This is a genomic window from Crossiella sp. NPDC003009, from assembly GCF_053591555.1.
Window position 1 is genome coordinate 257832 of record NZ_JBSFUA010000004.1, and the last position, 57671, is coordinate 315502.

41 protein-coding genes and 1 pseudogene (1 of these 42 only partly in view) are annotated in these 57671 nt (G+C 69.6%); 18 read left to right on the top strand and 24 right to left on the bottom strand.

Annotated elements, in window-relative coordinates; all coding sequences use genetic code 11:
* The 8 genes from ACWDY5_RS07205 to ACWDY5_RS07240 form a co-directional block, all read right to left on the bottom strand.
* Window positions 1-961, bottom strand: a 961-nt coding sequence (locus tag ACWDY5_RS07205; RefSeq protein ID WP_449721387.1) for an HAD-IIIC family phosphatase, incomplete at its 3' end; no start/stop codon positions are given.
* Window positions 962-1426 (bottom strand): N-acetyltransferase family protein, encoded by a 465-nt coding sequence (locus ACWDY5_RS07210; protein WP_449721388.1) that lies wholly within the window; start codon window positions 1424-1426, stop codon window positions 962-964.
* Complete coding sequence (locus ACWDY5_RS07215; RefSeq protein ID WP_449721389.1) at window positions 1423-2595, bottom strand: bis-aminopropyl spermidine synthase family protein; 1173 nt, start codon at window positions 2593-2595, stop codon at window positions 1423-1425. The genes ACWDY5_RS07210 and ACWDY5_RS07215 overlap by 4 nt, the downstream gene beginning before the upstream one ends.
* Before the next feature lie 61 nt (window positions 2596-2656).
* A complete protein-coding gene (locus ACWDY5_RS07220; RefSeq protein ID WP_449721390.1) occupies window positions 2657-3910 on the bottom strand; it encodes a TIGR02679 family protein in 1254 nt (417 codons plus the stop codon).
* On the bottom strand, window positions 3901-7986 hold the full coding sequence (locus ACWDY5_RS07225; RefSeq protein WP_449721391.1) for a TIGR02680 family protein: 4086 nt from the start codon (window positions 7984-7986) through the stop codon (window positions 3901-3903). Before ACWDY5_RS07225 ends, ACWDY5_RS07220 begins: the two co-directional genes overlap by 10 nt.
* Entirely contained in the window at window positions 7983-9182 is a 1200-nt protein-coding gene (locus ACWDY5_RS07230; protein ID WP_449721392.1) for a TIGR02678 family protein, read from the bottom strand. The genes ACWDY5_RS07225 and ACWDY5_RS07230 overlap by 4 nt, the downstream gene beginning before the upstream one ends.
* Window positions 9179-10756, bottom strand: a complete 1578-nt coding sequence (locus ACWDY5_RS07235) for a TIGR02677 family protein (RefSeq protein WP_449721393.1) — start codon at window positions 10754-10756, stop codon at window positions 9179-9181. Before ACWDY5_RS07235 ends, ACWDY5_RS07230 begins: the two co-directional genes overlap by 4 nt.
* A gap of 101 nt (window positions 10757-10857) precedes the next feature.
* Window positions 10858-11856, bottom strand: coding sequence for a DUF2786 domain-containing protein (locus tag ACWDY5_RS07240; protein WP_449721394.1), 999 nt, complete (start codon window positions 11854-11856; stop codon window positions 10858-10860).
* Window positions 11857-12125: 269 nt separating this feature from the next.
* On the opposite strand from ACWDY5_RS07240, the gene ACWDY5_RS07245 reads away from it, so the two are divergent.
* Window positions 12126-12413 (top strand): hypothetical protein, encoded by a 288-nt coding sequence (locus ACWDY5_RS07245; protein WP_449721395.1) that lies wholly within the window; start codon window positions 12126-12128, stop codon window positions 12411-12413.
* Between the two features lie 136 nt (window positions 12414-12549).
* Window positions 12550-13391 (top strand): annotated as a pseudogene (locus ACWDY5_RS07250) (IS5 family transposase).
* Window positions 13392-13621: 230 nt separating this feature from the next.
* Here the strand turns inward: ACWDY5_RS07250 and ACWDY5_RS07255 are convergent.
* The 3 genes from ACWDY5_RS07255 to ACWDY5_RS07265 all read right to left on the bottom strand — a co-directional run bounded on the left by ACWDY5_RS07255 (window position 13622) and on the right by ACWDY5_RS07265 (window position 17648).
* Window positions 13622-14563: a cold-shock protein gene (locus ACWDY5_RS07255; protein WP_449721396.1), complete on the bottom strand. Its 942-nt coding sequence runs from the start codon at window positions 14561-14563 to the stop codon at window positions 13622-13624.
* 114 nt (window positions 14564-14677) lie between these two features.
* A complete protein-coding gene (locus tag ACWDY5_RS07260) occupies window positions 14678-15430 on the bottom strand; it encodes a hypothetical protein (RefSeq protein ID WP_449721397.1) in 753 nt (250 codons plus the stop codon).
* 103 nt (window positions 15431-15533) lie between these two features.
* Entirely contained in the window at window positions 15534-17648 is a 2115-nt protein-coding gene (locus tag ACWDY5_RS07265) for a UvrD-helicase domain-containing protein (protein ID WP_449721398.1), read from the bottom strand.
* Window positions 17649-17774: 126 nt separating this feature from the next.
* Between ACWDY5_RS07265 and drmD the strand changes: the two genes are divergently transcribed.
* From drmD to drmC, 6 genes are read left to right on the top strand one after another with little or no spacing between them, the layout of a single operon-like run.
* Entirely contained in the window at window positions 17775-20954 is a 3180-nt protein-coding gene (gene drmD / locus ACWDY5_RS07270) for a DISARM system SNF2-like helicase DrmD (RefSeq protein WP_449721399.1), read from the top strand.
* Window positions 20951-24976, top strand: coding sequence for an Eco57I restriction-modification methylase domain-containing protein (locus ACWDY5_RS07275; protein ID WP_449721400.1), 4026 nt, complete (start codon window positions 20951-20953; stop codon window positions 24974-24976). Before drmD ends, ACWDY5_RS07275 begins: the two co-directional genes overlap by 4 nt.
* A gap of 34 nt (window positions 24977-25010) precedes the next feature.
* A complete protein-coding gene (locus tag ACWDY5_RS07280; protein ID WP_449721401.1) occupies window positions 25011-26882 on the top strand; it encodes a DUF262 domain-containing protein in 1872 nt (623 codons plus the stop codon).
* A gap of 35 nt (window positions 26883-26917) precedes the next feature.
* Window positions 26918-30466 (top strand): DISARM system helicase DrmA, encoded by a 3549-nt coding sequence (gene drmA, locus ACWDY5_RS07285; protein WP_449721402.1) that lies wholly within the window; start codon window positions 26918-26920, stop codon window positions 30464-30466.
* Window positions 30463-32319 (top strand): DrmB family protein, encoded by a 1857-nt coding sequence (gene drmB, locus ACWDY5_RS07290; RefSeq protein WP_449721403.1) that lies wholly within the window; start codon window positions 30463-30465, stop codon window positions 32317-32319. The genes drmA and drmB overlap by 4 nt, the downstream gene beginning before the upstream one ends.
* Window positions 32312-33130, top strand: a complete 819-nt coding sequence (drmC, locus tag ACWDY5_RS07295; protein WP_449721404.1) for a DISARM system phospholipase D-like protein DrmC — start codon at window positions 32312-32314, stop codon at window positions 33128-33130. Before drmB ends, drmC begins: the two co-directional genes overlap by 8 nt.
* Before the next feature lie 212 nt (window positions 33131-33342).
* Here the strand turns inward: drmC and ACWDY5_RS07300 are convergent, their stop codons facing one another.
* The 3 genes from ACWDY5_RS07300 to ACWDY5_RS07310 all read right to left on the bottom strand — a co-directional run bounded on the left by ACWDY5_RS07300 (window position 33343) and on the right by ACWDY5_RS07310 (window position 36125).
* On the bottom strand, window positions 33343-34863 hold the full coding sequence (locus ACWDY5_RS07300; RefSeq protein WP_449721405.1) for a PstS family phosphate ABC transporter substrate-binding protein: 1521 nt from the start codon (window positions 34861-34863) through the stop codon (window positions 33343-33345).
* 139 nt (window positions 34864-35002) lie between these two features.
* Entirely contained in the window at window positions 35003-35482 is a 480-nt protein-coding gene (locus ACWDY5_RS07305) for a hypothetical protein (RefSeq protein WP_449721406.1), read from the bottom strand.
* Window positions 35483-35492: 10 nt separating this feature from the next.
* Window positions 35493-36125, bottom strand: coding sequence for a hypothetical protein (locus tag ACWDY5_RS07310; RefSeq protein WP_449721407.1), 633 nt, complete (start codon window positions 36123-36125; stop codon window positions 35493-35495).
* A gap of 176 nt (window positions 36126-36301) precedes the next feature.
* Here ACWDY5_RS07310 and ACWDY5_RS07315 point away from each other — a divergent pair, with 176 nt between their 5' ends.
* From ACWDY5_RS07315 to ACWDY5_RS07335, 5 genes are all read left to right on the top strand, one after another.
* On the top strand, window positions 36302-37606 hold the full coding sequence (locus tag ACWDY5_RS07315; RefSeq protein WP_449721408.1) for an MFS transporter: 1305 nt from the start codon (window positions 36302-36304) through the stop codon (window positions 37604-37606).
* Window positions 37607-37867: 261 nt separating this feature from the next.
* Window positions 37868-38389, top strand: a complete 522-nt coding sequence (locus ACWDY5_RS07320) for a SigE family RNA polymerase sigma factor (RefSeq protein WP_449721409.1) — start codon at window positions 37868-37870, stop codon at window positions 38387-38389.
* Window positions 38390-38394: 5 nt separating this feature from the next.
* Entirely contained in the window at window positions 38395-39279 is an 885-nt protein-coding gene (locus ACWDY5_RS07325) for a hypothetical protein (RefSeq protein ID WP_449721410.1), read from the top strand.
* Between the two features lie 56 nt (window positions 39280-39335).
* A complete protein-coding gene (locus tag ACWDY5_RS07330) occupies window positions 39336-39773 on the top strand; it encodes a hypothetical protein (protein ID WP_449721411.1) in 438 nt (145 codons plus the stop codon).
* Between the two features lie 110 nt (window positions 39774-39883).
* Entirely contained in the window at window positions 39884-40435 is a 552-nt protein-coding gene (locus tag ACWDY5_RS07335; RefSeq protein WP_449721412.1) for a hypothetical protein, read from the top strand.
* A 42-nt stretch (window positions 40436-40477) separates the two neighbouring features.
* Here the strand turns inward: ACWDY5_RS07335 and ACWDY5_RS07340 are convergent, their stop codons facing one another.
* Window positions 40478-41518 carry a chitinase gene (locus tag ACWDY5_RS07340; protein ID WP_256508794.1) on the bottom strand — a complete coding sequence of 347 codons (1041 nt, stop codon included), beginning with the start codon at window positions 41516-41518 and terminating at the stop codon, window positions 40478-40480.
* A gap of 240 nt (window positions 41519-41758) precedes the next feature.
* Between ACWDY5_RS07340 and ACWDY5_RS07345 the strand changes: the two genes are divergently transcribed.
* The gene (locus tag ACWDY5_RS07345; protein WP_449721413.1) at window positions 41759-43066 is read left to right on the top strand and encodes an MFS transporter; all 1308 of its coding nucleotides are present in this window, start codon (window positions 41759-41761) and stop codon (window positions 43064-43066) included.
* Window positions 43063-43968 carry an isopenicillin N synthase family dioxygenase gene (locus ACWDY5_RS07350; protein ID WP_449721414.1) on the top strand — a complete coding sequence of 302 codons (906 nt, stop codon included), beginning with the start codon at window positions 43063-43065 and terminating at the stop codon, window positions 43966-43968. The genes ACWDY5_RS07345 and ACWDY5_RS07350 overlap by 4 nt, the downstream gene beginning before the upstream one ends.
* Before the next feature lie 49 nt (window positions 43969-44017).
* Here ACWDY5_RS07350 and fabF read toward each other — a convergent pair whose 3' ends face one another.
* From fabF to ACWDY5_RS07390, 8 genes are all read right to left on the bottom strand, one after another.
* The gene (gene fabF / locus ACWDY5_RS07355; protein WP_449721415.1) at window positions 44018-45298 is read right to left on the bottom strand and encodes a beta-ketoacyl-ACP synthase II; all 1281 of its coding nucleotides are present in this window, start codon (window positions 45296-45298) and stop codon (window positions 44018-44020) included.
* 15 nt (window positions 45299-45313) lie between these two features.
* The gene (locus tag ACWDY5_RS07360) at window positions 45314-46273 is read right to left on the bottom strand and encodes a hypothetical protein (RefSeq protein ID WP_449721416.1); all 960 of its coding nucleotides are present in this window, start codon (window positions 46271-46273) and stop codon (window positions 45314-45316) included.
* A gap of 266 nt (window positions 46274-46539) precedes the next feature.
* On the bottom strand, window positions 46540-46743 hold the full coding sequence (locus tag ACWDY5_RS07365; protein WP_449721417.1) for a DUF5708 family protein: 204 nt from the start codon (window positions 46741-46743) through the stop codon (window positions 46540-46542).
* Window positions 46744-46771: 28 nt separating this feature from the next.
* The gene (locus ACWDY5_RS07370) at window positions 46772-48073 is read right to left on the bottom strand and encodes an MFS transporter (protein WP_449721418.1); all 1302 of its coding nucleotides are present in this window, start codon (window positions 48071-48073) and stop codon (window positions 46772-46774) included.
* Between the two features lie 131 nt (window positions 48074-48204).
* Window positions 48205-48297 carry a SapB/AmfS family lanthipeptide gene (locus ACWDY5_RS07375; protein WP_283663378.1) on the bottom strand — a complete coding sequence of 31 codons (93 nt, stop codon included), beginning with the start codon at window positions 48295-48297 and terminating at the stop codon, window positions 48205-48207.
* Between the two features lie 50 nt (window positions 48298-48347).
* The gene (locus ACWDY5_RS07380) at window positions 48348-48533 is read right to left on the bottom strand and encodes a hypothetical protein (RefSeq protein ID WP_283663379.1); all 186 of its coding nucleotides are present in this window, start codon (window positions 48531-48533) and stop codon (window positions 48348-48350) included.
* Window positions 48534-48658: 125 nt separating this feature from the next.
* On the bottom strand, window positions 48659-51295 hold the full coding sequence (gene lanKC / locus ACWDY5_RS07385; protein WP_449721419.1) for a class III lanthionine synthetase LanKC: 2637 nt from the start codon (window positions 51293-51295) through the stop codon (window positions 48659-48661).
* Between the two features lie 18 nt (window positions 51296-51313).
* Window positions 51314-51949: a GNAT family N-acetyltransferase gene (locus ACWDY5_RS07390; RefSeq protein WP_283663381.1), complete on the bottom strand. Its 636-nt coding sequence runs from the start codon at window positions 51947-51949 to the stop codon at window positions 51314-51316.
* A 695-nt stretch (window positions 51950-52644) separates the two neighbouring features.
* Here ACWDY5_RS07390 and ACWDY5_RS07395 point away from each other — a divergent pair.
* Genes ACWDY5_RS07395 through ACWDY5_RS07405 form a run of 3 tightly spaced genes read left to right on the top strand, consistent with a single transcriptional unit; the run spans window position 52645 to window position 57527 of the window.
* Window positions 52645-53565: a ribonucleotide-diphosphate reductase subunit beta gene (locus ACWDY5_RS07395; RefSeq protein ID WP_283663382.1), complete on the top strand. Its 921-nt coding sequence runs from the start codon at window positions 52645-52647 to the stop codon at window positions 53563-53565.
* The gene (locus tag ACWDY5_RS07400) at window positions 53562-55694 is read left to right on the top strand and encodes an aldehyde dehydrogenase family protein (RefSeq protein WP_449721420.1); all 2133 of its coding nucleotides are present in this window, start codon (window positions 53562-53564) and stop codon (window positions 55692-55694) included. Before ACWDY5_RS07395 ends, ACWDY5_RS07400 begins: the two co-directional genes overlap by 4 nt.
* Window positions 55695-55706: 12 nt before the next feature.
* On the top strand, window positions 55707-57527 hold the full coding sequence (locus ACWDY5_RS07405; RefSeq protein WP_449721421.1) for an FAD/NAD(P)-binding protein: 1821 nt from the start codon (window positions 55707-55709) through the stop codon (window positions 57525-57527).
* Here ACWDY5_RS07405 and ACWDY5_RS07410 read toward each other — a convergent pair.
* On the bottom strand, window positions 57511-57671 hold the end of the coding sequence (locus ACWDY5_RS07410; protein WP_449721422.1) for an MFS transporter. Its footprint extends 1363 nt past the window's final position; only the last 161 of its 1524 coding nucleotides appear in the window; the start codon falls outside the window, past its right edge; its stop codon occupies window positions 57511-57513. The two genes, ACWDY5_RS07405 and ACWDY5_RS07410, sit on opposite strands and share 17 nt — an antisense overlap.

Genomic DNA, 57671 nt, shown 5'->3' on the forward strand with positions numbered 1-57671 from the left:
CAGCCACCGCGCCCGACTCAGCCACCGCGCCCGACTCAGCCACCGCGCCCGACTCAGCCACCGCGCCCGACTCAGCCACCGCGCCCGACTCAGCCACCGCGCCCGACTCAGCCATCACGCCCGACTCAGCCATCACGCCCGACTCGACCGCGGCGCGCGCCCCGGCCATCGCGCCCGACTCGACCGCCGCGCCCTTCTCGGCCGCCGCGCCCTTCTCGATCACCGCGGCGCCGATCAGCCCGTAGCCGCCGAACCGGTCCGACAGTTCCGCCACCGGCAAGAACCACCCGTCCGGGTCAGCCAGCCGGGCCAGCACGTCCTGCACCGGCGGCACATCGCCGGTGGTGTTCATCCGGTGCGTGCGCCGGGCCAGCTCCACCAGCCTCGGCACATCCGCCTCGGTGGCCGCCCGCAGCGTGAGCCGCATCCCGCACCAGCGCAGGAACTCCGCCCGCGACCCGGTGAACGCCGTCTCCGCGTCCTTGCGCCGGGCTTCCTCGCGGTAGCGCCGCACCCGGCCGCGCGCCTCCGGGGTCAGCGCCGAGGGGTCCAGCTCGGGGGAGTCCAGCAGCCCGGCGGCCTGCTCGGGGGCGAGCACCAGCACCTCGGGCAGGGCCGCGGCCACCTCGGCCCGCTCGAACGGGTTGTCATCCACGAAGGCCAGCGCGGCCAGCCCGATGCCCAGCTCGGCGCTGATCCGGCGCAGCGCCACGCTCTTGTCCTGCCAGTCCGCCTGCGGCGCCACGAACCGCTCGGCCAGCGGCTCATCGGCCAGCAGCAGCGCCAGGATGGACGGGTCGGTGCGGCTGGCGATGCTGCTCAGCACCCCGCGCGCGGCCAGCTCGTCGATCAGCGCCAGCACCTCGGCGCGCGGCGCCGGCAGGGTCTCGGCGGTCTGCTCGACGGCGATCCCGTCCCACAGCGTGCCGTCGAGGTCCCACACCACGCACTTGACGCTCATCTACCGCTTCCGCCGGTCGAGCTTCATGGTCAGGTGCGCGGCCTCGAACCCGAACTGCTTGTACAGCACCCGCATCGGCAGGTTGCCGGAGAAGACCTTGCCCACCACCTCGGTGACGCCGTGCTCGTCGACGTAGTCCAGCCCTGCCTGCAACAACTGCTCGCCGACCTGGGTGCGCTCCGGGATCTCGGCGACCGCCAGCGAGCGGAAGTTGGCGTAGCGCTGCCCGCTCATCGGGTTGGTGTTGACCGTGATCCACAGCCACCCGGCCGCGGGCTCCTCGCCCCGGCAGGCCACGAACATGCCCTCGGCGGACTTGGCCATCGCCTTGGCCATCCGGCGCTCCTGCACGTCCAGGTCGTCGATCGCGTCGTCCTGGAAGGAGATCCGGGCGATCTCCGCCTCGAACTCGGCCAGCCTGCGCAGGTCGGACTCGACCGCGGGCCGCACCTGGAAGTCGGTCACGATTCCTCTCCGATGAGCTGGAGCGGCCGGAACGGTCCCTTGCCGCAGTTCGGGCAGCCCGCGGCGCGCAGGTCGGCCACCGAGTTCCACTCCGCGCCCGCGCCGACCGGGAACTTTGCCCCGCAGTTGCCGCACTCGTACTCGCGCAGCCTGCTCCGCTTCTCCCTGGTGTACAGCGGACCCTGGTACGCGCCCGGCACCGAGGAGGCGGTGGCCTCAGTGGTCAGCAGGTGCTGGAAGAAGCCGGTGCCGCCCAGGATGCCGCTGCCCTGGTACTCGTTGAAGTTGCGGATCAGGCTGTGCGTCACCAGGTTCAGCCCGAGGATCTCCTGCTGCACCGCCAGCATCTCCTCCGGCCCCTTGGCCCCGAAGGAGAAGAAGACGCTCTGCGCGGGCCCCGGCTTGAGCCCCTCGACCGCCCTGGACAGGAACAGCCGCGCGCCCTCCGCGGTATAGGGCGGGTCGGTCATGGCCGCGTCGAACTGGCGGACCAGCCTCGGCGGCAGCGGCTCGCGCAGGTCGTGCTTGGCGAGGTCGACCCGGAAGTCCATGGTGGAGGCGGTGTCGGCGATGAAGTCGAGCACCTCGTCGGAGATGTCGGCCACCGCCAGCCGGGACACCAGCGACACGCCCAGCGCCTGCTCGACCACGGCGATCGCGATGGACACCTGGTCGTCATCGCCCACCAGCAGCACCGAGGACCCCGGCAGCACCCCGGCCCTGATCAGCGCCAGCACCCGGCGGACCTTGGTCTCCGCGGTGCAGTGCGACTGGTCCAACGCCAGGTCCGCCCCCGGCCCCGCCGCGGAGATCCGCCGCAGCTGCTCGACGGCCTCCTGCAACGCCCGGGGGATCGGGATCTCCAGCCCGCCGCACCGGGAGCAGTCGGTGTCCAGGTCCAGCCCGAGCCCGAGGTGCGCGATCAGCTCCAGCCCGCTGTCGGTCAGCCGGGACGGCCGCTGCTCACCCAGCAACCCGTGCCTGCGCAGCTCGTTGCCCACCGCCGCCACGATCGGCACCGGCAACCCGGTGTGCCTGCTGACATCTCTGGTGGAGGCGGGTCCGATCTGCCGGAACGCGCGGACCACGGCCCGCACCCCCGCAGGTCCTTCCTGAAGCCGGACCGCCTCCGCGATCTCGGCCAGCACCTCGTTGTCCTGCGTGCTCACAATGGGTCGCCACCCGCGCTGATCTGCATGATTGGCCGAGTATAACGAGCGCCCGACACGGTCATCCGGCGCCGGCGCGCAGGTCCATGAGTAGATCGTCGGTGACCAGTTCCTCCTCGATCCGTCGGCCGACCTGGTGGATCGCTCCCGCGAGCCCCGTGTCCCACGACGCGGTCACCGGTGTGCCGCGCAGTGATCCGCCGTCGACGGCATGTGCGGCGGCAAGGTAGTCCGCGGCGCCGAACCGCCATGGCACGGCGGGCAATTGCCGGAACAGGAAGTTCGCGATACGCAGGCCGCCCCAGTCGAAGTCGCCGTGGTAGCGCAGCGACGCGCCGGTCGCCACGAGCAGGCGCAGGAGTCGCATCACCGCGGCGCCGGGCTGACCGCTGACACACACCAGGGGAGGGCACCGCGCGCCGAGCCGGTCAGCGGCCAGGGAGACCACCACCGGGTTCTCGCAGACCGAGACCAGCCGCCCGCCCAGACCGGTCAGCAGCGGCGGGTCCCGGACCAACTGGCGCAGGGTCAGCGCGATGGGCTGCCCGGCCTGGCGGCTGACGTCGAGCAAGCGCCCGCTGACGGTCGCCGGGTCGCCGGGCAACCCGAGAGTGAGCACGACCGTGGACAACTCGTCCCTGAGCAGGCCGACCGCGGCCCAGATCTCCCGTCGCCATTCCGCGCCGGTTCCGGCCGGGAGCCCGGACAACGCCCGCGCGGCGCCCAGCGCCAGCGTCGACAGCGGCCGGTCGTCATCGAGGGCGTGTGCGTCGCCGGTCAGCCGAGCGGCGAAGCTGCCGATCGGCTGACCGTTGACCGGCAGCGCGGTGAGCACGGTCGCCAGTGCGGTCAGCGTCGCGGTAGCGGCGGTGGGTTCGCCGGTGAGCCGACGGACCAACCCGAGCTGCTTGGTCCGCCGCCACCAGTCCACCAACGGGGGCCGGTGCTCGACCACGCCGTCGACCAGCGCGTACCCGGCCTGCCACGCCTGTTCCACCGCGGCCAGCGCGGCCGCCCGCGGTACCACCGGACCGGTGAGCGCGACCACCGCCTCGGCCAGGCCACCGGGGCTGATCCCGGAACCGCGCAGCACCTCCTCGACCGAGCTGAGGGACACGCTGAGATTCGTCCCCTGCCGCGGTCGGCGACCGAGCAGGCGATGCACCGCGAGCCGCTGCGCCTCCGAGGCTCCGGTGAGGGTGACCGTGCCGATCAACGGCTCGTCCCGCTCCAGCCGTCGCCGGGCCCGCTCCACCAGCCAGGCGAGGTCGGCCCCGCCCAGCAGCCGGTCGAGCCGAGCCCGGTCTAGCTCCACAGACTCTCCTGGGGCCCAACGGGATCCGCGTCCCGGCCCGGCACCCGGCAGCGCTGGGCGCCGTCCCACTCCCAGGAGGTGACCAGCACTGCGGGCACATCGTCGGTGCGGGACAGCTGGGCGATGGCCAGCCCCGGCACCTCCGGGTAACAGCCCCACTCGCGTTCGCTGGTCATCACCACGTCCAGATCGAAGGAGGCCAGCAGGCCCAGGTACTTGGCGCGGGCGTTGTCGTCCACCCCCGCGAACGCCTCGTCCAGGGTGACCAGGCGTGGCGCGTGCGGATTGCCAGCCGAGGCGTAGTGCGAGGAGGCGGCGGCGAACAACGGCACGCTCGCGGCCAGCACGCGTTCGCCGCCGGAGGCCGGGCCGGTGGCCGAACGCCACTGGCCGTTCTGGTGGCGCTGAATGACGAACCGGTGCCAGCCGCGGTAGTCCAGCGCGGTGGTCAGGTGTTCCAGCCAGGTGCCCGACTCGTCCTCGGCCCGCACCTCGGCGATGCGAGCCTGGAGAAACGCGCCCACCGCGGACCGGTCCGTCTCCGACCACGCGTCGGAGGTCTGCCTGAGCAGCCGTTCCCGCGCGGCGTCCAGGCCGGCGGGGCCGTCCTCGACGGGGGTCCACAGCAGGCGTAGCCGCATACCGGTGCTGGTCGGGCGATCGGAGAGCTCCGTGTTCATCCTGGCGACCTGTGCCTCGGCCGCGGAGATCAACTCCTGGAGCGTGCTGGCCACCTCGTTGACCAGGTGGTTCTCCAGGATCTCCCGTTCCCGCTCATCCAGCAGCCGCTGCCGCGCGCCGACCTCTTCGGCCAGCGCCGCGGCCAGTTCCGGGACGCTGGCCGCTCGCCCGTGGAAGACCACGTCGACGTGGATACCGTCCTCGTGCACCCGAAGGGAGGCGGAGTTCCCGCGCAGGCCCAGGGTGTCCTCCAGGGTCTTGAACTCCTCGGTGACCCGGCCCTGCGCCCGGTCCCAGCTCGTGTCGTCATCGGCCTCGGCCGTGAGCTCGCGTTCGACCTGACGGGCCAGGCGGACCGTCGGATCCGGCGCCCATGGCTGGGCCGGGTCGGGCACGGTCAGCTCAGGCAGCGCGATCGTCAGCAACCCGGTCCGGGCGAAGCGGCGCAGCGCCTCGGCGGCCGCGCCGCGCTGTTCGGTCACCTCGGTCAGATCGGCGGTGAGCGTCTCGGTCTCACCCTCGGCCTTGCCCTTGGCGGTGGCGGCCCTGATCCGCTCGGCGTCCGCGGACCGCTGCTCGCGTTTGCAGCCGCCGAGCTCCTCGGCCACCCGCGCCAGGCGTTGTTGCAGTTCGGCGACTGCCGCGCCGACCGTCTCCGCCAGGGTCCGGTGCCGTTCGGCCGCCTCCGCCGCCTCCATGGCGGCCACCGTTGCCCGGTCGGCGCAGTCGGCGAGGTGGCGCTCGGCTGTCTCGAGCTCCTCGGCCGCCTCGGCGCGGGTCCGTTCCGCCTGGGCGCGGGCGGGCAGCAACGGCCACAGGCTGGCCAGCGCGATCTCGTAGCGGCCCAGGCCAGCTCGGATCTCGGCGAGCGGCTCGGGCTCGGCAGGCAGGTCGAGGTCGGCCGCGGTCTCGGCGAGCAGACGCGCCGAGACCTGCTCCTCCCCGGCGCGGACGGCGAGCTCCGCCGCGGCGGCCTCCTGACGTGGGACCAGCCTGGCGTGCTCGGCGTTCAGCGTGCTCACCGCGTTGTGCGCCGCGTGCAGGTCGGTGTCCTCTGGGCAGGCGGTGAGTTCAGTGGACAACCGGGTCCGGCGGCGAGCCACCGCCGCCAGCTTCTCGGTGAGACCGGTCAGCTCGGTCGTCACCACGGCCAGCTCCGCGTCCACCGCGGCCAGCCTCGCCCGTCGGGCGGCCTCCCTGGCGCCACGGCCGATATAGGTCGCCTCCGGCTTGTGCCAGGCCCCGGTCAGCACACCGAGCCGGAACCGGCCGTCCGCGTCCACCCAGCTGTCCGTGGCCTGCTCGCCAAGCCCGATCGCGCCGAGCAGGTCCTCCAGCACCTTGTCAGAGAGCGTGGCCGCCTGAGGATCCGCTCGGTCCACCGCGGGCCGCAGCACGGTGGCCAACGAGGTCACCGGAGACGGTCCGGCCGGCTGAAGCAGCACGTCCTGAGTGGGCGCGTCGAGCAGCGCGCCCGCAGGGGACACCCAGGCGTCGAGGACGCCAGCGGCCTCCAGCGCGGCCTCCAGCCCGGCCCGCGCGTCCGCGGCGAGTCCGTCGGCAAAGTCCACCACCTGCCACAGCGGTGCGCCCGGCCGGTCCTGGCGGGCGGTCTCGGCCCTGGTGTGCGGCGTGGGCGGCCCGGTTTCCACCCCGGCGGTCAGCCGCTCGATCTCCTCGGTCAGCGCTCGCTGCCGCCGCTTGGTCTCCTGCCGGTGTCCGGTCAGTTCCGCGGTGGCGGTGGCGAAGGCCGCCACGGCCGTGTGGCCTGCCTGCTGCACCGCTGTTCGCGCTGGGTTCGGTCCGTCGAGGGTTTCCACCCACAGCGCGAGTTCGGCCAGCAGCGCCCCCTCATCCGCCACGGCGATTTCCTCCGCCGTGGCCAGGTAGCCGCGTACCGCGGTCACCAGCTCCTCGCCCCGGTCGCCGACCGTGGTACCCGCCTGTGTCCGGCGGTCCGCCAGCTCGGCGGCTTCCGTGGCCAGTTCGTCGGCCCGCCGCGCCGCGTCCACCCGCCGGTCCCTGGCTGCGCCCAGCGCGTTGTGCAGCGCGTCCATGCGCTGGATCGACCTGCGCTGGCGTTCGACGCCGTCGCTGGCGAGTTCCCGCAATCCGCCCTCCGCGCCAGTGGGCAGCTTGGCGTCGATCCGGCGGGCGTGCTCGGTGCCGAGCCGCGCGGCTCGTGCCGTCTCCGAGCACAGCGCGCGGGCCTCACGCAGCGCTTCCGCCGCGGTGGCAAGTCGCTGTTCAGCCCGGCTCAGCTGGTCCTGCCGCCGGCCGAGTCGCTGCTCCGCAGTCACGCGTTCCTGATCCAGCCGGGCCGAATCGGCAGCCAGCCGCCGAGCCTCCCCGGCCACCCGGTCGAGCTCGACGGCGGTCCGCATATCCGGTCCGGTGCGCAACGCCTCGTCCCTGGCCCGCAACACCTGTTCGGTCTCGGCGAGCTCGGCCAGCCGGTGCTCGGCCACACCCAGCGCCGCGCTCGCCTCCTCGTGGGCCTGCTGCGCTTCGGTCAGGCTCCGGTTGACCCGCTCGTAGTGCTTTTGCGCCTGGCGGGGCAGCGCCGCTCGCCGCCGGGAGGCCACCCGGGCGTACCGGCGGTAGTGCCGGAGGAAGGAGGCCGTCGCGTGTTCCGCGTCGACCATCGAGGCCAGTGCGGCGCGATCCTCCTCCAGACTGCGAAACGCTTCGGCGACATCGGCGACCACGGCCTGGTCGAGCGGCGGCAGCGACTCGGTGAGCGCCGCGGAGAGCGCCTTCTCGCTGGGGCGTTTGGACAGCTGCGGCTGGCGGAGCTGGATCAGCAGGTCGACCAGCGCGCCGTAGCGCTGCTCGCCGAGCCCGAACAGCGCCTCGTCCACTGCCCGTCGGTACTCCCCGGCCCGGTCGAAGAGCCTGCCGTGGCCGCCGAGCGCCTCGCCCAGCCGGTCCCTGGTCAACGCGGTGGCGGTGGCGTCCACCAGTGCCAGGTCCTGGCCGAGGCGCTGGGTGGTGACGAAGAACCAGTGCCGGGTGACGCCCCTGCCGGACACTGCCTTCAGTCCGCAGCCCAGGGTGCGGTACTCGGCGCCGCCGTCCTCGGTGCGCCGGCCGAACTCCAGCCAGGTGTAGCCCAGCCGCTCCGGATGGGGGTGCGCCCCGCCGAGCAGGAGGTTCCACTCCATCCGCTTCTTCGGGTCGGCGTCGGGTTCCACCCGGTGCGGGGACAGCTCGCCGTCCAGTAGGAACGGCAGCATGAGCGCCAGCACCTTGGACTTCCCGGTGCCGTTGTTGCCCCGCAACAGCAACCGGCCGTCCCGGAAGTGGAACTCCTCCTGGTCGTAGTAGAACAGGTCCACCAGCCCGGCGCGCAGCGGTTGCCAGCGTTGCCGTTCCGGTTCAGGCAGGGAGCTCATGAGTGTCCTTTGTGGACTATCGGGTCGGCGAGGGCGTACCGGGCCAGTGCGGGCCGGGCGGTGACGGTGGAGCCGGTGCGGGTCAGCAGGCGCAGGGCGATCAGCCGGTCGACGGCGAAACCGGTCAGCTCGGCCTCCATGCTCGGCTCGGTGGCGTTCTTCCGCCAGTACGAGCGGTGCTGGGCGGCCAGCTCCCGCGTCCTGGTGTGCAGCTCGGTCAGTGGCACGTCACGATCGCCTTGCGCGGCAAGGTATTCAGCGAGCAGCAGGGTGAGGTGGCCTTCGGTGCCGTTCTCCGGCATCCGCGCGTCGGTGAGGTCGTCCTGTGGATCGACCATCGCGATGCCCTCCGCGCGCACCTCGGCAACAAGCCCGGTCAGCTCGGCGATCCGCCGGGTGATCGCGGCCCGCTGACTGGTCAGGTAGGCCAGCTGTGCCTCGTCCAGCTCGTCGTAGTAGAGCACCGGCTCCTCCAGCAGTCGCCGGGTGAGGTGCTGCCGGATCGCCTGGTTGCGCAGGTCGTCGCTGTCCGGCACCGCCTCCGCGGTGACCGCGCGCAGCCGTTCCCCGAACTCCGGATTGTCCACTGTGGATGGTCCGACGCGGGTGACGAGCAGGGTGGCCAGCACCCGGCGATCCACGTCGTAGAGCACGTCACCACCGGCCTGCACGAACGCCTCCTCCGCGCCCGCCACCCGGCTCAGCACCCCAAGATCCAGCAGCAGCCGCACCACGGCCACCAGGTCGGTGCGCTCCTCCCGGTTGTCCAGCCGGAACACCACTCCGGCCGCGACCAGTTCCGGGTCGGCCGCGGCCAGCACCACATGTTCGGCCAGCCTGCCGAGGGTGACCTGCGCGTCGGCTCGGTCGAGCACGGAGAGGGCCAGGCAGGCCAGCACGTAGCGGCGCCGGCCGAAGGGCAGCTTCGAGCGGGTGTCCCGCGCCGGGCGGGTGTGGTCGGCGGTGTTGCCAGCCGTCTTGGCGAGCCGGGCGACCTCGGCGTCGACCAGCAGCCGCCAGCCGGTGTTGCGGCCGAACCAGTCCCGCAGTTCGATGGCGTGCCTGCGCACCAGCCGGAAGTGCTCCGCCTCCGGTCCGCTCGCCCGCAGCAGTGGCCTGCGCAGCAGGGCCCGCGCGGCGCGGCGCAGGTCGGCGGTCCGCGAGGCGGACAGCGCGTCACCGAGCGAACGGGTCATGCCGGTGTCACCGCCGCGGCGCTCAGGTCGATGATCTCCACGAGATGGTCCGGGCCGCGAAAGACCCCGCCGGGCGTGTGGATCTCCGCGATGGCGCCATCAGCGGCCGCGGTCATCCGGACCGCCATGCTGCCGTCGGAGGTCGTCGCAGTCGTGTGCCGGGCTCCCGGCCGCCACGTGGAGAGGGCGTCCCCGAGCAGCTTGAGGAACAGGGTGAACGTCGCGGTGTCCAGCTCACCGAAGGCGGACAGCCGGACCGGGCCGTCCGTGGTCAGCCGCCGCCGGGCCGCCTCGGTCTCCAGCGCCTGTTTCGCGGCCACCTCGGCGAGGTAGCGGCGTTGCTCGCCACGGTCGATGACCCGGTTGGGTTTGCCCCGCCGTTCGTAGCTGCCGGTGCGCCGCAACTGCGGGCTGATCCGCAGTGGTTCGGCAGCCGCCCACGGCGTGCTGGGCGGCACCGGACGCGCCTCCCGTTCGACCAGGGTCTCCGCGTCCACGGTCAGGTGCCGGGCCGAGGACAGGCCGAAAGCCGCGTGCCACAGCCGGTGTGTCGCCGCCTCGTCCGGGGCCTGGGCGAACCACCTGGCCAGTGCGCGGAAGTCGGCCGAACGGTCCGACCGTCCGCTGCGCCGTTCGTTGAGCGTGGCGACCACCTGGAGCAGCTGGGGGATCGCGGCCCTGGCCCTGGAACGCAACAGCTTCGCCTGACTCGGATGCGCGGCGTCGCTGACGAACCACTGCCGCAGCCCCCGCCAGCGCTCCCGCCACAGCTCGTAGCCCGCGCTGAAGGCGGCCACCCGGGGATCGTCGGCTTCGTTCGCGCCCGGCGCGGCGTCCGCGGCTTCCCGATGCGCGGCGACCCGCAGCAGCCGGTCCACGCCGGCGCCCTCGATCCGCCCGACCAGCACGCTGATCTCCGCGCCGGAGGTGACCAGGTCCTTGATGAACCGCTCCAGGTAGTCGATCAGCCGGTCCTTGTAGGCGTGGAACGCCTCGGCCTCCGCGTCGTGCAGGTCGATCGAGCGTTGCAGGGAACTCACGAACGCCTGGGCGTTGTCCGCGAGGTCGGTGAACCGGCCGACCAACCCGCGCAAGAGCAGGTGGATCTTCGCCGGATCCGCCGCGTGGTCCCCGGCCAACGCGAGCAACGCCTGCAACTGGGTCGCGATGTCGGTCAGCGCGACCGCCTGCAACGCGCCCCGCCGTCCGAGCGCCTCGTCGTAGGCGCTCAGCGCCTGCTCGGCGGCTTCCCCCGGGGCGGTCAGCTGGTAGAGGTAGCGCGCCCGGTGGAAGTCCGCGACCGTGGTGACCCGGCTGGTGTCCGGATCCGCCCGCAGGTTCCCCCAGCCCTGCAGCGCCACCAGCGCGTCGCTGACCTCGGTGAGCTCCGGCCGGGCCGCCGGGTCCAGCGCCTCGTGCACGTCCTCGGGCCGCAGGTGCACGGTGAACCGCTGTTTCGCCCGGACGAAGACGCTCATGACCAGCCGGTACAGCGCCGAGTTCGGCGCGGTGAGATGCGCGAACGGCCGGAAGTCCCGCTCGGCCGTCCCGCTTTCCCCGGTCGCGTCTGACAATGTTCACCCTTCGTGCTCGCGTGTGCCACTGTCAGCCAGTATCCAGACGGCGCCGACAGCGCCTTCTGACAGCCCGGACGGCGGTCTGGGCACGGGACGCTTCAGCGGTGCAGCGCTTCCCGGTCCAGGGTCAGCTGGGCCTGCTCCGCCGCGGCGTGACCGGCCGCCCAGCCGGAGCTGTTGCGGGCGGAGAAGCCACGGGCGCGCAACCTCGGGAACAGTTCCCCGATCGTGTCTTCGACAGCCTGCTCGCGTTCGACGAAGACCGGCACAAGCGCGCTGGAGACCGACCGGTCCAGATCGGTGACCTGGTGCAGCCGCTCGCCGATGCGCGCACCGTAGGAGACTAGGAAGGACTGCCGGAACGAGCGGGTCTTCGACTGGCCGGTTCGCCTGCCCTCGGCGAGCGTCGCCCGGTTCGCCTGCACCAGCAACGAGGTCGACAGCAGCTCGGTCGCGTCCAGGTCCAGCTCGTCGCCGACCAGCGTGAGGTACCCGGGCTTCTCGGCGAGCACCGACCGGCACCGGTTGGCATCGGCGACCGCGTTCACCAGGTGCGCCTTCTCCGCCAGGTACGGGCTGTCCAGCCACAGCCGCCGGCTGGCCACTAACGGTGGCGCATGGCCAGCCGCGGCCACTTCGGCCCGGTCGAGGGCGTGCCGGTTCATCAGCTCCTGCGCCTTGGCCGACAGTGCCTCGGCCTCATCGGGATAGTCGGTGGACTCGGCCTTGGCGAGCAGGCCCCGCACTCGGGCGAGCACCTTCTCGTCCACGCCCGTCCGGCCATGGGGCGCATCCTGTACGGCGTCTGGCGGGGGCAGGACCGGCGCGGTGGGCCCGGTGAAGGCGAGATCGCCGATGACGGCGACCGCGGCGGTGAGCGTCGCCGCCTGGTCATGACCGTGCCGACCGGCCCACTGGCCCAGCAGCGGCTCGGCGCGATCCCACCACACGGTGGCCCCGATCTCCGCCAGCTGGTGCCGCCACCTGGGGTGGACGGTGGCCGGGGCGTAGCGCTCCTGCTCGGCGGCGATGACATCCACGACCAGCGACGCGGCCACCCGCCCAGCCCGCCTGCGCACGAGCTGCCACACGTCCACCGGCAGCCACCCTCCGCACCGAGGTGCACCTGTGCCTCTGCCGCGGTGCGTACCAAGCTGACCAGCGCGAGCCCCTGCGCCTGCGCGTGCAGCTGCTCGTCGAAGGGGCCAAGATCCCACTCGTTCCGGGACTCGGTGGGCCCGCGCCGCCCGCGGGCCCACTGCTTCGCCTTCGCGGCCCGCTTCTCCCGGTTCCGCTTGCCCACCAACGGTCCCTTCTCCGCCCGGCCCCAGTCGCCGCCATCGTCTCGGAGGCTAAGATCCGGGCGGTGAGCGAGTACCAGTACTACGAGTTTCTCGCCCTCGACCAGCCGCTCACCGAAGAGCAGATGATCGAGTTGCGCTCGTTGTCCACCAGGGCGGAGATCACGCCGACGAGCTTCACCAACTCCTATCAGTGGGGCAGCTTCCGCGGTGACCCGGCCGCCATGGTCCAGGACTACTTCGACGCCTTCCTCTGCCTGGCCAACTGGGGAACCCGCCAGCTCATGTTCCGGCTACCGCGAGCGTGCTCGATGTCGAGGTGGCCAAGGAGTACATGCCCGGTGACTGGGTGAGCGCTTGGGCACATCGGGGCAGCATGGTCCTGAGCCTCACCTCCGAGGACGAGGACGGCGACTGAGACCTGGTCTCAAAACTTAAGGGTGTGTCACTGCGTAACCTGCCGGTCCTGGTCGTCGATCGTGGGCAGTCGTGGCCAAGACGACGCAGCAGCGGCGGGTCGAAGACCGACTCTGGGAGCTGATCGAACCCCTGATCCCGTCCCGACCAGCGCCGCGCGGTCCGGGTGGGCGGCCCCGGATCGATGACCGTGCCGCGCTAGAGGGGATCTTGTTCGTGCTCGACACCGGCTGCCGCTGGCGAGACCTACCCGAGCAGCTCGGATGCGGTTCCGGGCACACCGCGTGGCGGCGGTTACGTGAGTGGCAGGACGCCGGCGTGTGGGACCGACTGCACCAGCTCGTGCTCGACGAGCTGTCCAACATCGACGAGCTCGACTGGACCAGAGGCTGCATCGACGCGGTGTCGGTGCGGTCGAAAAGGGGGGCGAGCTGACCGGCCGCAGCCCCACTGACCGGGGTAAAGCCGGCTCCAAGTACCACGTTCTGTGCGACGCGAACGGGCTACCGCTGCACATCATGTTGTCGGCGGCAAACACCCACGACAGCATGCTGTTCGAGCCGCTGCTGGACACGAACCCGACCGTGCGCGGCCACCACGGCCGGGCGGGCCGGCCACGATGCCGACCGGACAAGCTGCACGCCGACAAGGGCTACGACTACCGCCGCTGCCGCCGCTACTTGACCCGCCGCGGTATCAAGGTCCGTATCGCCCGGCGCGGGATTGAGGGCAAGTCCCGCCTCGGCCGGGTCCGCTGGGTCGTCGAACGCACCATCTCCTGGCTGCTGCGGTTCAAACGCCTCGGGCTGCGCTACGACCGGACCGAACGCACCACGCTGGCGCTACTCACGCTGGCCTGCACCGTGATCAACGTCCGCCGGCTCATAAAGATCGAGCTCTGCGACCAGGTCTAACGCATCCATTCACTCGTTTGGGATACATCGGTAGCTCTGTGTCGTTGGCTGGGGGTGACTGGTGAGCTTCTGAGCGCGGAGCAGGTCCTCGGGTCGGCACGGGGCCCCCGTCACCAGGAGGGAGATCGATCTCCTGGAGGAGGCTGCAGCCGAGTTGCTGACGGCACCATCGGCGGGGATGAACGAGCACTCTCGTCGGGAAGTGATCAGCCATCGGTGGGGCCGCCTCTTCAGAGGCGTTCGATGCGGTCGGCCTGCGGGCCCCGGTCGCTCTGACGCACCGCGTACCGGACCCGGTCACCCTTCTGCAGCGGCTCCGACCCCATGATCACGGACACGTGGGCGAAGAGATCGTCGCCGCCGGCGTCCGGGGTGATGAAGCCGAAGCCGCGGTCGCCGTCGTAGCGCGCGACGACGCCCTCGCCGCCTCGTACGGGCACGTCCCGCGCCGTCGGCCCTGCGGCAGGTGCCGACCGCTGCGGCGCCGTCTGGGGCTCGGCGCCCCGGACCAGGTGCACGTCGCGGGCCTGCGGGCCCTTGTCTCCACTAGCCACCTCGTAGGCGACGCGGTCGCCCTCCGCGAGCCACGTCAGCCCCTCGGCCAGGGCCCGGGCGTGAACGAAGACGTCCCCGGCGCCGGAGTCGGGGTTGATGAAGCCGAAGCCCTTGTCCTCGTCGTACCAGGCCACCGTGCCGTCGGCACCGTCCGCGATGCCAGCCGCAGCGGGTGAGCCGGCCCCTGCTCCCAGCGGGATCACGTGCCCGGCCTGCGGGCCGCGCTCGCCTTCGACGATCAGGAAGGCCACCCGCTGCCCCTCGGTGACCACGCCGCCGGTCACGATGGCGGAGCTGTGCACGAAGATGTCGGCGCCGCCGCCGTCCGGCGACGCGAAGCCGTACCCCTTGCCCGGCTCGTACCAGTTGATGGTGCCGAGCAGGCCCACGGCGCTGCCGGTGGCCGCATCGGCGGTGACGCGAACGCGCAGCGCCTGGGGCCCGCGGTCGTTCTCGCCGACCTCGAACACGACGGCTTGACCCTCGCGGAGCACTTTCGCGCCGCCGTCCCCGACGATCTCGGAGGCGTGCACGAACACGTCCGGCGAGCCGTCCTCGGGCGCGAGGAAGCCGAAACCCCGTTCGGCGTCGAACCAACGAACGGTCCCCTGCGGCATCAAAGGCTCCAGGTCGAGAGGGCGGGCACTGGCCTCCAGTCTCTCTGACAGACCTCCGGTCCGTCGGGCCGGGCCCACAGGCGGGCGGTGCGGAGCCAGGGGCGGGCCGTTGGTTCACCTAGCGACACGCCGAGTTTTGAGACCAGGTCTGAGAACATGACGGCACAGGCTGGCTCGCCTCGCTCGCGCAGGTGCGCACGGAGGTGGTCGCCGGTGATCTGCGCGGCCTGGCTGCTGAGCGTGGAGTCCGGTGAACTGGATGAGGAGGACGCCGAACCGCCGGTGCCGGCCGGGCTCGGTTCGCTGACCGGCCCGCAACGGCGGCTGGCCGACTTCCTCCGGCTGGATCCGGACCTGTTGCGCGCCGCGGCGGCGGCCAGCCCGGAGGCCCCTCGGACTGGTGACGGCGCGGCGGAGTTCACCGCCTGGCTCCTCGACCGGCCAGAGGCGGAGAAGAACGGCCTGTTGCGGCGCCTGGCGATCGGCGACCAACCGCACCTGCGCGCCCGGCTGCGCCGTGAGTTCCGGACCACCGGCCAGCCGCCGACCGCCGCGGCCGGCCAGCGCCGACGGGTCGGTGAGCTCCTCGAAGCGCGGACAGCGCGCCAGGCCGACCGGAAACGCGCCGAGGCGGAACGGCGGCGCGCGGAGCATCAACAGGCCGCGGCGGTCCGCGGCCGGCGCCTGGACGCGCTCGCCGCCCGCGCCGAGACCGCCCGGGCCGAGGTGGACACGTTGATCGCCACCAAGCGCCCTCGGGACTACGACACCGCGGCCACCCTCCTGGCGGATCTCATCGCCGCGGGCGAGCGGTGCGGTCGTGCGGAGGAGTTCGAGCAACGGGTCCGGCTGCTGCGTGCCGAGCACCAGCGCAGGCCCGGCCTGCTGCAACGGCTGGACCGCGCCGGCATCCGAGTGGCAGGCAATCCCGCCACCGCGTCCTCGGCAAGCGGCCGGCCCACACCCGGGGTTACCGGCGGGTGGTCAAGAACGGGCTCGGCGTGGCCGCGTGGGAGACGTACAGGATGTCCCTGGCTCTGGTGCAGGCCACGAACAGCAGGTTGCGTTCGCGTTGCAGATCGTGCTGATGAGCCACCGGATCCTCGGCCCGATCGGTCACCGCGGCCGGCGCGGGCACCACCCCCTCAGCTACCCCGATCACCGCGGCGCATCGGAACTCGAGCCCCTTCAGCGCGTGCATGGTGCATAGCCGGACGACGTTCTCCACGGTGGACTTCGCACTGGCCGCCGGTATGCCGTCGCGGTCGAACACGGCCTGGAGGTCCTTCACCTGGGCTGTGGTGCGCGCGGCCACGGCGATCGCGGATGGCTCCACACCGGCCTTGAGCCACTCCTGGACCTGAGCGGTGACCCCGTCCAACTCGGCGGCCCGGTTCGGGTAGGTGTGGACCACCGGGCGGCGACCGTGCATCGGTGATCGGTATCCGGGCAGGCCGTCCGGTTCGTCATCGAGGCCGGTCGGTGGCTGCGAATCGAGCAGACCCACCGACCAGCTCAGGATCTCCTGGGTGGTGCGATAACTGATGGTGAGCCGATGGCTTCGACCGCGAACACCGATACCGAGACTGGCCAGGGACACATTGTTGTTGTAGATCCGCTGGTTCGGGTCGGCGACGATGAACAGGTCGTCAGCACCGGACGGGACCGCGGCTCGGAGCATGCGCCACTGCGCGGGGTGCAGATCCTGGCCCTCGTCCACGATGACGTGCCGGTAGGGCGCCTGACCGCGTTCGGCGAGGATCTCGGCGGCCTCGTCGACGACCTGAAGATGGGTCTGTTGCCCGTCTCGGCGTAGCCCAGCGAGTACCTCGCCGATGGCCGCCCAGACTCGTTCTTTCTGCATCGGGCTCAACGGCCGCCCACGCCCGCGCCGCCTGGCGGTTCGGTAGTCCTCGACGCGGCGGAGATTCTGGGCCAGCACCACCTGCTCCCATTCGCGTTCGAGGAACGTGGCGGTGAACTCGCCGTCGAGGTTCTTCGCGGCCTGCTGCCAGCGCCGGTTGAGCGCGTGGCTGCCGGCGATCTCCGGCGCCCTGCCCCGGGCTTCGGTGACCACCCGGTAGGCCAGCCGATCCACGTTGATCACGTCGATCCGGGCGCGGTGCTGCGAGTCGCTCGTCAGCAGTCCGAGCTGGCGTTCCAAGGCGGTGGCCAGGTTGCGGGTGAACGTGGTCAGCAGGATCTCCGGCTGGCCGTTGGCGGAACCGGCCCGACCGGCGAGGAAGGCAGCCCGGTGCACCGCGGTCACCGTCTTGCCGGTACCGGCGCCGCCGCTGACCAGCGCTGGGCCGCGGTAGGACGGCCGGTAGGCGATCTTCTGCTGCGTCGAGTGCAGGAACACCCGCCACACATCGAACGGGTGCGCGAGCATGTCCGCCAGCTCCTCCGGCCCGGTCACCGTGGTGTACTGGTCAGGAGTCCGTTCCATCGCGGTGATCAGGTTGGTGGTGTCGATCTCCGCGGGCACCTCGGCGGCCAGGTGCTTGCTGACCTCATGCCACGCCTCCTCGGGCGTCATACCGGAGGCAAGCGCCACCAGGGCGTCGTACTGCGGAACGGGCAGCAAGGACTCCAGGGTGTCCAGATGCGTGTCCGTGGCCAGCAGCCTGATCAGGGGCAGCAGTTTCGGGTCGATCCCGAGTGCGATCAGCTCACCGTCCTTGACCTGCCCGAACAGCCGTTCGTCAACCTGCTCGGCCAGCTGCGCGAAGGCGGGTTGAAGGCCTTCCAGCGCCGCCTGGTTGCGGACCTCCAGCACGCCGATGGCGTGGTTTACGGTGAACTTGCGGCTCACCGCGTAGGCGTTGGCCTCATCGTGGTTCAGCACCGCGAGTAGCAGGTACTCATCGCCGCCGGTGGGCGCGAGCACCACACCCCGGTACTGCTTGGTTATCCGGATGGTCCGGATGTTCGGGTCCTTGGCGCCAACCAGTTTCTCCAGGTGAGCGCCCGCGTGCCGCTGTTCGGTGAACATCTCCAGCGCCTTGTCCACCGCTCGTTGGACTGATTTCTCCAACTTCGCGTAACCGGACAGGAACTCTTTGGCGATACCCAACCGTGGCATCCGGTGTTGCCCCCTGTGCTAGCCATCAGTAGACGTGCTGCTACGCATCGTATTCACACAGCTGTGCGATGTGGGGTGTCTTGTTCGGGAAAGATGAGGCAGGATCGATCTTGGGGAGGGGTTGACATGACAGGAGAGGGCACAGCCGTGCCTGCGCCCGGCCAGCTGGTGACCGTGCGGAATCGCCCGTGGGTTGCCGCTGATGTCTTGCGCGGCGAGGTGGCCAGTAGCGATCCGAGCGTGTTCACCGGCCGAGCGCCGCATCTGGTGAGCCTGGTCAGCGTGGAGGACGACGCGCGCGGCGAGGAACTGCGGGTCGTCTGGGAGCTGGAGACCGGGGCCAGGGCCCACGATTCGACCGTGTTGCCCAGTCCGGAACACGGGTTCGACGAGCCCGCCGAGCTGGATGCCTTCCTGCACGCGGTGCGCTGGGGCGCCATCGCCTCGGCGGATGTGACCGCCCTACAGGCGCCTTTCCGTTCGGGTGTGCAGATCCTCGACTACCAGCTCGATCCGGTCGTGCGCGCGTTGTCCATGCCGCGAACCAACCTGCTCATCGCCGATGACGTGGGCCTCGGCAAGACCATCGAGGCCGGCCTGGTGATGCAGGAGCTGATGCTGCGGCACCGGGCTCGCACGATGCTCATCGTCTGCCCGGCCGGCCTGACTCGGCAGTGGCAGGAAGAGATGCGGGACAAGTTCGGTCTCGACTTCGTGATCGTGAACCGCCGCCTGCTGCAGGAGCTGCGTAGGTCCCGTGGGCTATACGTGAACCCGTGGACCCATCATCCGCGGCTGATCGTCAGCATCGACTGGCTCAAGCGGGAACGCCCGATGCGCCTGCTGCGCGAGGTGTTGCCCGCGGCGGCGAAGTACCCGCGGGCGATCGACCTGCTCCTGGTAGACGAGGTGCACACGTGCGCCCCTGCCGGTCGTGGTCAGTACCCGGTGGACTCCGACCGCACCAGGGCGATTCGCGAACTGGCTCCCCACTGTGAGCACCGGCTGTTCCTGTCCGCCACTCCGCACAACGGCTACCTTGAGTCCTTCACCGCACTGCTGGAGCTACTGGACGACCAGCGATTCGCGCGTGGGGTTCCGCCCAACCCGGAGCAACTGGCCAGGGTGATGGTGCGGCGGATGAAGCACGAGCTGCCCAAGGACTGGCACGGCAAGTCGCGGTTCGCCCGGCGCGATCTTGACTACCTGGAGGTCGGTTACTCCGCAGACGAGCAGGACGCCCATCGGCTGTTGAACGCGTACGCCGAGAGCCGGCGAACCGGCGGAACCAAGTCCGCACGTGCCGCGGCCGATTTCGTGACCACTCTGCTGAAGCGCCGGTTGTTCTCCTCTCCACAGGCATTCGCCAACACCGTGCAGGCACACCTGAAAACGATGTCCGAAAAGGAAGATCAGGTAGCCGCCTCAGCAGCGACCCAGCGCGTGCTGCCGACTTTGTTCCAGCGGGTCGAAGAGTCCATCGAGGACAGCGATGCGGCCGAGGACGGGTACCGCCAGGCTGAGGACGAGGTGCTGACCGCGGTCCGCCGCGGGTCTCGCCCGCTGACCGCCGAGGAACGGCGGATGCTCACCGACCTGCAAAGCTGGGGCCGGTCGGCGACCGATCGGCAGGGGGGCAAGCTGGCCGCGTTGCGGAGCTGGCTCGAGCCGATCGTGTGCCCCGCTGGTCCAGCAGCGGACTGGACGCCTGAACGCGTGATCATTTTTACCGAGTACCGGGACACCCAGCTCTGGCTGTTCGAGCGTCTGCTTGCCGCCCAGTACCCGAAGGAGCGCATCGCGTTGCTCTACGGCGGCCAGGATCCGGAGGAGCGGGAACAGATCAAGAACCTGTTCACCGAGGATCCGGACCTGCATCCGGTCCGGGTGCTGCTGGCGACCGATTCGGCCAGTGAGGGCATCAACCTGCAACGACACTGCCATCGGGTGCTGCACTGGGAGATCCCGTGGAATCCCAACCGGTTGGAACAGCGCAACGGCCGGGTTGACCGGCACGGTCAGCGGGCGGCGGTGGTCGAGGTGCGTCACTTCGTGCCGGCGGGTTGGCAGGACCGCGAGTTCGACGAGGGCACGTTGGAGGACGAACTCACCTTCCTGCGCATGGTCGCGGACAAGGTGGAGAACATCCGGGCGGATCTCGGCAGCGCGGGCGATATTCTGGCGGCCCAGGTGGAGCGGAAGATGCTTGGCCGACCAGCGGATTGGCAGAATGCCGAGGCACAGATCGCCACCCGGGCAGGCAAGGCGCGGCTCCGGGTGGAGCGGGACCTGGCGGCCAAGCTGCAGCGCCTCACCGAGGCGCTCGCAGGCAGTCGGACGGAGCTGGACCTGACCCCGGAGACGATCGAACAGGTCGTGCGAACCGCACTGAAACTGGCGCATCGCAAGGACCTGATCCCGGCAACCGCCCCACCTGGATTCCCCTCGTCGGTCTTCTGGTTGCCCGCGTTGCCAGGGACCTGGGCGGTGGCCAGGGACACTGGCCTGAAGAATCCGGTCACTGGAAAGGAGCGCCTGGTCACCTTCGACCAGGATGCCATCGGCGATCGCACGGATGTCGTGCTGCTCCACTTGGGACACCGGTTGGTGGAGATGTGCCTTCGACTGCTCAGGGCCGAGCTATGGGCGCAGGCCCGCGATCAGCCGGGCGCGGCCAAGCTGAGCCGGGTCACCGCCCGCATCGTGCCCGGCGACCTGCTGCGCACGCCGGCCGTGGTGGCGCACGGCCGAGTGGTGGTCACCGGAGCCGAAGGCACCCGGCTGCACGAGGAGGTCATCACCGCGGGTGGCTTGATCGAGGAAGGCAAACTGAAGCGCGCCAATAAGGATGAAGTGGACCGCTGGCTCGCGGCGGCGTCGGCCGACCAGGTGCCCGAGAGCATCCGCACTGAGCTGGCTGCGCTGTGGCCGAACCTGAGCGAGCCGCTGGTCCGGTTGCTCAACGCCCGCTCGTCTGATCGTGTGCGGAGCATGCACGCCAACCTGACCAAACGGTGCGTGGAGGAGATCGCCGCGATCGAGACTGTGCTGGATGAGCTGCACGATTCGATCCGGGACGCCTTGTACAACCCGGTGGCCCAACAGCCGACTCTCTTCGAGGACGAGGAACAGAACCAGCTCCGCGCCGATCGTGCAGCACTCACCGCGCGGCTGGAGGCCATCCCGGATCAGCGCGAGCGGGAGACCGAGGCACTACGTCGCCGCTACGCCGACCCGACGCCACGCTGGTTCCCGGCCGCGGTCACCTTCCTGGTGCCCGCGGCCATCGCGAGAGGAGCGCGATGACCGCCACCCGTGCCCAGAATCATCGCCCACGGCTGCCCAGCACTGGCGAGCATCACGAGCAATGGCTCGGCATGCTGCGGCCGGACGGTCCGTTCCTGGCCCTGACCACCCTGCTTTCCGCGTTCCCACAGGGGCTGGAGACGGTCTCGAAACAGCTCCGCGGAGAGTTGCGGCAGGCGTGGTTGGAGCGAGAGGCACAGCCGGCACTCGCGAACCCGTCCTGGCAGGAACTGGTCCTGGCCCGGTTGCTGGAGTATCAGCCCGGAGTGCTGGCCAGGGGCACCGCGCTCGACGTGGAGTTCCCTGGCTTCCGCCCCGATGCGGTGGCCTATGGCCCTGGCCCGTCCGGGCGGACTCCACGGCTGCACCTGTACCTGCGCCCGGCGAAGGCACCGTTGACCCGCCCGGCCGAGGGAGCACCCGCGTTGGCCGAACGTGCGGCGCAGCTGTGCCGCGACACCAAGGTGCCGCTCGCGGTGCTGTCCAACGGGCAATTCTGGGTGCTTGTGCACGCAGTCGCCGGCGAGCCGACCAGCGTCGCGATCTTTGACGCCGACCTGTGGTGGGAAGAACCGGACCTGCTGCGCGCCTTCGCCACCCTGCTCCGGGCCGGTCGCGTGTTGCCGCCCCCGACCGCGCCGGACGGCACCGCGACGGACAGCCTCGCCGGGCTGTTCGTGCGGAGCCAGGCCGCCCAAGCTCAGGTCACCACCACCCTGGGCAATCAGGTCAAGCAGGCGGTGGAGTTGTTCATCGCCGAACTCGCCCGCCTGGACCGCGAGTCCGCAGGGGAACTGCTCCGTGCGGTGCCGGAACGGGATATCTACCGCTCCGCGCTGACCGTCCTCATGCGGCTGGTGTTCCTGCTCTACGCCGAGGAACACCGGCTGCTGCCGGTCACCGACGAGGTCTACGCCAACGCCTATTCCGTGGCCACCCTGTACAACGCGTTGCAAAAGGATCGTGACGATCACGGCGAGGAGATCAGCGATCGCCGAAAGGCCGCCTGGCCCCGGTTGCTCGCACTGTTCACCGCCATCCACGACGGTTGCGAACACCCCGACCTCCGGGTGCCTGCCTACGGCGGCTCGCTGTTCGATCCGCGGCCGCATGACTGGCTCGCCGGGGCCTTGGTCAGTGACCGGGTCGTGCACCACATGCTTGACGCGTTGCTGGTGCTGCAGCACGGCAGCGGTGCGGAAAGGCTCAGTTATGCCGGTCTGGACGTCGAGCAGATCGGTCACGTCTACGAAGGCTTGCTGGAGTTCTCCTGCCTCAAGGTGGACGAACCGCATGCCGGTCTCATCGGCAAGTGGGAATCGGAAATCCCGGTGGCCGAGCTGGAACGGATGGCCACCGAGGACCAGGACACCTTCCACGCCTGGCTGCGCGAGCTGACCGGCCTGACCAAGGCGAAGTTGGACAAGGCACTGGCGGCTGCCCCGGACCCGAGCGCACTCGGCAACCTCGGCGCCGCCTGCGACAACGACCAGCAGCTCGCGGACCGCCTGCTCCCGTTCTGGGGCCTGCTTCGACTGGACCTGCGTGAGCTGCCGATGGTGTTTCCCACGGGTTCGGTGTTGTTCACTCAGGTCGGCGATCGTCGTACCACCGGAACCCACTACACGCCGAAAAAGCTGGCCGACGAGGTCGTCGAGCACACCCTGGCCCCGCTGTGCTTCACACCGGGTCCAGTTGACGGGGTGGAACGCAAGGTGTGGCGGGCGAAGACCGCCGACGAGTTGTTGCGTCTCAAGGTCGTCGACCCGGCGATGGGCTCCGGCGCGTTCCTGGTCGCGGCTTGCCGCTACCTGACTGATCGGGTGGTGGAAGCGTGGGACCGGGACGGCGTGCCGCGCGCGGTGGCGGAGTCGTTGTCGCGAAGCGACGATCGCGACGGGCTGGCGCTTGCCGCCCGCAGGCTGGTGGCGGCGCGCTGCCTGTACGGCGTGGACCGGGACGACATGGCGGTGGAACTGGCCAAGCTGTCCCTGTGGCTGGTGACCCTGGCCAAGAACAAGCCCTTCGGCTTCCTGGACCACGCGCTGCGTTGCGGCGATTCGCTGGTGGGCCTGGTGTCCGAGGAACAGGTGAAGGCGATTCACCTCGATGCCCGTGATGGCTGGACGAGTCGCAGCCACCTGCTCATGCCGTTGCGCGACCGCATCGACGAGGTGCTCTCGGAGTCCGCCGGCCTGCGCAGGCGTATCGAGGCCACGGTGGTGCAGGATCCGCGCGATGCGGAGGAGAAGGCCGAGCTGCTCAGGCGGGCAGAGTCCATCACCGCGAACCTGCGCCTGGCCGCTGACGCGGTGGCCGGCGCCGCGCTGAGCACTGCGGTTCGCGGTGGTCCCTGGTATGAGGACAACGACCATGAGGAGGATCTTGGCGACCGTATTTACGGGATCGCCGAAGATCTGAAAGGCTTGCTGACGGACAACGTCGACGCGCAGACTCATCTGAATATCCGCGACACCGTCCAGGGTTGGCTTCGTGGTCATCGTGACCGCTCGATTCGCCCCTTTCATTGGCCAGTGGAGTTCCCGGAAGTTTTTCAGGACGGTGGATTCGACGCGGTTGTCGGTAACCCACCGTTCATTGGCGGTCAGCGCCTGACCAGCGCCATTGGAGCGGACGTGCGGGAGTACTTGGTTCGTTGGATCGCCAGCGGGAAGCGGGGCAGTGCGGACCTGTGTTCTTACTTCCTGCTGCGCAACCTTCAGCTCAGCAAGCAGGGACGGGTTGGCATCATCGCCACCAACACGATTGCCCAGGGTGACACCAGGGAGGTCGGGCTCGACCAAGTCGTCAGTGGCGGCTGGAACGTGTATCGCGCGGTGAAGTCGCAGCCCTGGCCCGGTAAGGCGTCGCTGGAGGTCTCGCTCGTCTGGGTCGGCCACCTCGGCCAGTCCGAAGCGCCGAACCTCGACGGCCGTCAAGTTTCCGGAATCACCCCCTCGCTGGACCCGAGGTCTCGCACTTCGGGTAACCCGCACCGGCTGGTGGCGAACGCCGAACAGTCGTTCGTCGGCTCCTATGTCCACGGACCGGGCTTCATCATGCCTCCGGAGGAAGCGCGGTTGCTTATCGACCGCCATCCCAACAACGAGGAAGTGCTCTTCCCATACCTCAATGGTGAGGATCTGAACTCTCGCGCCGACTGCTCGGCCGCTAGGTGGGTGATCAACTTTCGTGATTGGTCACTGGATGAGGCTCGGAAGTATCGAGACTGTTTTGAGATTGTTGAACGCGATGTTAAGCCCGATAGGGCCAGAAACCCCGACCGGCAGCGCCGCGAGATCTGGTGGCGATTCACTCGGCCTACGATGGAGCTGTACGAGAAAATTTCTAACCTCGATCGTGTTCTGGTTATCGCTCGCGTCAGCAAAACTGGCTTGCCGCTGTTCGTGTCGACTAGGCAGGTAATCAGCGATGCGCTCGTAGCATTTGCGGTTGACCGGGATGCGTACCTGACGTTGCTGTCGAGCAACATCCACTTTGCCTGGTGGACCACTAAGGGTGAGTCCACGCTCCGAAAGGATGCGCGGTATACGCCGTCTGACGGGTTTGAGACCTTCGCGCAGCCGAAGCTGACCGCTCGGATGGATCAGGTCGGCGAGGAATTGCACACCTTCCGGCAAGGATTGATGCTTGGACGGCAACTTGGCCTGACCAAGCTCTACAACCTGGTGCACGACTCCAGCTACCACGACGACGAGATCCAGCGGTTGCGGGAGATCCACACCGAGGTCGATAACGCCGTTGCCGAGGCATATGGCTGGACCGATCTCGACCTCGGACACGGTTTCCACGAGACCCGCCAGGGACTGCGGTTCACCATCGCGCCCGAGGTTCAGGTCGAGGTGCTTGACCGGCTGCTCGAACTGAACCATGAGCGCTACGCCGAGGAAGTCGCCAAGGGGTTGCCGGGCGAGAAGCGAAAGGCCAAGGCCAAGAAGGCGAAGGCCGCGCCGCCGGTGCTCGCCGACGGTCTTTTTCCGCCTGATGGCGCCCTGTTCTGACCACTGATCGACCGCGCAAGGAGACGGCACCGCCGTGGACGCCAACGCCAAGACGCCCGAGGACCTCTTCGGGATGCACATCCGCTACGTCATCCCGCCCTTCCAGCGCCCCTACGTCTGGGAGGAGGAGAAACAGTGGCAGCCGTTGTGGGAGGACGTTGCGCGCACCGCGGAGCTGGTGCTCGATGTGCTCGACGACCGCAACGCCGTCTCCGCGGTGCCCGCGCATTTCTTCGGCGCCGTGGTGCTCCAGCATGTTGCCACCGGGACCGGATTCATCAAGTCCTGCAATGTGATCGACGGCCAGCAGCGGCTCACCACGCTGCAGATCCTGATCGATGCCGTCCAGCAGGTCGTCGACTCCTATGATCTCGAACGGGAGTCGGAGGCGTTGCGCGATCTGGTGCTCAACAACCCCAAGAAGGTCGAGCGGGCGGAAGAGGTCTTCAAGATCTGGCCCTCCCGGATCGACCAGCCGGCCTTCGTCGCGGCGATGAACGACGAGGCCGAGGTGACCGAGGAGGTCCAGGACGCGCAGATTGTCCTGGCTCACCAATACTTTCATGGTCGAGCCGCGGAGTGGGCCAAGGAAGCGGAAACGCCCGAAGACACCGCACGCAGGCTCACCGCGTTGACCATTGTGCTGCAGCGGCACCTGCAACTGGTCGCGATCGACCTCAGCCCAGCCGACAACCCGCAGATGATCTTCGAGTCGTTGAACGACCGCGGCACACCATTGCTGGCAACCGACCTGGTGAAGAACTTCCTGTTCCAGGCCATCGCCGATGCCGGCGGGGATGTCGACGGCTGGGAACGGGAGTACTGGAGCGACTTCGACGAACCGTGGTGGCGCGAGCAGGTCGCCCAGGGCCGCTACAACCGGTCCCGGATCGACATCTTCCTCCAGTACTGGCTGATCATGCGGTTGCAGGAGGACGTGCCCAGCGATGAGGTGTTCCGCCGCTTCCGCACGTTCGCGCTGGATCGGGACATCGACAGTCTCGCCGCTGCGGAGGAGCTGCTGGCTGAGCTGCGCGGCGATGCCCGCCAGTTCCGGCGGTTCGCCGACTTCACTCCCGGCTCGCCGGAAGGACGCTTCTACTACCGGATCGTCGAGGCCCTCCAGATGGGCCTGGTGACCCCCGTGCTGTTGTGGCTGCTCGCCGAGCGGAACGCGGTGTCCGACGCGTCCCGAGCCGGTGCGCTGGCGGCGTTGGAAAGCTGGGTGGTGCGCCGGATGTTGCTCCGTCGCACCACCAAGGATGTCAACCGGCTGGTTGTCGCCCTGCTCAAGGAGCTCAACGAGGCGGAGTCCGGCCAGGAGGGCGCGGTGACCGAGCAGTTCCTCCTGGGGCAGGAGGCCGATTCCCGCTACTGGCCGGCCGACGAGGAACTGGTGCCTGTCATCGCCGAGGCCAGGCTGTACAACTCGCTGCAGCAGGGCCGGATCCGGATGGTGCTTGAAGCCGTCGAGGACTGGAAGTACACCGCCAAGTCGGAGCACCGGCCCTGTCCGCGCAACCTCCAGATCGAACACATCATGCCGAAGTCCTGGCGACCGCATTGGCATGCGGGTGTTGCCGACGAGGAGGGCAGTGTCTCCCGCGACCGGCTCGTCAACACCCTGGGCAATCTGACTCTGGTAACCGACAAGCTCAACCCGTCGTTGACCAACCTGCCGTGGACCGACGAAGAAGCCGCGCAAGTGAAACCCGGTGCGGAAGGCAAGCGCACCCAGCTCAGCTGGCACAGCCAGCTACTGCTGAACAAGGAACTGGTCAACCTGCATCACGATCGGTGGACAGAGCAGGACATCCTGGCCCGCGGCCAGGCGCTGGCGGAGGCGATCGCGGCGATCTGGCCCCGAGGTCACTCGACCGGGCAGTCCGGCCTCCGGACAGGTTGAGTCCTGGTGTCGGACCGGCTCGCTAACGTAGCCCCGTGACTGAACGCCGGCTTCTCGACGTGCCCGATGCGACGGCCATTAGGGATGAGCTTCAGCAGCTCGTGCTGGCCGACCTGCTTGGCCCGCTGGGCGGCGCCGAGGAGGAGTTCGCCGGGGAGAACCCGATCGACCGCTACCCGCTCGGCAGACTGGCTCCCCGGGGCGATGTCGTGGAGCCGGAGGTCCACGACGAGCTCGCCGAGGTCGCCGCCGGGGATCTCGCGGACACCGACACCGAGCCCAGCGCGCCTAACGTGCCCAGTCTCAACCCATCCGCGCTCGGTTTTACCGCCTGTGTCGCCGGTGAGGTCACCGAACTGTTGGTGACCGCGGAATGGGGGCGCTACCGGCAGGTCCGCTCCGAGCGCGAGGAATCCGCAGGCCGCGCGGTGTGGCGACGATTCCCGATGGCGGGCGAGGTCCGGATGCCGCTGGTTGACGGACTGCTTCCGGCCCTGGCCGTCACCCCCGAGCAACCCAATGTTGTGGTGCGCGGCAGGGCGCGGCGGCACAAGGACGTCTGGCTGGTCTCGCTGTTCCTGGAAAACCGGGAACCGCAGCCGGAACCGAAGAAGCGGCATGCGCCAGCCTGGTTGTTCCAGGTGGCGCTCGCCGCGGCCGGCGTGGGCGGCGAGGCGGTGTTTCGGCCGCGGCCCGAGCAGTTCACCGGCGGTGACGAGGAGGATCGACAGGAACGCCGGATGCTGGCCATGACCTACCGGTTCGGCCCGGAGTTCGCGGTCGGCAGCGGAACCGCCGTGCGGGTGCAGCCTGCCCCGGGAGAGGATCCGACCCGTGCGCTGCGGATCAGCACCAGCACGGTGCCTGCCTTCGAGGTGCCCAGCACCGACGTGCCTGATCCGGAACGGGACCCCGACCTGCCGTTCCTGGCTGATGTGGTGCTGGACATGAAGCAGCTCGCCGAGCTCGCCGATGGTCCGGCCGAGGTGCTGCTCGACCGCGTCCGGCCGTTGCTCACGGGGTACCGACAGTGGATCGACGCCAGGGCGGCGGAGATCGGAGACCCCGGACAGCATCTCGACGGCTACGCCACCCAAGCCAAGCAGGCGATCGCGGCCGCCCGGCGCGCGGCCAACCGCATCGAGGCGGGCCTGAACACACTGGCCACCGACGGCAACGCACGCAGTGCCTTCGGCTTCGCTAATCAGGCCATGTACCTCCAGCGGGTGCACACGATGGCCACCGCTCGTCGCCGGGAGACTCCGGAGGAGCTGCTGGATGACGCGCTCTGTGCGGTGGACCTGCCTCGGAACCGGAGCTGGCGTCCGTTCCAGCTAGCCTTCATTTTGCTCAACCTGCCCTCGCTCGCCGACCCCACGCACTCTGAACGGACCGAAGGAGACCACGCGGCGCTCGCCGATCTGCTCTGGTTCCCGACCGGTGGTGGCAAGACCGAGGCCTACCTTGGACTCACCGCGTTCACCCTGGCGATTCGTCGACTACAGCCCGTGCTGCCCGGGTTCGACGCGACCGGCGGCCTGGCCGTGCTGATGCGGTACACGCTGCGGTTGCTGACCATCCAGCAGTTCGAGCGGGCGACCACGCTGATCTGCGCCGCGGAGACCCTGCGCAGGCAGGACCCCGGACGCTGGGGTGGCAACCCGTTCCGGATCGGCCTGTGGGTCGGTGGGCGAGTCACCCCCAACACCACCAAGGGCGCCGAAGCCTGGGTCAACCAGCAGCGCAAGGGCAGCTACGTCCGGCACGGCGGTGGTTCGCCACACCAGCTCAGCAACTGCCCGTGGTGCGGCACGGCCATCGAACCCGGCCGCGGCATCGAGGTCGACATGGTGCGGCGACGCACCTACGTGGTCTGCCCGGACGTGTGCTGTCCCTTCGGCGGCCACTCCTACGAGTCCTGTCCCGATCCAGCTGAACGTCGTGGCCTGCCCGTCCTGGTGGTGGACGAGGAGATCTACCGGCATCCGCCCGCACTGCTCATCGGGACTGTGGACAAGTTCGCCCAGCTCCCGTGGAAGGGCGAGACCACTGCGTTGTTCGGCCGGGTCACCCAGCGCTGCCGACGGCACGGCTACCTCAGCGAGGACCTCGTCGGTGAGTCCTGTGGCGGGACAAACCACCCGGCCACGGCAAATGCGCAAGCCAGCGCGATCGAGCACGGCCTGCCGCTGCTGCGGCCACCGGACCTGGTCATCCAGGACGAGCTGCATCTCATCTCGGGACCGCTTGGCTCGCTGGTAGGCCTGTATGAGACGGCGGTCGACCGGCTGTGCTCGTGGGACCATCCGCGCTCTCGAAGCCGGATCCGGCCCAAGGTTGTCGCCTCCACCGCAACTGTGCGCAGGGCGGACCGCCAACTGCACCGGTTGTTCCACCGCAAGACCGCGGTGTTCCCGCCGCCAGGGCTTACCGCGAAAGACAACTTCTTTGCCAGGCAACGGCCTACTGAGGTCAAGCCGGGACGGCGCTACATCGGAATCTGCGCCCACGGCACTCGGCTCAAGTCGACCCTCATCCGGGTCTATGTGTCGCTGCTCGGGGCTGCGCAGAAGCTCCATGAAAAGTATGGCAAGAACGAGGTCACTGACCCTTACATGACCTTGGTGGGCTATTTCAGCAGTCTGCGTGATCTTGGTGGGATGCGTCGCCTGGTCGAGGACGACGTGTCCAGCCGACTTACCAAGGCGCACCAGCGAGGCTTGGCTCGCCGTTATGACGTTGAGCTGAAAGAGCTCACCTCTCGGCTTACCTCCGACCGGATCCGGCCGCTCCTCGATCAGCTGGAGGTCCGATTCCCCAGAGCCAAGGGCACTGGAAAGCCCAAGCCCATCGACGTGTTGCTAGCCACCAGCATGATTGCGGTCGGGGTCGACGTGTCCCGGCTTGGCCTGATGGTAGTCACCAACCAACCCAAGTCGACCGCCGAGTACATCCAGGCCACCAGTCGAGTCGGCCGGGACAAAGCTCCCGGCCTTGTGTTCACCGTGTACAACTGGGCGCGGCCACGGGATCTGTCGCATTACGAGCGGTTCGGCCATTTCCACGCCACGCTGTACCGGTATGTGGAGGCGTTGTCGGTGACCCCGTTCGCCGACCGTGCGCTGGACCGCGGCCTCACCGGCGTACTCGCCTCGCTGGTCCGGCATCTGGAGCAGCAGTACAACGGCAACACCCGGGCCAAGGATTTCGCCAGGACCTCCGACCGCGCAGCTGAGATCTACCGCCATCTCACCACCAGAGCAGAGGCGGTGAGCCGGACGACCAGGCTGCGGGTGGACGATCTCCTGAACACCCGGCTCGACCACTGGGAACAGGAACGCGGCAAACCGGCGAGCAAGCTGGTGTACCGGCAACCGCAACAGGTTGACGCGGAACACGGCCTGCTGCACCGGCCGGGTCTGCAGGCATGGCGATTGGGCACCTGCCCGAACTCACTGCGTGACGTAGAACCAAGCGTGCCGTTGCTGCTGCAACCCGTCGATAAGGCGCCGCCGCCCGAGCCGCCTTTTGTGCGACCGGCCACGGTGACCCCGCCACAGAGCACGCAGGAGGCAGAGGCGTGACCGGAAGCAGGGATCCGCAGCAGCTCCGGGTTGGCGGCCTTCGGCCGAACCAGTTGCTGCACACCTACGGCGTGGGCGCGGTGGCCGACCTGCCCAACCTGTCGGTGGTGATGCTCGGCCTGGATCAGTGGGATCCACAGTATTCGCGCACCGTCGTCGAAGATCGACTACTGGCCGCGGTCCAGGTCAAGCTCGGTCAGCAGGTCGAGGCGCTGCGGATACCACCACACCTCGAAGAAACGCCGGACCCCTTTGGTGACTGGTCGCGGGTGGGTGTCCCGGTCGGCCTGTTCCCCGGTTGGCTGCGCTGCTCGAACACCTCCTGCAACCGACTGGGCCGGGCCGACTCCGGCATGTTCGACTTCATTCCCGATCCAGTGTCAGCTGATCGCACCCGGTTCGGGCATCGTTGCCGAGGTGGCAGGGGCAGCAAACCCGCGACGGCGGTCCCCGCGCGGTTTGTCCTGGCCTGCGCCAACGGGCACCTCGATGACTTTCCCTGGTCGTACTTCGTGCATCAGGATGATTCCGGGAACAGCCACGTACTTCGCCTATCCGAGCGGGGCAGCACCGGTGAGGCATCCGATGTGATCGTGAGCTGCGAAGAGTGCGAGGAGCCCAAGCACCGGGGCATGGAGCAGGCATTCGGGACCAATGCCGCGGAGAACCTGCCCGCCTGCCGGGGCAGGCATCCGCATCTAGGCGCGTTCGACGCGTGCTCGGAGCCGGTTCGGACCATGGTGCTGGGCGCGACCAACAGCTGGTTTCCCATGCAACTCAGGGCATTCACCTTGCCGCGGGACCGCGATCCGGTGGATCACCTGATCGCACACCACTGGCAGCGAATCGAGGTACTGTCCAAACTGGACGGTGACGTGGCCAAGCAGATCCTGCCCACCCAGTTCTTTTGGCCTGAGCTGGAGCCCCACGGTGTAGACAAAGCGTGGGAGGCCATCGAGCGTTATGCGGGAGGTGACGCCGATGATGCTGAGGAGTTCGGCGCCACCAAGCTGCTCCGGCCGGAGTGGCGGGCTTTCACCGACTCGGTCGGCCTCGAACATGACCACTTCACCACCCGCGGGGAGCCAGTGCCGAAGGGGATGGGGCGTTGGCTGGAGCGAGTGGTGCTGGCGACCCGCCTCCGTGAAGTGGCCGCGCTGTATGGTTTCACCCGGATCGACGCGCCAGAGTTCGAGGTGTCCAACACCCAGGACGACCGGCAGGTGAGGCTCTCGCAGGCACGGCCGACCTGGGCGCCGTGCGCCGAACTGCGTGGCGAGGGCATCTTCCTGAAGTTCACCGAGACCGCGATCGCCGAATGGGAACAGCGTGCCACGGTGCTGCGTCGCAGGCAGGACGTGTTGCTTCCCGGACACCGGAAATGGCGCGAGCAGCGTCGCTTGCCGAGCGGCAGGTTCCCAGACCTTCGCTACTTGCTGCTGCATACCTTCGCCCATGTTCTGATCCGCGAGTTCGCGCTGGAGTCCGGCTACAGCGCCGCCGGTATCGGGGAGCGGATCTACGCCGAAGAAGGGGCGCACCCCATGGCCGGTGTGTTGCTGTACACGGCCGCGCCGGACAGCGAGGGCACGCTCGGCGGTCTGGTGGCGCTGGGGGAAACCGAGCAATTGGGGCAACTGATCGGCCGGGCGTTGGAATCGGCCGAACTGTGCAGCTCCGATCCGTTGTGTGCCGAGCATGACCCCACCGTGCACGGTCGCCTCTACGGTGCGGCCTGCCACGCGTGCCTGTTCGCCTCGGAGACCTCCTGCGAGCGCGGCAATCAGTATCTCGACCGGGCGCTGCTGGTCGACACTCTCGCTGGGCATGGTTGCGGGTTCTTCCATGCCTGAGACCGAACTCGCCGCGGAACTGGCCGAGATCGCTCGTGAGCTGGCCACCTCTCAGGTCGACATCTGGGCAAGCGTGCTCACCGACTTCGCGTCGGTGGGATCGGAGGTGGAGTCGGCGCTCACCAGGAGCACACCCAGTGCGCCGACTACCACGGCCCGTAGGCTTCGCCAGGTGTGGCAGCGGCACGGCCCTGAGCTGCCAGGCGTCGCACTCGCGTTGGCGCTGCGTGCCGCGGGGCATGTTCATCGGGATACCGACAGCCGACGGGCCAGCCTGGTTGTCAGCGGTCCGACCGACTTTCATGCGCCGACCCGGCTGACCAGGCCGGCCGCGCTTGAGGTGGTTGCCTCAGCACGTGACCGGGTGTTGTTGGTCAGCTATGTGACGCACGGAATGGCCGAGCTGATCGAGGAGTTGCAGCGCGCCGCCATACGGGGCGTCGGTATCGACTTCGTGCTCGAGGGCAAGTGGAAACAAGGCGGGACGGTAAGCGGCGGTCGGACCGGTGAGACCGTGTTCGCCCCGCTTCGAGGTCACGCGCGGTTCTGGCGCTGGCCGGCGCAGAACCGGAAAGAACTGAACGCGCTCACGGTTCAGAAGAGCCGGCCCGCGTTGCACGCGAAGATCATTGTCGCTGATGCCAGGTGCGCCTTGTTGAGCAGCGCTAATCTGACCGACCGAGCCTACAGTCGGAATCTGGAGGTCGGTGTACTTCTGCGCGATCCCGATCTCGTTGGCAGGCTCGACGGGCACTTCCGTCGCTTGATTGACAGTAAGACGCTGGAAGAGTGCCCGGAGCAGACGGAATAGGTTTACCGGCTGGATGGCGCGCCCGCCTGCGGACGAGGTTCAGGGCGGTGGCGCGCACTGATCGATCGAGGTGCTACGCGTCGTTTTCGGGGACTCGTGAGAAGAACGAGGACCGCCGCCGTGCACCGGACGCTGTCCGTCAGGGCCGCGTTCGACCGCATGTCCTCCGCCCAGAAGCACTGATTGACCAGCCTGGCCCCGTTTCGAAGCCTTCAGCGCGGGTTGCGGCACAGCTCCAGCACTGAGTCCTCGGTTTTGGCGCAGGGGAGGTAGCTGGCCGCGCGGAGCTTCTCGCGAGCCGAGTCGGTGGCCAAGTGGCGGATCAGGTGGCCGAGGATGGAGGCCGGGGCCGGGGTGCCGTTGGTGTAGAGGTACTCGACGGTCCAGAACGGGTAGCTGCTGTCCTGGTTCGGGTCGATGTGCTCGTAGATCGGCTCCTTGCCGGCCAGGCGGACCCGGACCAGCTTCGGGTACTTGGCGCGGTCGGCGGCGGTCTGGGCCTCGGCGTAGCCGATGGCGCCGGAGACCGCGTTGACCCGGTCCAGCAGTTCGCTGGTGCGGGCGCGTTCGCAGCGGGTCCACGGCACCCCGGGGTTGCGGTCGTTGGTCTCGCAGAACTGCGAGGTCAGGCTGGGGGAGAGGCGGTCCTCCGGGAAGCCGAGCACGTACTTCTCGAAGGTGGTGCGGCTGCCGGAGGAGCCGGTGCGGCTGACGATCCGGATCGGCAGGTTCACCCCCGGCCGCACCTGGCTCCAGTTGGTGTACTCGCCAGCGTAGATCTTGCGCAGCTGTTCCAGGCTCAGGTCGGTGATGCCCTGCTTGGACACCTCCTCGTTGACCACCACGCTGAACACGATGGCCGCCAACGGTTTCGGCTTCAGCTCCGGCGCGACGTCCCCGGCGTGCCCGTCGGCGACGGTGGCCAGCGCCTCGGTCGCCCCGGCCGCCTGGAGCTGTTGCAGGCCCTCCAGGCTGCTGTTCGGCTCGACCTTGATCTCGGTGCCCGCGCAGCCTGCCAGGTGCGCCTTGGTGATCTCCTCGGCGATCGGCGCGAACGCGGTGGAGCCGACCAGCCGCAGCTGTCCCGCGCCGCCGCAGTCGTCCCGGCCGGTCCTGGTCGAGACCACCAGCACCACCAGCACCACCGGGGTCAGCGCCCCGGCCAGCCAGCGCAGCACCCGCTGCCGGGTGATCCGCCGCTGCGCCGCCTCGTCCTGGATCAGCCCGCCGTAGAGCTGGCCCCGGCTCTGCCGCACGCCCTTGTCGGTGCCGGAGAGCAGCACCGCGAACTTGAACCGCTCCCGCCGGTTGAGGTGCACCTTGGGCAGGGTCACCTCGTTGCCGGAGTGCTCCAGCTCGGTGTTGAACCGCTCCTTGATGTCATCGGAGGCCTCGGACACCTTGACCGCCCGCACCTCACGCGGCCCGAAGGTGAACCGCAACCGGTTCACGTAGTCGGACTCGGCCACGTCGGTGCTGCCGGAGTTGCGGATGGCCAGGATCACCATGCTCGGGTGGTCCACCTTGCGGCCGCGGAAGAAGTGCTCCAGCTCGCCGAACTCGCCGGGCAGGCTCAGGTTCAGCCCCGAGTCGAACACCACCCGCCAGGCCAGCCGGTTGCGTTCGAACAGGTACCGGTCCACCACCAGCCAGACCACCACCACGGCCAGCCCGGCGACCAGCACCCACAGCCCGGTCTCACTGGTGAGCGCACCCCCCAGCAGATCCAACATCCCCAGCACCGTGCCGAAAAACCCACCCATACCCGGACGTTGTCACTCGTTCAGGTGGTCCGGGGCCGGGGTTACGCAAGCGGGATGGCTTCGCTACCTGGGTGGCCGGTGGCTGAACGCGGGCGGAACTCCGGCCCCGCTACCGGTCCGGGCGGGGACGCAGGTCCCGCTGGCTCTTGGTCGCCACCACCCAGCGTCCCTGGTGCCGGTAGGTGACCTCCGCCCACCAGAGGCCATCGCGCTTGGGCAGCCAGACCGCGGTGCCAGGGAACCACTCCTCGTCCACCCGGACCAGGCAGGGCCTGCCGTCCGCCCCGGCCTTGGCGGTGGCCTTGAGCCGGTCCTGCCGGGCCACCGCGCGCTCGGAGCAGCAGACCTGACAGGCGGCCAGTCCGCGCGCCTGCGCCTCGGCCCAGGCGAGGCGTTCCGGTTCGTGCACGTCCATGCCCTTGTAGCGGGCGAACTGCTGGCCTTCCAGCAGGCCGGAGCAGTCCCGCTCGTTGTGGAACACCGCGCCGGCCTTGGTGCGGTAGCCCAGTTTCCGGACGCCGGGTGGCGGGGCCTTGCAGTCCGCGCACTGGCCGGGCAGCAGGTCGTGCACACAGCGTTGGTCAGTCATGGGACAGCCCTCAAGCGTTCGCCAGCGTGGTCGCGAGCAGGGGTGCGATCCGGCGCAGCTCCGCGGGCACCGCCTGCGCCGAGCCTCCCTCGACCGCCGAGGCGACCGCGAGATCACCCTTGGCCAGCACCAGCAGGCAGGCGGTGCGGCCCTCCTCCTCGGTGCCGCACGCCGCGTGCTGCGCGTCCACTCCCGGCAGCGCGGGCAGGGACAGCTCGGTCGCGGGGAAGGTGTACGGCCCGTCCCGGAAGCTGCCGCAGGCCAGCTGCCGCTTCACGTCGGTGACCGCGTCGGCGGCCTTGCCGTCGCGGTAGTGCGTGACGACCTGATCCAACGTGATCAGGTCATTGCCGTCCTGGTCGGTCGGGGTCCAGTCAATCAGGGCGGAGTGGTCGATGCGTAGGTCGGACGGGCTGCGCTCGCAGGAGCGGACCAGGCCGTGCTTCGCGATGTCGGTCTCCATGAAGTCCCGGTAGATGCCCTGCCTGTAGCCCGACTTGGTCATGATCGCCTCGGTGGGCAGGGCGCGGCGCAGCCGGGGCGACGGGGACTCCTCGGCACTGGTGGGCGGGGCGGGTGCCGGGAGCAGGGTGGCGCAGGTGGAAGTGAGCAGCACGAAGACGAGCGCGAGTGCGCGGTGCATGACGGAGACCCCCTGGTCTGAATGTGCGCACGGTAGGGGAGGCGGGGATGGGGCGGCAAGAGGGTCGCTGGGCCGGGTGCCTGGGGGGCGATCGCGGGGCTGGGCGTGGCGCACAGTGACGGACTGGGTACGGAGCACTATCTTTCGGGGGATTTTGGGCGATATTGAGGAGAGCCATGACCGCCGCTCAGCCGCGGGTGGTGCCCGTCGGCGCCGCGTTCGACCACATGCCGTTCACCCGCAGGCACCTGATGATCGGGCTGACCCTGTTCGGCGCCTTTGTCATCGACTCCTGGGAACTGGTCGCGCTGGTCTACGTGCAAGCGGACCTGGCCGCCTCGATGGGGATGGACGAGGCTTCGGTGGGGCTGGTGCTCTCCGCGCTGTCCTTCGGGATGATCCCCGGTGCGCTGCTGTGGGGGCCGGTGGCGGACCGGATCGGGCGGCGGCCTGCCTGTTTCGGGTCGATGGTGGCCTACAGCGTGCTGGCCATCGCCTCGGCGTTCGCGCCGGAGCCCTGGGTGCTGATCCTGTTGCGGGTGCTCTCCGGGTTCGCGCTGGCCGGGGTGTACACGGTGACCTTCCCGTACTTCCTGGAACTGGTGCCGACCAAGGTGCGCGGGCGGGCCGCGGTGTACCTGTCCATGGGCTGGCCGGTCGGGCTGCTCTGCGCGATCGGGGCCTCCAGCCTGATCAGGGACTGGAGCTGGCAGATCATGCTGGCCGGGGCGGTGGCCGGGGGCTGGGCGTTCGTGCTGCGCGCGGTGGTGCCGGAGTCGCCGTACTGGCTCATCGCCCGCGGCCGCGAGGAGGAGGCGCGGGTGGTGCTGCGCCAGCTGTCCAGCCCGGACGCCGAGGCGCGGCTGACCGGCAGCGGTGGCCGGGTGGGCAACCCGCTGGAGCTCTTCCGCGGTGGGCTGGTGCGGATCGCGGTGCCCGCGCTGCTGGTCAACTTCGTGTTCAGCTGGGGCTACTGGGGCCTGCAGAACTGGCTGCCCACGCTGCTGGCGCAGAAGGGCCTGACCCTGGACGCCTCGCTGGCCTTCGCCGCGCTGAGTGCGGTGATGATGATCCCCGGCTACCTCACCGCCTCCTACCTGACCGCGCGGTTCGGCCGGAAGAAGATCTTCTTGCTGTACGTGCTGGCCGCCTGCGCCGGGGGCTTCGTCTTCGCCACCGCCGACTCGCTCACCCAGCTGTACCTGGGCAACTTCACCCTGGCCTTCTTCAGCCTCGGCGCCTGGGGGGTGTGGAACACCTGGAACGGCGAGTTCTACCCGACCGTGACCAGGGGCACCGGCGCCGCCTACTCCAGTGCCATGCAGCTGATCGCCAGCACCAGCGCACCGGCCGCGATCGGCCTGCTGCTGGCTGCCAACAGCGGGTTCACCCTGGTCATACTGGTGATCAACGCTTTCCTGGTGGTCTCGGTGCTGCTCGCGCTGACGCTGCCGGAGACCGAGGGGCGCACCCTGACCTGAGGTCAAAATCTAGTGATTTTCCGGAAATTTTGGCGTCTTTAGGGCATGTCGGGGCACAACAGCCCCAGATGCGTTTACAGTAGGTGCAGTAGGCCGGGCGGGATCGCCGCAGGGTGGGCCTAACCCCCAGGGGTCCGCCCGCCGCGAGTGCCCGGCCTACTTCTTTTCTCCCCTCGGTGACACAGCCCCTTGGGTGACCCAGCTCACACAACCGCGTCGGCGGCCGTGCGCGTCCCCGGGATGAGGGGAGGTGGTGGCCGGATGCGGGCGGCGGAGGAACAGCGGTACACCGAGTACGTCAGCGCGCGGCTGCCCGCGCTGCGGCGGACCGCGTACCTGTTGTGCGGGGACGAGCACCGCGCGGACGACGTGGTGCAGGCGACCATCACCAAGCTCTTCGTGCACTGGCGCCGGGCGTCCGCCGCGGACGACCTGGACCGCTACGTGCGGGCGATGCTGGTCCGCACCTTCATCTCCGAGCAGCGGCTGGGCTGGGCCAAGCGGATCCGGCTGGTCGGCGGCGCCGAGGAGCTGCCGCCGACCGCCGCGCCAGCCGGACCGGACGTGGAGACCAGGGCGGTGGTGCACGCGGCGCTGGCCAGGGTCGCGCCCAGGGCGCGGGCGGTGCTGGTGCTGCGGTTCCTGCTGGACCTGCCGGTGCTGGAGGTGGCCGAGCTGCTGGGCTGCTCGGCCGGGAACGTGAAGAGCCAGACCTCGCTCGGGCTGGCCGCGCTGCGGCGGCTGCTGGGCGAGTCGGCGCTGGTCAACCTGGGCAAGGAGTAGCGGAGATGGAACCGGAGGAGCTGCTCGCCCCGCTGCGGGAGGCCGGGCCGCGCACCCCGTCCACGGTCGACGTGCCCTCGGCGATCCGGGCCGGGACCCGGCGCCGCCGGCTGCGGCAGGTGGCCGGGGCCGGGGTGGCCGCGGCGCTGACCGTGCTGATCGCGCTGCTGGCGCCGAGCCTGGTCAGCGGGTTGTCCACGGTCGAGCCCGCGCGGCCCGCGGTGACCTTCGACCCGCTGCGCAAGTCCTTCCGGGTCGGGTCGGCCGGTGGGTTCACCCCGGTCAGCTACGAGACCGGGCGGGACCGGCAGCGGATCACCCTGGTGCGCGCCGACGGCGGCGGCGGACCGGCCACGGTCACCATGGCCGGCGGCGGTCCGGGACCGGCGGGCGAGGCCGCGCCGCCGGTGCACGGGCGGCGGGCGGTGTGGCAGGGCACGGGCGTGGCCTGGGAGTGGACCGACGGGGCCTGGGGGTCCGTCGAGGGCGCGGGCGACCGGGAGCAGGCGCACCGGATCGCGCAGAGCGTCGAGTCCGGGGCCAACGACCTGGTCATGGTGCCGTTCAAGCAGGTCCAGCCGGATCCGCTGCTCGGGGTGCTCAGCCCGTACGGGACCACTGACCGGGTCACCGACGCGGTGCTGCTGGTCCACGGCGCTCCCGGTGGCGGGCGGATCTTGGTCGGCACCCGGCGGGACCTGGCCCGCGACCCGGTGACCGGGCTGCCGAGGCAGGCGCCGCGGTTCGACTCCGAGCTGGACGGCAGGCAGGCCGTGGTGACCGACACCGCGGTGATCCTGGCCGGGACCGGCGGCGGGCCTGCCGTGGTGGCGCTGTCGGAGACTGCGGGCAGGCAACGACTGGTGGAGCTGGCCCTCGCCCTGCGCTGAACCGAAGTGGTGGCACCCCCGTTAACCGGGACAAACCCACCTGACGGGGGTGCCTCGTGCGATCGACCGCCAACACTCGCACTCGACTACTGGCGCTGGCCCTGCTCGGGGCCGGCACCGCCACCGGTGCGGTCGTGGCCCTGGACCGGCCGCCACCGCCGGAGCCGCAGCTGATCGCCAACCCGGTCCTGGCCCTGCCGCCGCCGCTGGAGGCCAGGGCGGTCGATCCGGTCTACGCCGACCTGCCCGAGCCGCCGCCGGTGCACACCAGCCCGGCCCCGATCGTCACGGTGCCCATCGTCACCAAGCCGGTCCTGCCCGCCCGGCCCAAACCGGTGCCCCGCCCGGCCAAGCCCGCACCCGCCCGCCCCAGCACCTCCGTGCCACCGCCGCCCGCCCCGGCCCCGCCCACGGCCGAGCGGCCGCCGATCACCTGGCACTTCTGCGACTTCTTCCGCTACTGGCTGCCCCGCCGGTACTGCGCGGGCCGTTGAGCCGCGGCTACGCAGATCCGCGTAGCCGGGTTCACCGCCTCAACGGACGACCGGGGCCGCGCTCCCGCCGACGATGGGAACCGACCAGACGTGTCGGCGAGGGAGCACCCATGAGCACGCAAGCAACCGCAGTCAAGCCCAGGCCGGCGCCGGCCCGGCGCAGTGCCGAGCGGGAGCGCCTGCTGCCGCGGCGCACCCGCAAGGCCGTGCTGGTGGCGCACATCGTCAGCGCGGGGGCCTGGATCGGGCTGGACGTGGTGCTGGCCGTGCTGGTCTTCACCGCGGCGGGCACCTCGGACGCCCAGCTGGCCGCGCTCTGCTACCAGGTGCTGGAGCTGCTGGTCTGGCCGATGCTCACGCTGGCGGCGCTGTGCCTGGTCAGCGGCGTGGTGCTGGGGCTGGGCACCAAGTACGGGCTGGTCAGGTACTGGTGGGTGGCGGTCAAGCTGGTGCTCAACCTGGCGCTGCTCGCGCTGGTGGCCTTCGCGCTGCGCAACGGGGTCACCGAGATCGCCGAGTACGGGCGGCAGCTGGCCGCCGGGCAGGCGCCGCTGCGCGGGCCGGGCGACCTGGTGTACCCGCCGATCGTGTCCACCACCGCGCTGCTGTTCGCCACGGTGATCTCGGTGTACAAGCCGTGGGGCAGGCTGCGCAAGAAGTGACCGGGGACGAGGCCGCGCTGGCAGGCGCGGCCTCGTCGTGCGTCACCGGCCCTGCAAGGACTTCACGTTGTTGCCGAAGGTCCAGTTCTTCGAGCCGTCCCAGTTGATCGACCAGGTCATCAGGCCCTTGAGCTTGCCGCCGTAGTGCCGCCAGGCCTGCGAGACCAGGCTCGGCGACATGTAGCCGCCGCCAGCACCCGGCTGCGCGGGCAGGCCGGGCACCTGCTTGTCGTAGGGCACCCGGATCGTGCTGCCCTGGATGACCAGGCCCTTGTCCAGGCAGTCGGTCTGCTTGGTGAAGCCCTGCACGGTGCCCGCCTGGTAGGAGTCGCCCGCGCAGCCGTACATGGATCCGTTGTAGTACTGCATGTTCAGCCACCACAGGCGGCCGTTGTCCGCGTACTTCTTGATGATCGGCAGGTAGGCGCCCCAGATCGAGCCGTAGACCACGCTGCCGCCGGTGACGTAGGCGGTCTCCGGGGCCATGGTCAGCCCGAAGTTCGACGGCATCGCGGCCAGCACGCCGTCGATGATCCGGATCAGGTTGGCCTGCGAGGGCGAGAGCTGGTTGATGTTGCCGCTGCCCACCAGACCGGTCTCGATGTCGATGTCGATGCCGTCGAAGTTGTACTTCTTCAGGATCGGCACCACGGTCGCCACGAACCGGTCGGCCACCGCCGAGGAGCTCAGGTCGATGCCCGCGGTCGCACCGCCGATGGACATCAGGATGGTCAGCCCGGCCGCCTTGGCCGCGCACATCTCCGCCGGGGTGGCCACCTTGACCGTGGCGTCCATCCCGTCCTCCCACAGCACGGTGCCGTCGGAGCGGATCACCGGGAAGGCCGCGTTGATCACGTTGTAGCCGTGCTCGCGGATCCGCGGGTCGGTGATCGGCGTCCAGCCGAACGGCGGGTGCACGCCGTTGACCGCGCCGTCCCAGTTCTCCCAGTACCCGTGCAGCACCTTGCCCGCCGGTTTCGACTTCACCGCGCAGGTCTCCGCCGCTTCCGCGCTGCTCGCCGGTGCGGTCAGGCCCAGCGTGGCGCAGAGCACCGCGAGCCCGAGTCCCAGCAGTCGTGACATGCCACCCATAACCAACCCCAAATCCCGCGGTTGGCCCCGGCGGCAAGGACATCCCGCGCAAGTTCGAACCCTTCGCGCCCGTGCGCGCCTTCCATTCGACCAAAACCGCGCCGGTGCGGACACCTACTTCCGAGGGCGGACCAGTTGGCGCAGCGGGCGCCCACTGGTCCAGACCAGACCAGGTTGCCCGCACGGTCAACTCGTGTGACCTCTCGGGCAACAGGAATAGCGTTGCGCCACATGGAAATCAGGCGTTTGACGCTGCCGGTGGTGAGCGCGGCCCAGCTGCTGGTGGTGCTGGACGGGACGATCGTGAACATCGCGCTGCCCTCGGCGCAGCGCGCGCTCGGCATGACCGATGCCAGCCGCCAGTGGGCGATCACCGCGTACGCGGTGGCCTTCGGCGGGCTGCTGCTCATCGGCGGCCGGATCAGCGGCGCGCTGGGGCACCGGCGGGCCTTCGGCATCGGGCTGGCCGGGTTCGCCGCGGCCTCCGCGCTGGGCGGGGCGGCCACCACGCCCGGCACGCTGTTCGCGGCCAGGGCGTTGCAGGGGGTCTTCGCCGCGGTGCTCGCGCCGGCCGGGCTGGCGCTGCTGAGCACCACGTTCACCGGGAGCAGGGAACGCGGGCGGGCGTTCGGGGTGTTCGCCGCGGTGGGGGCGGCGGGCTCGGCCGTCGGGCTGGTCGCGGGCGGGCTGCTGACCGAGTACGCGAGCTGGCGGTGGTGCCTCTACCTCAACGTGCCGGTGGCGCTGCTGGCCTTGCTGGGCACGGTGTTCGTGCCGAAGGACCGGCCGGTGAGCGGCTGGCGGTTCGACGTGACCGGGGCGCTGCTGAGCACCGGCGGCTTCGTCGCGGTGGTCTACGCCTGCGCCGAGGCCGAGTCGCGGGGCTGGGGTTCGCCGGTGGTGCTCGGGCTGCTCACCGCCGGAGTGCTGCTGCTGGCCGCTTTTGTCGGTGTGGAAAGAAGAACCTTCTGGCACCGGACGCGGGGCGGCGCGTTCCTGGCCATCACGCTGATGTTCGTCGCGATGTTCGGCTTCTACCTCTTCCTCAGCTACTACACCCAGCACGAGCTGGGCTACACGCCCGTGCAAGCCGGGCTGACGCTGATCGTCAACGCGCTGGCCGCGCTGGCCGGGGCCACCCTGATCGCGGGCAGGCTGCACGGCAGGGTGCGGCCGGGCACGCTGATCCGCTCCGGCCTGCTCGCCGCGGCGGCCGGACTGTTCGTGCTCACCTGGCTCACCCCGGACAGCCCGCACGCGCTGCCGCTGTATCTGCTGCCCGCGCTGGTGCTGACCGGCCTCGGCCTCGGCTGCGTGCTGCCGCCCACCGCGATCCTGGCCACCGCGGAGGCCGCCCCCGACCAGCTGGGCTCGGCCTCCGCCTCCTACCACGCCTGTCAGCAGCTCGGCGCGGCGCTGGGCACCGCGTTGCTCAACACCGTGGTCACCAGCGCGGCCGAGCTGACCGTGGCGGTGGGCATCCTGCTCGCCGCCGCGTTGCTGCACACCTTCCTCACCCTGGAAAGGAAACCCGCATGAGCCACGTCCCGGTCATCGACCTCAGCGGACGGCACGGTGCACAAAGAGCCGCGCTGGCAAGGGAAATCGGCGCCGCCTGCGAGTCCTCCGGCTTCTTCGTCATCGTCGGCCACGGCGTGCCGGCGGAGCTGATCGAGGGCATGTTCGCCATCACCAACGCCTTCTTCCGGTTGCCTGCCAAGGAAAAGGAGCTCGTGGCCGGCTTCCGGCGCTCCGGTGGGACCACCGCGCTGAGCATGGACCAGGAGAGCCCGCCGGACCTGTGCGAGTCCTTCGGCGCGCACGTCACCGGCGAGCTCAGCGAACCCGAGCGCGCCCGGCTCGGCGACTACTGGGCCACCTGGAAGCTGGCTAACGACTGGCCGCGAAACCCCGTTGAGTTCAAGGAAACCTGGCAGCGGTACCTGGCCGCGCTCACCGAGCTGGCCGCGGACCTGCTGCGGCTGTCCGCGCTCGCGCTGGACCTGCCGGAGCAGCACTTCGCCGACCGGTTCGACCGGCACGTCTCGGCACTGGTCGCCAACTACTACTACCCGCAGCTGGCACCGCCGCTGCCCGGCCAGCTGCGGCGCGGCGCGCACACCGACTTCGGCGTGCTCACCGTGCTGTGCCAGGAGAACGACCTCGGTGGCCTCCAGGTGCGCCACGGCGAGGGCTGGCACGACGTGGCGGCCATCCCCGGCAGCTTCGTGGTCAACATCGGCGACCTGATGGCGCTGTGGACCGGCGGGCGTTGGCAGTCCACCCTGCACCGGGTGGTCAACCCGGCGCGCGGCGACACCTCATCCCGGCTGTCCATCCCGTTCTTCTACCAGCCCAACCACGACGCGCCGGGGGAGACGGTGACCGCGGGGCAGTGGATCGCGCGCAAGACGGTGAAGCTCTTCGGCGCGCCCGGCTGAGTGAGCGCGCCCGTGCCCGGGTCGAGGTCACCGGGCACGGGCGCAGGTCTCAGACCGCCCAGCGGCGCAGCACCAGCACGGCGTTGTGCCCGCCGAAGCCGAAGGAGTTGTTCATCGCCACCCGGATGTCGTGCTGCTGCGGGGTGTGCGGCACGAAGTTCATCTCCGCATCCAGCGGCTTGTGGCAGTTGATGGTGGGCGGCACGACGCCCTCCCGGATCGCCATCCCGCACACGATCGCCTCGACCGCGCCGCCCGCGCCGATCATGTGCCCGGTCATCGACTTGGTGGAGCTGACCGGGATCTGGGTGGCCCGCTCGCCGAGCACCTCGCGGATCGAGCGCACCTCCCTGGCATCGCCGAGCGGGGTGCTGGTGCCGTGCGCGTTGACGTAGTCGACCTCCTCGGGCGAGATGCCCGCGTCGGCCAGCGCGGCCCGCATCGCGGCCTTCGCCCCGGTGCCCTCGGGGTGCGGCGCGGTCCAGTGGAAGGAGTCCGCGCTAGCGCCGAACCCGGCCACCTCGGCCAGGATCGGGGCGCCGCGCTCGATCGCGTGGTCGGCCGCCTCCAGCACCACCACGCCGGCGCCCGCGCTCATCACGAACCCGTCCCGGTCCTCGTCGAAGGGCCGGGAAGCCTGCTCGGGCGCGTCGTTGCGGTTGGTCAGCGCGCGGGCGTTGCCGCAGCCCGCCAAGTCGGCGCGGCTGATGCAGTTGTCCGCGCCACCGGCGATGGCCACGTCCACCGCGCCGTACTGGATCAGCCTGGCCGCCTCGCCGATGGAGTCGGTGCCGGTGGCGCAGGCGGTGCTCATTGCCCGGCACGGACCGGTGGTGCCGAACAGCAGGCTGATCTCCACCGCCGCGCTGTCCATCGCGCCGGTCACCTGGGACAGCGGGCTGATCGCGCGCGGACCCTTCTCCCGCAACAGGTCCGGCAGCTTGTTGTTGTAGTTCACCGGCCCGTAGCCGCTGCCGACCAGCACGCCCGTGCGGGCCGCCAGCTCCGGGTCGAAGACGAGTTTCGCCGCCTCCACCGCCTCGGTGGCCGCGGTCAGCGCGTACTGGGCGTAGCTGTCGGTGCGCCTGGCGATCTTGCGCGGCAGGTGCGCCTCCGGGTCCCAGTCGTGGATCTCGCCGGTGATCTGGCAACCCAGGTCATCGGCGGAGATCGAGGCCACCCGGCGGATCCCGCTCTGCCCGGCCAGCATCGCCGACCAGGTCGTGGGCACGCCGACCCCGAGCGGGGTGACCGCGCCCCAGCCGGTGACCACTACGCGGCGCCGTAATCGACGGAACTCGGCCTGTACCGCCTCGCTGCTCTTGCTCATCTCGTTCCCCTCGGCTCAGGCGCTCGCCGCCGCGGGCAGCACCCGGCCGCGCGGCCCGGCGAAACCCTTGTCCAGGTACTCCTGCACGGCCTTCGGGGTGACCACGGCGGTCGGCACGGTGTCCCCGGTGAGCCGGGAGAACATGTTGCGCGGCCCGATGATGTAGGCCTGCTGTGCCTTGCTCCGCCGGATCCCCTCGACCACGGTGGACCAGCGCACCGGGGTGACCCAGCCGTCCAGCAGGTCGGCCATGATCGCTTCCGGGTCGGTGATCAGCTCACCGGTGACGTCGGAGAGCATCGGGACGCGGGCTGGGCGCCAGTTGAGTTGGCTGTAGACCTCGGACTCCAGCCGCTGTCGCAGGCTGGTCACCATGGTGCAGTGCTCCGCGCGGTTCATCAGGTAGAACGGGAATCCACCCTCCTCGCGGACGAGTTCGCGGAAGTACTCCAGATCGGCCATCACGCCGGAGACCGCGTGCACGGAGTTGTCCAGGTAGATCGACGCCTCCACCTTGCGGCCCTCGGCCTGACAGCGTGCGACGAGCCTATCCACGGCGGCCCCGTCGAGGCGATAGAAGAAGAAGCAGCCCAGCGGTTCTGCCAGTCCCTCGAAGTAGTCCACCTCCACCTTGGCGCTCTCCCGCACCAGCCGCAGACCGTCCTCATAGGACAGAACACCGGCGTAGACCGATCCGATGATCGCACCGAAGCTCTGCCCGCCGAAGACCACCGGTGACAGGTCGAGGTGGTCATCCGCCCAGTCGGCCAGCGCCAGGGTCAGCGCCATATAGCCGGCCTCGTACACCTCCCAGTCGTAGATCTCGGCGTGTTCGTAGGCCGAGATCAGCGAGTAGCCCAGCACCTCGTCCGCGATCCGCAGCCGCTCCTGCGCGTACTCGTTCTCCTGCAGGAAGCTCGCGATCGTGGGAAAGGTCGTCGGAACGAGTCCGGGAAAGTAGATGGCATCGGCCACGGCAGCCTCCAGGGATGGTCACCACAAGTTCCAGGGCCGGTGGTGCGGCAGTGAGAGGCATCGATGAGGAGCCTCGCGCGAGGCATCAACCCCAGAACTCATCGAGCGCGCCGGTGCGACCACAGGCCAACGGAACAATGGTAACCGACCACCGCCGCGGAACAACCCGATCGGATGAAACCGCATTCATAAACGTGATATGCCCGAAACGCACAACGGCCGGGAAAACTCCCTGGGGGAGAGTTTTCCCGGCCGTTGCCCCGCGTTCAGGCGCGGCTGTCCTTCTTCGACGGAAAGATCATCATGGCGCCGGTGATGACCAGTTCGATACCGCCGAGCACGGCGAGCACGATGCCCACCTTGTCCAGCGAGATGATCGGCGTCTCGACTCCCTTGGTGGTGAAGGCGAGAATCAGGCCGACGATGAGCATGAACGCGCCGATGAACAGCGACTTCACGTTTTTCGACAAGGAACCTCCCAGTGACGCTGGTGCCCGCTCACAGCTGGCGCAGCGGGCGGACAAGGAACAGTGACAGCGCGAGCAGAAGATAGCAGCTTCCGATAACCACGAAAGTGTGATGGCTGCCCATCGTGGCCAACAGCCAGGTGAGCAAGGAGACTGCGATCGGGCTCGGCCCTGACACGATAGTAGTAGCAATGCTGGTGACTCCACCGAACATCGCTTTGGGCACCCGTTCCTGCAGCGCCTGCATGAACAGCAGGTCCACCGGACTGGTCACCACGCCGGCCACCGCCATGATGGCCAGCGCGATCGGCACATCGGTCTGCACGGCCAGCAGCAGGAGCAGCAAGGCCATGCCGGTGTAGGCGGTCAGGTAGGCCCCGCGCCTGGGCAGGCGCGGCCCGAGCACCCCGTAACCGATGGTGCCGATCAGCGAGCCCACGCCGAAGGCGCCGACCAGGCCGCCGTACCAGGCCACCGAGCCGAGCACCTCGTTCGCGTAGGCGGTCAGCCCGATGCTGGCCAGGCCGGTGTCCAGGCCGCTGAACACGGTGGTGGCGATGATCACCACTCGGAGCAGCTTGTCGCCCCAGAAGAACTTCACCGCCGCCACGAAGCGCTGCCGGTAACCGAGGCGGTCGAACTCCTCGGTCTCCTCCTCCTGCTGCTCATCCGCCGGGACCTGCTCCACCGCGCGGACCAGGAAGAAGACCACGATGACCGCGGCCAGCGCGCCGGCGATGGCGTCCACGAGCAGGATGGTGGCACTGCCGAAGAGGCTGACGATCGCGCCCACCAGGATGGGGCTGGCCATGGTGGCGATCGCGTTCATCGCGCGCAGCGTGGCGTTGGCCCGCTCCAGCGAGTGGCCTGAGCTCTCCGCGAGGGCCGGGAGCAGGCCGAAGGTGGCCACCCGGCCCGGTTCGTCGGCCGCGGCGCGGACGAAGCACAGCGCCAGCAGCAGCCAGGCGGGCAGCATCCCGGCCAGGTGCAGCGTGTACATCAGCACGGTGATCGCCGAGCCGATGCTGATGGAGAAGATCCACGAGGCGCGCATGCCGAACCGGTCGATCACCGGGCCCATGAACAGGCCGGTGCCGATCGAGCTGATCACCGCGACGGTGACGATGATGCCGGTGAAGGCGATGTCGTTGGTCGCGTCCAGCACGAACAGCGGCAGGCCGACCCCGCCGATGCCGTTGCCGACCAGGTTGACCCCGAAGGCGAACTGCGCCACCGAGTACTGCCCGGAGCGGCGGTCCTTGCGGAGCCGGTGCCTGCCCGGCGGCGGCTTGCGGTGCCGGCCGCCCGGCCGCCTGGTCGGCGCTGCTGTCATGTCCTGGGCCTTCCCCATCCGTCCGGGAGGTCCCGGGCGAGGTGCGGAAAGTCCGGTGCAGGCACTGCGAGCGCCTGCACCGGACGTCACCTGGATGGCGAGCGATCAACTCACCCGCCGCACCCGGTAATTCAGCAGGAGTTGCTGACGGTGCTGCCGGTCATGGTCAGCTCAGCCGCGGCGGTGTCGAGGCCCTGCAGGTCGAGAATAGCCATTGTATTCACCTTTCCTGAAGAATGTTTGGGTTGGTGCAGGTGTTACCGGTGGAGCTGATTCAGCAGCCGTTGGAGACGGTGCTGCCGGTCATGGTCAGCTCGGCGGCGTTGGTGTCGAGGCCCTGCAGGTCGAGAATAGCCATTGTATTCACCTTTCCTGACGAAATTCGTTTGTCCTGACTTGGTGGTGCGTCGTGCATGGACAAGCGGCCACATTCGTCGCCGTGGAAAAGGATCATGTCCACAGAGCCAGGCAGCGCGCTCCTGGCTGGTCTTTGGGTTGTCAGCAGCCCATGCTGATGGGACTGGCGGCCACGATCTGCTCCGCTGCGTCCACCGGCAGGCCCTGCAAGTCGAGAATAGCCATGATTCACCCCTCCAGTTGAATGTTCGCCCTGGTCTCCTGCGTACCCCCGAGCCGGGCACGGTGATCCGTGCCGGACAAGAATGGGAGGAACGGTGTTCCGCCGCGCAGTGCCGCGCTCAACGCGGTCAGCACGCCGGCGTTACCCGTTGCGATATCCATGGACAAGCGGCTACATCCGTCACCGGGGAAAGAGACATGTCCACAGTAGGCGAGTGGGTAGTGGTGCATCCCGTCGAGATGCGCTTTCACCCGCTTGTCACTAATTATTTCAGACGCACCCCTGGAAAGTCCAGAGATTACCGCGAGCAATCCGGCCCGGCCGTGAAAAAGGCTGGGTTCCAGGATGAACTCGCTCTGGCAGGCCTGCGCGAGCAGCGGCAGCGCGGTCAGCAGCCGCTCATCCGCGATCTCCCTGACCAGCTCGTCGGCCACCAGCGCGATACCGGCCGAGCCCACGTCCAGGTAGGGCAGCATGCGGTAGCCGCCGTCCACCTGCAGCGAGCCGTCCGGCGCGCTCACGCACAGGTCCAGGTCCCGATGCGCCGCCCGCACCGCCAGCTCCAGCCACTGACCGTCCTGAGTGGACTGGTACAGCCGGAGCAGGAACAGCGCCGGTCCGGACCAGCCGCGCAGCAGCCCGCCCAGCGTGCCGGCCTGCCGCGCCCGGCCCAGCTCGCCGGGTGGCTTGTCCACGCCGTGCGGCTCGCCGCTGGTGATCGCCGCGCCGAGGCGGCGCGCGACCTCCAGGGCTCGTTTCCGGTGCGCCGGTTCGTCCTGGCGTTCGGCCAGGTGCAACAGGTTCAGCCCGACCCCGGCGAGGCCGCTGTACAGCGTGACATCGCCGATCAGCGTCTCATCGGTGCGGGACAACAGGTCCGCGGCCGGGCCAGGGTGGCCGAGCAGGTCCAGCACGTGCGCGATGCCGTGCGCGCCGTCGTAGAAGCCGATCTTCTCCCTCGGCTTCTCCGCGTCGGCCAGCAGCCAGCGCAGGTGGTCGGGGTCGAGCTCAAAACCGGTGCTGGACAAGGCCCACAGCACACCGGCCGCACCGTGCGCGAAGGTGCCGCCGCCGATGCGGAACTGCTCCAGGTCGCCGGGGAAGAGCCGGTCCCTCCGGTCAGGGGTGGCGCTGGCGGTGATCGCCGCGGCGATCGAGGGCAGCAGGTCCGCCCACTCCGCGCCCGCGCGCACCGGCCCGGTGCGCGGCAGCGTGCTGACCGTCGGATTGGGCGGGGTCACCTCGCCGACCACGGAGAGGATGGAGGAAGCGAAGTCCCCGGGCAGCTCGAAGAGCCCGGTGGCGATCTCCACCAGCTCGGCCAGCTTGCCGGGCGCCAGGCCGACGATCGAGGTCAGCGGCAGGAACAGCCACAGCTTGAGCACCGCCAGGGCGTGCCGGTCGATGTCCGCGCCGGTCTTGTCCCGGTTGGTGAACCCGGCGTGGCCGAAGCGCTGCCTGCGGTTCTCCGCGATCGGCGAGGCGGCCTCGAAGTCGACCAGGAAGATCTCGTCCTCGCCGTCCCGCTCGTTGATCATGATGTTGGCCGGGTGCAGGTCGGCGAAGACGATGCCCCGCTCGTGCACCGCGGCCACCAGCTCGGTCACCTTGGCCAGCACCCGCATCGCGCGCGCCACCCAGGCGCGGCGCTGCTCAGGCGTGGAGGTGCCCACCAGCGGGAAGTTCAGCGCCAGCCAGTGGTGCAGGTTGATGCCCGGCACCAGGTCCATCACCAGGAACCGGTGCTCCCAGACCTGGGCCACCTCGTGCAGCCGGGGGATCCCTGGCACGCCGTCGAGCGCGCGCAGCGCGGTGGCCTCGTTCTCCAGCCGGGAGATCGCGTCCGCGTCGTCCTTGTCCAGCCCCGCGTGCGGCCGGGCCTCCTTGAGCACGACCTCGACGCCGTCGGCGTTGCGGACCGCCTTGTAGACCCCGCCGCCGTTGGAGAAGTGCATCGCCTCGACGATGCGGTAATCCATGGTGGCGCCGGTGGCGTTGCGCGCGGCCAGGCTGTCGGCGAGCACCCTGGGCACGGTGACCCACTCCGGCGTGTGGAACACCGGCCTGCGGTCATCCGGCACCAGCGTGCCGTCCGGCCGCTGGATGGCCAGCACCCGCTCGCCGTCGGAGTTGGTGCAGTAGCGCTCCTCGAACCCGCCGTAGCGCACGTAGAGCGGGCCCTGGTTGTAGCGCAGGTCGGTGAGGATGTAGGGGCCCGGCCTGCCGCCGATCTTCGCGTCCAGCGCGGTCAGCGTGGCGGCCAGCTCCACCTCGTCCCTCGGGTAGATGGTGACCAGCTTGCCGCTGGCCGCGCGCGGGGCGTACTTGAGGTTGAACGCCCGCAGCAGCGCGACGCTGCGCAGGAACTTGAACGGGATCCAGTTCGTCACGCAGTGCGCGGCGACCGTCTCGACGATCTCGGCCGCGTCCGAGGGCGTGGCCGAGACGTGGATCTTCCAGCCCTGCGCGGGCAGCTTGCCCTCCGGCGGCCGCAGCATGACCCACTCACCGCTGCCGGAACGCCGCCAGCCCTCCGGCAGCTCGCCGTCGGAGAGCGGGAAGGCGGTCTCGGGCTCCCAGCGCACGGGGTCCTCGAAGAACACCCGGTCGGCCAGGGAGTACAGCTCTACCAAGGGTTTCACCGGCCTGCTCCTCTCGCTCTAGTACGGGCGCTCCCTGGCGGCCCGGTCGGCGAAGCTGAGCCAGGAGGAGCCCGGCTCGTTGGCGATGTACTTGGCGAGCAGCTCCTTCGCCCGCTGCTTCTCCTTGGCGGGCACCAGGTCCAGCACCGGCATCTGTTCCTTGAACTGGCGCGCGCCCACCACGAACTCCTCGCGCAGCAGCGACCAGATCGTCTTGTCGTGGTACTCGCCATCGAGGAAGTAGAAGTCGCGCAGCACGCCCTCCAGGACGAAGCCGCCCTTGGTGAGCATGCTGATCGTGTGCTTGTTGTAGGCGGCCGTGGCGAACTCCACCCGGTGCGCGTTGAGCTGGTGGAACAGGTGGTCCACCAGCAGGCCCATGGCCTCGCCGCCGACCCCGGAGCTCCACCGCGCGGGATCGCCGATGGCGCCGCCGATGACGTAGGCCCGGTGACCGCCGCTGGGGCGGTAGCTCACCACGCCGACCCGGTCACCCGCCGTGGTCACCACCATGAAGTTGCGGACCTTGCCGCTCTCGTTGGCTTCCTTGATCGCCTCGGCGGTGACCAGGTCGTTCATGTCGCAGGTGAGCGCGCTGGTGGTGGCCATCGGGCGCAGCCAGCCCTCCACGGCGACGTAGTCGGCCGCGGTCATGCTTTCCAGAGTGCATATTTGTTCGCGCGGCATCGCCGGCACCTCGCACATCAGGCATGTATAAAAAAGGACAATTCACTTCGAAACGTTGGGTGAGTGGACGATCCCGCCGGGCGCAGGGAGCCCGAAGCATGAATTCGACTCACATCAAGTCGATCAATTCGACTGCCCCAGTTTTGTTCCAAATATTGTGCTTAGCACACACGTCGCCGCTGTCGCCGCTGTCCGCGCTCAGGGGCACACGTCGCCGTGCCCTAGCTCGCACCTCTGTGCGAAAACCCCAGTACAGACTGCATCTGCCGAGGAAAGTACTAGGAAGACCTACCGTGGTCAACCGGAAGAATTAGGTCAGAGGGACCAGGGCAGGACTGCCGGTCTCATCCTTACGAGCTACTCCTGGTGAGGACCTGCGCGCGAGGGGTGAACAACCCCCAGTGGGCCTGGAGGCTGGCCTCCAGTGCATCAAAATACCCGATGAGCGCTAGCCCATCTCCGGTTGAGTCACGCTTGAGGCTCAGGTACGGTCGGCCACATTAGGCCACGTCGCAGGCCTATCGCTGACGCTTCGCCGCCGTTCGCGCTCTGCAGGAATCTGCACCCCCTGTCCTTTTACTCGCGTTTATCACCACTTTTGGGGAAGTTGTGTGCGCGAATGAAACTGGAGGTCGGTTGTGACCAGGTGGAGCACGTTTCTCATGGACGAGGCCAAGCTCGGCGAACTGCCGCAGCTGCCCGCGGACGCCGTCCTGCGCCACGCGGACCTGGTGACGGGCCGTAAGCCCAAGCCGATCGAGCTGTACCAACGCTGGGAGCGCCAGCAGTGGTCCGCCGAGGAGCTCTCGCTGGGCCGCGACCACGACATGCTGCACCACCCGCGCCTGCCGGAGAGCGTCCGGGTGATGCTCAAGGAGGCCATCGCCACCTTCATCATCGGCGAGTACACCGGCCTGGACATGCTCGGCCCGATCCTCACCGGCTGTCCGGACGAGGAGTACGCCCTGTTCCTGGGCACCCAGATCGCCGATGAGACCCGGCACGCCCGCGCGGTGTTCCGGCTCGGCGAAGAGGTGCTGGAGATGCCGGAGAACCCGAGGGCGATGCTGGCCGAGGCCTGGAACATCGTCACCCCGGCGCACAAGGAACTGAGCCTGCTGGAGACCCAGATCGTGCAGGACCTGGCCGCCCGCCCGCTGGACTACGGGCAGTGGCTGCAGGCGTGCACACTGTTCCACCTGATCACCGAGGGTGTGCTGGCGCTGATCGGGCAGCGCGCGCTGGTGCACTCGCTGCGCGATGTGAACATGTTCAACGGCATCAAGTCCGCCTTCATCGCGATGTGCCGGGACGAGTCGCGGCACATCAGCTTCGGGCTGCATGCGCTGCGCACCGGCATCCAGGAGGGCTACGCCGACCACATCTACGAGGTGCTGGAGAAGGCGGTCCCGCTGGCGCTGCGGATGGACACCGAGTTCGAGTCCGGCAGCGACCGGGAAGAGGCCCGGATCCGGGAGATGAGCGTGGACATCCTGCGCAGGCACCTGGGCAACATCGGCGCCGACCACAAGTTCGTCGCGCACCTGACCGACCCCTACGACCTGCGCCTGGCCCGGCAATGACCGGGGTCGGCCTGATCGGCCAGTCCGGCGTGACCTCCTTCGACGGACTGCGCGCGCGATGCCGGGTCTTCGCGGAACACCTGCGGGACAACGGGTTCGCACCCGGTGACCGGGTGGCACTGCTGGGCGGCAACTCCCTGGGCTACGTGGTGGCGCTGCTGACCCTGCTGCACGTGGACGCCACCGTGGTGCTGCTGGACGACGACCGGCCGACCGAGGAACACGCGGCCATCCTGCGCAAGGCGCCGGTGCGCTGGCTGCTGCACGACGGCGTGGAAGGACTGCCGGCCGGGGCCGCCGAGTTCCGGCTGCCGCTGGCGGAGCTGGAACGCGAGGTTTCCGCCGCGCCGCAGGGCTTCGAGCTGGACCTGACCGGCTGGTGGCAGCGGGCGCACGCGCTGGAGGTGTGGCCTGCGGGTCCCCGGGACGCGGTGGTCCGCTCCGGCGGCGCGGTGCGCTTCGCGCTGCGCGGGGCCCAGCAGCGGGCCGGGTTCCGGGACACCGACGTGGTGCTGCCGCTGCTGCCGTTCTCCCACCCGTACGCGCTGGTCCTGGTGCTGCTGTGGTGGCTGAGCAAGGGCAGCGCGGTGGTGCTGCCAGCCGATCGGCTCGACCTGGCGGTCGAGGCCATCACCCGGATGAACGTGACCGTCGTGGACGGGACCCCGGCAGCCAGCCAGGGCCTGCGGCGGCTGCTGGAACTGCGGCCGGTCCGGGCCGCGACGCTGCGCTCGGTGCGGCGGTGGTGCGTCGAGGGTGTGCCGCTGCGCGAACGACCAGGCCGGAACTCGGCCACCCCGATCACCGTGCTCAACCGCAATGGGAAGGACGACATGCGCGCGCTCCCAGCACATGCCGTGGACACCGCCGGCGAGGTTCGAACCCTCGCCGTGCCCGAACCCCCGTCGACCGCGGTGCCACTGCCGGCCAGGGCCGCCGCGCTGCGAGCGGTGGAGACCTTCCTGGAGGAGCACCGCGAGGAGGTGCTCGCGATCCTCTGCGAGGTGTCCAACCACCGCACCGCGGTCGGTGAGCTGGAGACCGCGATCCGCACCCTGCGCGGAGCCGAGGCCGAGGTCACCGCCTACCAGCCGCGCCTGGTGCGCAGCGCAGCGGTGTTCATGCCCTCCAACATCCCGCTCTACGCCTACGTGCTCTACGTGCTGGTGCCGAGCCTGTACTGCGAGCACGTGGTGTTCCGGCCCTCCGCGCACATCCAGTCCCCGCTGACCAGGCTGCACGAGCTGCTGGCTCCCGCGCACAACCTGCCGGTGACCCTGGCGGCCAGCACCCAGCGGCAGTTCACCTGCGGTCCGGTGGCCGATGCCGAGCTGGTGCTGTTCACCGGCACCTACGCCAACGCCGAGCGGATCCGCGGCCAGCTGCGCGCCGAGCAGCTGTTCCTCTACTTCGGCCAGGGCATCAACCCGATCATCGTCGGGCCGGACGCGGACGTGGACCTCGCGGTGGCCGACGCGGTGGACATCCGCCTGATCAACTCCGGGCAGGACTGCTTCGGGCCGGATGTCATGTTCGTGCACTCCTCGGTGCGAGAGCGGTTCCTCGACCTGCTGGGCAAGCGGATCGACGAGCTGGTCTACGGCTCCTACGAGGATCCCAGGGCCGACTACGGCTCGATGTACTACGACCAGGCCTTCGGCTTCGCGCTGGAGTACCTGCACCGCAACTCCGCGCACATCGTGCACGGCGGCCAGGTCGAGCTGGGCACCCGGCGGTTGCAGCCCACCGTGCTGTGTCGCGAGCTGACCAGGCGCTCCAGCTACGAGGAGCTGTTCGCGCCGATCTTCAACGTGGTCAGCTACACCGACCTCGACGCCCTGCACGAGACGCTGACCACGCCGTTCTTCGAGGAGCGGGCGATGGGCGCGATGGTCTACGGCAACCTGCCGACCACGGTGGAGCTGTTGTCCCGGCGGCACGAGGTCTACCAGAACGCCACCCTGCTCAGCACCGACAACGGCAACGAGCCCTTCGGCGGGCTGGGCATCATGGCCAACTACGCGGCCATCGGCGGCAGGCGGATCGCCGAACCGCTGCTGGTGTCCAAGGCGGTCGCCGACCACCTCAAGCCGCCGGTGGGCGTGCCGGCCCGCCGGGTCTCGGCATAGGAAAAACCGATCATGGGGGCATGGTCGGCCCCCGGTGCGCTGCGGGTCTGCGTCATCGGCGCGGGCCCGCGCGGCACCGGGGTACTGGACAGGTTGTGCGCCTTGGCCACTGGGCCGGTCGAGGTGCACGTGGTGGACCCGTATCCGGCGGGTCCAGGGCGGATCTGGCGGCGGGCGCAGCCGAACCTGCTGTGGATGAACTCGCGGGCGGCAGGCGTGACCCTGTTCTCCGGCGCGGACAACGACGTCCCGTCACTGTGGGACTGGGCGCGCTCCGCCGGCGCCGACGCGCTCGCCAGGGGCGAACTGGCCGAGGAGGTGGGCCGAGCCACCTCGCGGTGGTTCGCCTCCCGGCCCCTGGCGAGCGCGTACTTCACCTGGGTCTTCCAGCGCGCCGCGGACCGGCTCGGCCAGGTGCGGGTGCACCGGGACCAGGCCGTGGACCTGTGGGAAACCGAAGCGGGACAACATGTTCTGCTGGCCGGTGGGGAAACCCTGGTGGTGGACGCGGTGGTGCTCGCGCAGGGGCACGTGGACGTGCGGGCGACCCCGGCCGAGCTGGCCTGCCAGGAGTTCGCGGACCGGCACGGCCTCGGTTACCTGCCAAGGGGCCAGGCCGATCCGGCCGCGCTGGCCGCGGTGCCAGCCGGGGAACCGGTGCTGCTGCGCGGACTCGGGCTGACCTTCATCGACACCATGGTGCTGCTCACCGAGGGCAGGGGCGGCAAGTTCCGGCGCACCCTGGACGGGGACCTGGTGTACGAACCCTCCGGGCTGGAACCGTTGCTGTACGCGGGTTCCCGCACCGGCGTGCCCTATCACGCCAAGTCGGACAACGCCCTGCTGGCCGGTGCGCCGGAGCTGCCGAGGTACTTCCGCACCGACACCGTGCCGCCGGGTCAGCTGAGCTTCCGGGAACAGCTGTGGCCGTTGGTGTGCAAGGACATCGCCTACGGGCACTACCACGAGCTGTTCCTCGGCCACCCGGACCGGGTGCGGCTGGACTGGCCGGAGTTCCTGGCCGGACTGGACGCCTTCGACTGGGGCAGCCCGGAACTGGACGACCTGGTCGCCCGTGCGGTGCCCGATCCGGCCGACCGGGCGGACCCGGACAGCTGGACGGATCCCCTGGGGGGCAAGAGCTTCCCGGACGCGGTGGCGTTCCAGGAGTGGGTGCGCGAGCACGTGCGGGCGGACCTGGAGCGGCGGAGCCAGTCGCGCTGGAGTCCCGACCTGGGTGGGCTGGGCGGCATCTCCTGGGCCGTGCTGACCGTGCTGCAGCTCGCCGGAGCCGGGCGGCTGACGGCGAAGTCGCAGGTCACCGAGGTCGAGGGCTGGTTCCTGCCGTTCATGAGCTTCCTGACCAGCGGGCCGCCGGGCAGGCGGCTGGCCGAGCTGCTCGCGCTGTCCCAGGCCGGGGTGCTGGGCTTCCTCGGCCCGGAGGCCAAGGTGCGGGCCGAGGAGTCCGCCGGCCGGTTCGTGGCCAGCAGCCCCCGGGTGCCCGGTGAGGTGCCCGCGCGGTTCCTGATCGAGGCCAGGCTGGCCGAGCCGAACCTGCCCGAGAGCGCGGACCCCTTGCTGCGCAACCTCTTCGACCGCGGTGAGTGCGCCGAGGAGGAGCTGGCCGACGAGACCGGGAGCTACCGCACCGGGCGGCTCGCCGCGCACCCGGCCGACCACCGGCTGCTCGCCGCGGACGGCCGCGCGCACCCGGCCCGGTTCGCGGTCGGGCCCAGCGTGGGCACCGTGCACCGGCCGGGGGTAGAGCCGGAGATCGAGGCGTTCGGGCAGAACGACCGGGTGGCGCGGGCGGTGCTCAGCCTCGGTTCCTGAGCCGGTACACCAGCACCCGGCCCACCGACCAGACGGTGTCCACCACGAACACCGCGCACCAGATCCGGCCCAGGTTGAGCAGCAGGTGGCCGCTGGAGTTCCACCACCACTCGGCGGGGTGCGGGCCGTTGAAGATGGCCTCGT

Excerpts from the sequence above, each read along its gene's own strand:
- drmD (WP_449721399.1), top strand. The coding sequence starts at position 17,775 with ATGACAGGAGAGGGCACAGCCGTGCCTGCGCCCGGCCAGCTGGTGACC.
- ACWDY5_RS07320 (WP_449721409.1), top strand. The coding sequence starts at position 37,868 with ATGCGGGCGGCGGAGGAACAGCGGTACACCGAGTACGTCAGCGCGCGG.
- ACWDY5_RS07275 (WP_449721400.1), top strand. The coding sequence starts at position 20,951 with ATGACCGCCACCCGTGCCCAGAATCATCGCCCACGGCTGCCCAGCACT.
- ACWDY5_RS07300 (WP_449721405.1), bottom strand. The coding sequence starts at position 34,863 with ATGTTGGATCTGCTGGGGGGTGCGCTCACCAGTGAGACCGGGCTGTGG.
- ACWDY5_RS07395 (WP_283663382.1), top strand. The coding sequence starts at position 52,645 with ATGGACGAGGCCAAGCTCGGCGAACTGCCGCAGCTGCCCGCGGACGCC.
- ACWDY5_RS07265 (WP_449721398.1), bottom strand. The coding sequence starts at position 17,648 with ATGCCACGGTTGGGTATCGCCAAAGAGTTCCTGTCCGGTTACGCGAAG.
- drmC (WP_449721404.1), top strand. The coding sequence starts at position 32,312 with ATGCCTGAGACCGAACTCGCCGCGGAACTGGCCGAGATCGCTCGTGAG.
- ACWDY5_RS07340 (WP_256508794.1), bottom strand. The coding sequence starts at position 41,518 with ATGTCACGACTGCTGGGACTCGGGCTCGCGGTGCTCTGCGCCACGCTG.
- ACWDY5_RS07400 (WP_449721420.1), top strand. The coding sequence starts at position 53,562 with ATGACCGGGGTCGGCCTGATCGGCCAGTCCGGCGTGACCTCCTTCGAC.
- ACWDY5_RS07230 (WP_449721392.1), bottom strand. The coding sequence starts at position 9,182 with ATGACCCGTTCGCTCGGTGACGCGCTGTCCGCCTCGCGGACCGCCGAC.
- ACWDY5_RS07255 (WP_449721396.1), bottom strand. The coding sequence starts at position 14,563 with ATGCCGCAGGGGACCGTTCGTTGGTTCGACGCCGAACGGGGTTTCGGC.
- ACWDY5_RS07335 (WP_449721412.1), top strand. The coding sequence starts at position 39,884 with ATGAGCACGCAAGCAACCGCAGTCAAGCCCAGGCCGGCGCCGGCCCGG.
- ACWDY5_RS07370 (WP_449721418.1), bottom strand. The coding sequence starts at position 48,073 with ATGACAGCAGCGCCGACCAGGCGGCCGGGCGGCCGGCACCGCAAGCCG.
- ACWDY5_RS07225 (WP_449721391.1), bottom strand. The coding sequence starts at position 7,986 with ATGAGCTCCCTGCCTGAACCGGAACGGCAACGCTGGCAACCGCTGCGC.
- ACWDY5_RS07390 (WP_283663381.1), bottom strand. The coding sequence starts at position 51,949 with ATGACCGCGGCCGACTACGTCGCCGTGGAGGGCTGGCTGCGCCCGATG.
- ACWDY5_RS07305 (WP_449721406.1), bottom strand. The coding sequence starts at position 35,482 with ATGACTGACCAACGCTGTGTGCACGACCTGCTGCCCGGCCAGTGCGCG.
- ACWDY5_RS07405 (WP_449721421.1), top strand. The coding sequence starts at position 55,707 with ATGGGGGCATGGTCGGCCCCCGGTGCGCTGCGGGTCTGCGTCATCGGC.
- fabF (WP_449721415.1), bottom strand. The coding sequence starts at position 45,298 with ATGAGCAAGAGCAGCGAGGCGGTACAGGCCGAGTTCCGTCGATTACGG.
- ACWDY5_RS07310 (WP_449721407.1), bottom strand. The coding sequence starts at position 36,125 with ATGCACCGCGCACTCGCGCTCGTCTTCGTGCTGCTCACTTCCACCTGC.
- ACWDY5_RS07345 (WP_449721413.1), top strand. The coding sequence starts at position 41,759 with ATGGAAATCAGGCGTTTGACGCTGCCGGTGGTGAGCGCGGCCCAGCTG.
- ACWDY5_RS07350 (WP_449721414.1), top strand. The coding sequence starts at position 43,063 with ATGAGCCACGTCCCGGTCATCGACCTCAGCGGACGGCACGGTGCACAA.
- ACWDY5_RS07315 (WP_449721408.1), top strand. The coding sequence starts at position 36,302 with ATGACCGCCGCTCAGCCGCGGGTGGTGCCCGTCGGCGCCGCGTTCGAC.
- ACWDY5_RS07325 (WP_449721410.1), top strand. The coding sequence starts at position 38,395 with ATGGAACCGGAGGAGCTGCTCGCCCCGCTGCGGGAGGCCGGGCCGCGC.